48 protein-coding genes are annotated in these 51,464 nt (G+C 73.5%); 17 read left to right on the forward strand and 31 right to left on the reverse strand.

Annotated features, from left to right (window positions below; translation table 11 throughout):
• Positions 1–1,253 (forward strand): DUF349 domain-containing protein (locus ABD160_RS28300; protein ID WP_344028078.1); only part of this gene is annotated, 1,253 nt, incomplete at its 5' end.
• Positions 1,254–1,274: 21 nt separating this feature from the next.
• Here the strand turns inward: ABD160_RS28300 and ABD160_RS28305 are convergent.
• Positions 1,275–1,721 (reverse strand): Rv2732c family membrane protein, encoded by a 447-nt coding sequence (locus ABD160_RS28305; RefSeq protein WP_344028081.1) that lies wholly within the window; start codon positions 1,719–1,721, stop codon positions 1,275–1,277.
• On the reverse strand, positions 1,718–3,235 hold the full coding sequence (gene miaB, locus ABD160_RS28310) for a tRNA (N6-isopentenyl adenosine(37)-C2)-methylthiotransferase MiaB (RefSeq protein WP_344028084.1): 1,518 nt from the start codon (positions 3,233–3,235) through the stop codon (positions 1,718–1,720). The genes ABD160_RS28305 and miaB overlap by 4 nt, the downstream gene beginning before the upstream one ends.
• 63 nt (positions 3,236–3,298) lie before the next feature.
• On the opposite strand from miaB, the gene ABD160_RS28315 reads away from it, so the two are divergent.
• Complete coding sequence (locus ABD160_RS28315; protein WP_344028087.1) at positions 3,299–4,273, forward strand: TAXI family TRAP transporter solute-binding subunit; 975 nt, start codon at positions 3,299–3,301, stop codon at positions 4,271–4,273.
• Positions 4,274–4,280: 7 nt separating this feature from the next.
• Here the strand turns inward: ABD160_RS28315 and ABD160_RS28320 are convergent, their stop codons facing one another.
• Complete coding sequence (locus ABD160_RS28320) at positions 4,281–5,711, reverse strand: sensor histidine kinase (RefSeq protein WP_344028090.1); 1,431 nt, start codon at positions 5,709–5,711, stop codon at positions 4,281–4,283.
• 12 nt (positions 5,712–5,723) lie between these two features.
• Positions 5,724–6,407: a response regulator transcription factor gene (locus ABD160_RS28325; protein ID WP_344028092.1), complete on the reverse strand. Its 684-nt coding sequence runs from the start codon at positions 6,405–6,407 to the stop codon at positions 5,724–5,726.
• Positions 6,408–6,540: 133 nt separating this feature from the next.
• Between ABD160_RS28325 and ABD160_RS28330 the strand changes: the two genes are divergently transcribed.
• The 4 genes from ABD160_RS28330 to ABD160_RS28345 all read left to right on the forward strand — a co-directional run bounded on the left by ABD160_RS28330 (position 6,541) and on the right by ABD160_RS28345 (position 9,810).
• Positions 6,541–7,269, forward strand: a complete 729-nt coding sequence (locus tag ABD160_RS28330) for an amino acid ABC transporter ATP-binding protein (protein WP_344028252.1) — start codon at positions 6,541–6,543, stop codon at positions 7,267–7,269.
• A 62-nt stretch (positions 7,270–7,331) separates the two neighbouring features.
• On the forward strand, positions 7,332–8,225 hold the full coding sequence (locus tag ABD160_RS28335; RefSeq protein ID WP_344028095.1) for a glutamate ABC transporter substrate-binding protein: 894 nt from the start codon (positions 7,332–7,334) through the stop codon (positions 8,223–8,225).
• 77 nt (positions 8,226–8,302) lie between these two features.
• On the forward strand, positions 8,303–8,950 hold the full coding sequence (locus ABD160_RS28340; protein ID WP_344028098.1) for an amino acid ABC transporter permease: 648 nt from the start codon (positions 8,303–8,305) through the stop codon (positions 8,948–8,950).
• Positions 8,947–9,810, forward strand: coding sequence for an amino acid ABC transporter permease (locus ABD160_RS28345; protein ID WP_344028101.1), 864 nt, complete (start codon positions 8,947–8,949; stop codon positions 9,808–9,810). The genes ABD160_RS28340 and ABD160_RS28345 overlap by 4 nt, the downstream gene beginning before the upstream one ends.
• A gap of 43 nt (positions 9,811–9,853) precedes the next feature.
• On the opposite strand, the gene ABD160_RS28350 is transcribed toward ABD160_RS28345, so the two are convergent.
• Positions 9,854–10,204: a hypothetical protein gene (locus ABD160_RS28350; RefSeq protein WP_344028104.1), complete on the reverse strand. Its 351-nt coding sequence runs from the start codon at positions 10,202–10,204 to the stop codon at positions 9,854–9,856.
• Between the two features lie 531 nt (positions 10,205–10,735).
• Positions 10,736–11,464: an AAA family ATPase gene (locus tag ABD160_RS28355; protein WP_344028106.1), complete on the reverse strand. Its 729-nt coding sequence runs from the start codon at positions 11,462–11,464 to the stop codon at positions 10,736–10,738.
• 128 nt (positions 11,465–11,592) lie between these two features.
• Here ABD160_RS28355 and ABD160_RS28360 point away from each other — a divergent pair, with 128 nt between their 5' ends.
• Genes ABD160_RS28360 through ABD160_RS28370 form a run of 3 tightly spaced genes read left to right on the forward strand, consistent with a single transcriptional unit; the run spans position 11,593 to position 14,910 of the window.
• Complete coding sequence (locus tag ABD160_RS28360; protein ID WP_344028109.1) at positions 11,593–13,119, forward strand: class I adenylate-forming enzyme family protein; 1,527 nt, start codon at positions 11,593–11,595, stop codon at positions 13,117–13,119.
• A gap of 28 nt (positions 13,120–13,147) precedes the next feature.
• Complete coding sequence (locus tag ABD160_RS28365; protein ID WP_344028112.1) at positions 13,148–14,314, forward strand: GAF domain-containing sensor histidine kinase; 1,167 nt, start codon at positions 13,148–13,150, stop codon at positions 14,312–14,314.
• Complete coding sequence (locus tag ABD160_RS28370) at positions 14,308–14,910, forward strand: response regulator transcription factor (protein WP_344028115.1); 603 nt, start codon at positions 14,308–14,310, stop codon at positions 14,908–14,910. Before ABD160_RS28365 ends, ABD160_RS28370 begins: the two co-directional genes overlap by 7 nt.
• A gap of 19 nt (positions 14,911–14,929) precedes the next feature.
• Here ABD160_RS28370 and ABD160_RS28375 read toward each other — a convergent pair whose 3' ends face one another.
• The 3 genes from ABD160_RS28375 to ABD160_RS28385 are packed head-to-tail and all read right to left on the reverse strand — an operon-like array spanning position 14,930 to position 17,977.
• Entirely contained in the window at positions 14,930–16,933 is a 2,004-nt protein-coding gene (locus ABD160_RS28375) for a S9 family peptidase (RefSeq protein ID WP_344028118.1), read from the reverse strand.
• 26 nt (positions 16,934–16,959) lie between these two features.
• Positions 16,960–17,289, reverse strand: coding sequence for a hypothetical protein (locus ABD160_RS28380; RefSeq protein ID WP_344028121.1), 330 nt, complete (start codon positions 17,287–17,289; stop codon positions 16,960–16,962).
• A 7-nt stretch (positions 17,290–17,296) separates the two neighbouring features.
• Positions 17,297–17,977: an alpha/beta fold hydrolase gene (locus tag ABD160_RS28385; RefSeq protein WP_344028124.1), complete on the reverse strand. Its 681-nt coding sequence runs from the start codon at positions 17,975–17,977 to the stop codon at positions 17,297–17,299.
• Positions 17,978–18,133: 156 nt separating this feature from the next.
• Between ABD160_RS28385 and ABD160_RS28390 the strand changes: the two genes are divergently transcribed.
• Positions 18,134–18,382: a hypothetical protein gene (locus tag ABD160_RS28390; RefSeq protein WP_344028127.1), complete on the forward strand. Its 249-nt coding sequence runs from the start codon at positions 18,134–18,136 to the stop codon at positions 18,380–18,382.
• Between the two features lie 7 nt (positions 18,383–18,389).
• Here ABD160_RS28390 and ABD160_RS28395 read toward each other — a convergent pair whose 3' ends face one another.
• From ABD160_RS28395 to ABD160_RS28470, 16 genes are all read right to left on the reverse strand, one after another.
• A complete protein-coding gene (locus ABD160_RS28395; protein ID WP_344028130.1) occupies positions 18,390–18,983 on the reverse strand; it encodes an LOG family protein in 594 nt (197 codons plus the stop codon).
• 22 nt (positions 18,984–19,005) lie between these two features.
• Positions 19,006–20,001, reverse strand: a complete 996-nt coding sequence (locus tag ABD160_RS28400) for a ribose-phosphate diphosphokinase (RefSeq protein WP_344028133.1) — start codon at positions 19,999–20,001, stop codon at positions 19,006–19,008.
• 30 nt (positions 20,002–20,031) lie between these two features.
• Positions 20,032–20,679, reverse strand: a complete 648-nt coding sequence (locus ABD160_RS28405; RefSeq protein WP_344028136.1) for an HAD family hydrolase — start codon at positions 20,677–20,679, stop codon at positions 20,032–20,034.
• 120 nt (positions 20,680–20,799) lie between these two features.
• Positions 20,800–22,263, reverse strand: coding sequence for a nicotinate phosphoribosyltransferase (locus ABD160_RS28410; protein ID WP_344028138.1), 1,464 nt, complete (start codon positions 22,261–22,263; stop codon positions 20,800–20,802).
• A gap of 450 nt (positions 22,264–22,713) precedes the next feature.
• On the reverse strand, positions 22,714–23,634 hold the full coding sequence (locus ABD160_RS28415; RefSeq protein WP_344028141.1) for a PfkB family carbohydrate kinase: 921 nt from the start codon (positions 23,632–23,634) through the stop codon (positions 22,714–22,716).
• A gap of 7 nt (positions 23,635–23,641) precedes the next feature.
• A complete protein-coding gene (locus tag ABD160_RS28420) occupies positions 23,642–24,658 on the reverse strand; it encodes a LacI family DNA-binding transcriptional regulator (protein WP_344028144.1) in 1,017 nt (338 codons plus the stop codon).
• Between the two features lie 12 nt (positions 24,659–24,670).
• Complete coding sequence (locus tag ABD160_RS28425; protein WP_344028147.1) at positions 24,671–25,432, reverse strand: glutamine amidotransferase; 762 nt, start codon at positions 25,430–25,432, stop codon at positions 24,671–24,673.
• Positions 25,429–25,938, reverse strand: a complete 510-nt coding sequence (locus tag ABD160_RS28430; RefSeq protein ID WP_344028149.1) for a pyridoxamine 5'-phosphate oxidase family protein — start codon at positions 25,936–25,938, stop codon at positions 25,429–25,431. Before ABD160_RS28430 ends, ABD160_RS28425 begins: the two co-directional genes overlap by 4 nt.
• A gap of 7 nt (positions 25,939–25,945) precedes the next feature.
• Positions 25,946–26,413 carry a cupin domain-containing protein gene (locus ABD160_RS28435; RefSeq protein ID WP_344028152.1) on the reverse strand — a complete coding sequence of 156 codons (468 nt, stop codon included), beginning with the start codon at positions 26,411–26,413 and terminating at the stop codon, positions 25,946–25,948.
• Positions 26,414–26,768: 355 nt separating this feature from the next.
• Positions 26,769–28,196 carry an aldehyde dehydrogenase family protein gene (locus ABD160_RS28440; protein ID WP_344028154.1) on the reverse strand — a complete coding sequence of 476 codons (1,428 nt, stop codon included), beginning with the start codon at positions 28,194–28,196 and terminating at the stop codon, positions 26,769–26,771.
• A 287-nt stretch (positions 28,197–28,483) separates the two neighbouring features.
• Positions 28,484–29,260, reverse strand: a complete 777-nt coding sequence (locus ABD160_RS28445) for a succinate dehydrogenase/fumarate reductase iron-sulfur subunit (RefSeq protein ID WP_344028157.1) — start codon at positions 29,258–29,260, stop codon at positions 28,484–28,486.
• On the reverse strand, positions 29,257–31,194 hold the full coding sequence (locus ABD160_RS28450) for a fumarate reductase/succinate dehydrogenase flavoprotein subunit (protein ID WP_344028160.1): 1,938 nt from the start codon (positions 31,192–31,194) through the stop codon (positions 29,257–29,259). The genes ABD160_RS28445 and ABD160_RS28450 overlap by 4 nt, the downstream gene beginning before the upstream one ends.
• Before the next feature lie 8 nt (positions 31,195–31,202).
• Positions 31,203–32,015, reverse strand: a complete 813-nt coding sequence (locus tag ABD160_RS28455; protein WP_344028163.1) for a hypothetical protein — start codon at positions 32,013–32,015, stop codon at positions 31,203–31,205.
• Positions 32,016–32,323: 308 nt separating this feature from the next.
• Positions 32,324–33,073: a succinate dehydrogenase/fumarate reductase iron-sulfur subunit gene (locus ABD160_RS28460; RefSeq protein ID WP_344028166.1), complete on the reverse strand. Its 750-nt coding sequence runs from the start codon at positions 33,071–33,073 to the stop codon at positions 32,324–32,326.
• An 11-nt stretch (positions 33,074–33,084) separates the two neighbouring features.
• Positions 33,085–35,061: a fumarate reductase/succinate dehydrogenase flavoprotein subunit gene (locus ABD160_RS28465; RefSeq protein ID WP_344028169.1), complete on the reverse strand. Its 1,977-nt coding sequence runs from the start codon at positions 35,059–35,061 to the stop codon at positions 33,085–33,087.
• Positions 35,062–35,065: 4 nt separating this feature from the next.
• On the reverse strand, positions 35,066–35,776 hold the full coding sequence (locus tag ABD160_RS28470) for a succinate dehydrogenase cytochrome b subunit (RefSeq protein ID WP_344028172.1): 711 nt from the start codon (positions 35,774–35,776) through the stop codon (positions 35,066–35,068).
• An 87-nt stretch (positions 35,777–35,863) separates the two neighbouring features.
• On the opposite strand from ABD160_RS28470, the gene ABD160_RS28475 reads away from it, so the two are divergent.
• A complete protein-coding gene (locus tag ABD160_RS28475) occupies positions 35,864–36,823 on the forward strand; it encodes a LysR family transcriptional regulator (protein WP_344028174.1) in 960 nt (319 codons plus the stop codon).
• A gap of 58 nt (positions 36,824–36,881) precedes the next feature.
• Here the strand turns inward: ABD160_RS28475 and ABD160_RS28480 are convergent, their stop codons facing one another.
• From ABD160_RS28480 to ABD160_RS28490, 3 genes are all read right to left on the reverse strand, one after another.
• On the reverse strand, positions 36,882–38,099 hold the full coding sequence (locus ABD160_RS28480) for a regulatory protein RecX (RefSeq protein WP_344028177.1): 1,218 nt from the start codon (positions 38,097–38,099) through the stop codon (positions 36,882–36,884).
• Between the two features lie 2 nt (positions 38,100–38,101).
• Positions 38,102–39,154 carry a recombinase RecA gene (recA, locus tag ABD160_RS28485; RefSeq protein ID WP_344028181.1) on the reverse strand — a complete coding sequence of 351 codons (1,053 nt, stop codon included), beginning with the start codon at positions 39,152–39,154 and terminating at the stop codon, positions 38,102–38,104.
• Between the two features lie 251 nt (positions 39,155–39,405).
• Entirely contained in the window at positions 39,406–39,600 is a 195-nt protein-coding gene (locus ABD160_RS28490; RefSeq protein WP_344028184.1) for a DUF3046 domain-containing protein, read from the reverse strand.
• A gap of 77 nt (positions 39,601–39,677) precedes the next feature.
• Here ABD160_RS28490 and ABD160_RS28495 point away from each other — a divergent pair, with 77 nt between their 5' ends.
• On the forward strand, positions 39,678–39,839 hold the full coding sequence (locus ABD160_RS28495) for a hypothetical protein (protein ID WP_344028187.1): 162 nt from the start codon (positions 39,678–39,680) through the stop codon (positions 39,837–39,839).
• A gap of 96 nt (positions 39,840–39,935) precedes the next feature.
• On the opposite strand, the gene ABD160_RS28500 is transcribed toward ABD160_RS28495, so the two are convergent.
• A complete protein-coding gene (locus tag ABD160_RS28500; protein ID WP_425563677.1) occupies positions 39,936–41,228 on the reverse strand; it encodes an MFS transporter in 1,293 nt (430 codons plus the stop codon).
• A 42-nt stretch (positions 41,229–41,270) separates the two neighbouring features.
• Here ABD160_RS28500 and ABD160_RS28505 point away from each other — a divergent pair, with 42 nt between their 5' ends.
• The 5 genes from ABD160_RS28505 to ABD160_RS28525 all read left to right on the forward strand — a co-directional run bounded on the left by ABD160_RS28505 (position 41,271) and on the right by ABD160_RS28525 (position 49,811).
• Positions 41,271–41,780 (forward strand): hypothetical protein, encoded by a 510-nt coding sequence (locus ABD160_RS28505; protein ID WP_344028192.1) that lies wholly within the window; start codon positions 41,271–41,273, stop codon positions 41,778–41,780.
• Between the two features lie 84 nt (positions 41,781–41,864).
• Positions 41,865–46,799: an ATP-dependent helicase gene (locus tag ABD160_RS28510; protein ID WP_344028195.1), complete on the forward strand. Its 4,935-nt coding sequence runs from the start codon at positions 41,865–41,867 to the stop codon at positions 46,797–46,799.
• A 54-nt stretch (positions 46,800–46,853) separates the two neighbouring features.
• On the forward strand, positions 46,854–47,237 hold the full coding sequence (locus tag ABD160_RS28515; protein WP_344028198.1) for a DoxX family protein: 384 nt from the start codon (positions 46,854–46,856) through the stop codon (positions 47,235–47,237).
• 140 nt (positions 47,238–47,377) lie between these two features.
• Positions 47,378–48,910 (forward strand): glycosyltransferase family 39 protein, encoded by a 1,533-nt coding sequence (locus ABD160_RS28520; protein WP_344028202.1) that lies wholly within the window; start codon positions 47,378–47,380, stop codon positions 48,908–48,910.
• A gap of 85 nt (positions 48,911–48,995) precedes the next feature.
• Entirely contained in the window at positions 48,996–49,811 is an 816-nt protein-coding gene (locus tag ABD160_RS28525) for a DNA-formamidopyrimidine glycosylase family protein (protein WP_344028205.1), read from the forward strand.
• Between the two features lie 136 nt (positions 49,812–49,947).
• Here ABD160_RS28525 and ABD160_RS28530 read toward each other — a convergent pair whose 3' ends face one another.
• Together ABD160_RS28530 and ABD160_RS28535 are read right to left on the reverse strand one after the other, a co-directional pair.
• Positions 49,948–50,799 carry a PspA/IM30 family protein gene (locus ABD160_RS28530; RefSeq protein ID WP_425563676.1) on the reverse strand — a complete coding sequence of 284 codons (852 nt, stop codon included), beginning with the start codon at positions 50,797–50,799 and terminating at the stop codon, positions 49,948–49,950.
• Positions 50,800–50,982: 183 nt separating this feature from the next.
• Entirely contained in the window at positions 50,983–51,351 is a 369-nt protein-coding gene (locus ABD160_RS28535; RefSeq protein ID WP_344028208.1) for a helix-turn-helix domain-containing protein, read from the reverse strand.
• Positions 51,352–51,464: the final 113 nt, after the last annotated feature.

Below are 51,464 nucleotides of genomic sequence, written 5' to 3' on the forward strand. Positions count from 1 at the left end.
CCGCCCCGCCCGCCGCGCAGCCCTCCCCCGTCCCGTCCGCCGCGGCGGACCCGGGCCGGTGGGGCCGCGCCGACGACGACGGCACCATCCACCTGATCACCCCGGACGGTGACCGGGTGGTCGGCTCCTACCAGGCCGGTCCGCCGGCCGAGGGCCTGGAGCACTACGCGAAGCGGTTCGACGCCCAGGTCACCGAGACCGAGGTGCTGGCCGCCCGGATCGCCGGCGGCGGGGACCCGAAGGCGTCGCTGACCGCGCTGCAGGCGCTGCGCGACGGGCTGGACGACGCCCCGGTGATCGGCGACGTCGCCGCCCTGCGGTCCCGGCTCGACGAGCTCGTCGCGCGCGCCGAGCAGGGCGTCGCCGCGGCCCGCGAGGAGCGCGACCGGGCCCGCGCGGACGCGGTGGCCCGCAAGGAGGCGCTGGCCGTCGAGGCGGAGAAACTCGCCGAGGACTCCACCCAGTGGAAGCAGGCCGGCGACCGGTTCAAGACGATCCTCGACGAGTGGCGCACCATCAAGGGCGTCGACCGCCGGACCGACGAGCAGCTGTGGCGCCGCTACTCCAAGGCCCGCGAGGTGTTCAACCGGCGCCGCGGGTCGCACTTCGCCGACCTGGACCGGCAGCGGGTGACCGCCAAGGGCCGCAAGGAGGAGCTGGCGGTCCGGGCCGAGGAGCTCGCCGACTCCGACGAGTGGTCCTCGACCGCCGCCGCCTACCGGGACCTGATGACCGAGTGGAAGGCCGCCGGGCGGGCGCACCGGGAGGCCGACGACGCGCTGTGGGCCCGGTTCCGCGGCGCGCAGGACCGGTTCTTCGCCCGCCGCAACGAGCACTTCGCCGCCCGCGACTCCGAGTTCGCCGCGAACGCCGAGGCGAAGAAGGCGCTGCTCGCCGAGGCCGAGAAGATCGACCTGTCGGACCCGGACACCGCCCGGGCCGCGCTGCGCGGCGTGCAGGAGCGGTGGGAGGAGATCGGCAAGGTCCCGCGCGAGGACATCCGCACCCTGGAGGGCAGGCTGCGCGGGATCGAGGAGAAGGTCGCCGAGGCCGCCGAGGCGAAGTGGCGCCGGACCGACCCGGAGGCCCAGGCCAGGGTCGAGCAGTTCCGGTCCCGGGTCGAGCAGTTCGAGGCGCAGGCGGAGAAGGCCGAGGCGGCGGGCGACCGCAGGCGCGCCGAGCAGGCCCGCGCCCAGGCCACCCAGTGGCGGGAGTGGCTGGACGCGGCCGAGCAGTCGGTCAACGAGCGCTGACCGGCCGGGGCGGGGCCCCGCTCACGTCCGCGAGAGCGCGGCCCCGGCCCACACGAAGGTCAGCACGACGACCGCGAGCACGCCCAGCACCAGCCCGATGCCGGGCCCGGGTGCGGCGCCGGTCTGCAGCGACCAGATCGCCCACAGCCCGGTCACCGAGGTGATGCCGCAGCCGAACGCGGCCAGCCAGGCCAGCACCCACAGCCGGGTCAGCAGCGCCGCGACCGAGACGACGATCGCGAACGTCGTCATCGTGTAGGAGAAGAACGTCGGGAACGGCCCGCCCGCGTCGGCGGCCAGGATCTGCCAGCCCGGCGCCCCGGCCACCCACGGCAGCAGCAGCGAGGCGACGGCCGCCACCACGCCGACGGCGACCACCATCGCCCGGGTACCGGGGTCGATCCGGCGCATCGCGGCACGGCCGACCCCGTCGATCTCGGCGCGGGTCTGCGGGGACACGTCGCTCATCGGGAACCTCCGGAGGTGGTGGCGGGGACCCCGCAGCCGGTGGCCGGCTCGGGCTCGTCGGCCGGCCTGCCGAACACGGGCAGCCCCAGTGTCGTGGGTGCGGTGGTGGGTGCGCCGGCCGGACGGGTGCCGGCCTCGGCCGCGTCGCCCGCCCGGGTGCGGCGGTGGGTCAGCACGCCGCCGTCGGCGACGAGATGGTGCGGCGCCCCGCGGTCGATCACGACGGTGACCACGTCGCCCGGCCGGATCCCGGTCGTCGTACCGGGGGCGAAGTGCACCAGCCGCCCGTCCCGGGCGCGGCCGGTGAGCCGCCGGGTCGCGCCGTCCTTGCGGCCCTCGCCGCTGGACACCAGCAGCTCCACCTCGCGCCCCTCCTGGGCGCGGTTCTCCTGCCAGGAGATCTCCTCCTGCAGCGCGACCAGCCGCTCGTAGCGCTCCTGGACGACCTCCTTGGGCAGCTGGCCGTCCATCTCGGCGGCGGGCGTGCCGGGCCGGGTCGAGTACTGGAAGGTGAACGCCTGGGCGAACCGGGCCTCGCGCACCACGTCGAGGGTGTCGGCGAAGTCCCGCTCGGTCTCGCCGGGGAAGCCGACGATGATGTCGGTGGAGATCGCGGCGTGCGGGATCGACTCGCGCACCTCGGCCAGGATCCGCAGGAACCGCGACGACCGGTAGGAGCGGCGCATCCGGCGCAGCACGTCGTCCGAGCCGGACTGCAGCGGCATGTGCAGCTGCGGGCAGACGTTCGGCGTCTGGGCCATCGCGGCGATCACGTCGGAGGTGAAGTCGCGCGGGTGCGGGCTGGTGAACCGCACCCGTTCCAGGCCCTCGACGTCGCCGCAGGACCGCAGCAGCTTCGCGAACGCGCCGCGCCCGGCCTCGCCGCCGAACTCCGAGCCGTAGGCGTTGACGTTCTGCCCGAGCAGGGTCACCTCCAGCACGCCGTCGGCGGCGAGCGCGGAGACCTCGGCGAGCACGTCGCCGGGGCGCCGGTCGCGCTCCTTGCCGCGCAGCGACGGCACGATGCAGAAGGTGCAGGTGTTGTTGCAGCCGACCGAGATCGAGACCCAGCCGGCGTAGGCGGACTCGCGCCGGGCGGGCAGCGTCGACGGGAACACCTCGAGCGACTCGGCGATCTCGACCTGGGCGGCCTCGTTGTGCCGGGCCCGGTCCAGCAGGGTGGGCAGGGCGTGCACGTTGTGCGTGCCGAACACGACGTCCACCCACGGGGCGCGGCGGGTGATCGTCTCCCGGTCCTTCTGCGCGAGGCAGCCGCCGACCGCGATCTGCATGTCCGGGTTGGCGACCTTGCGCGGCCGCAGGTGCCCGAGGTTGCCGTAGAGCTTGTTGTCGGCGTTCTCCCGGACCGCGCAGGTGTTGAACACGACGACGTCGGCGGTGTCGGGATCCTCGGCCCTGGCGTACCCGGCGCCCTCCAGGAGCCCGGCCATCCGCTCGGAGTCGTGCACGTTCATCTGACACCCGTAGGTGCGCACGGTGTAGCTGCGGCTCACCCCTGCGAGGGTAGGCGCCACCCCGGCCCACCTGCTGCCCGGGGTTTCGCCGAAGATGGACGGGTGACTCCCGGTCCCGGCGCGCTCTCCCGGCGTGCGCTGCTGCACACCGGGCTCGCCGCGGGCATCGTGCTGGGAGCCGGGGGTGCCTGCACCGGCGGGCCGCCGGAGCCGGAGCTGGTCGTCGCCGGCGGGGTGCAGCCCGGCGTCTACATCAACCTGGCCCGCGCGCTGGCCGCGATCTGGCAGGAGCGGCTGGGCCTGGACCGGCCGCCGCGGGTGCTCAACACCGCGGGCAGCGGGCAGAACATGCGGCTGCTGACCGGCGGCGACGCGACGGTGGCGATCAGCCAGGTCGACGTGGCCGCCGACATCGCGGGCGGCCCCGCCGCGACCGGCCCGGACGAGCCGATGGCGCTGGCCCGGCTCTACGACGACGTCACCCACGTCGTCGCCCGCCGGGACTCCGGCCTGGCCCGGCTGTCCGACCTGCGCGGGCGGCGGGTGTCGATCGGCCCGGACGGCAGCGGCTACCAGGCGATCGCGATCCGGCTGCTGCGGTCCGCCGGGATCGGCCTCGACGAGCTCGGGGAGTCCGCGGAGCTCGGCCTGCCGGACGCGGTCACGGCGCTGCGCGAGGACCGGCTCGACGCGTTCTTCTGGTCCGGCGGGGTGCCCACCGACGGCATCCGGGAGCTCGCCGCCGGCACCCCGATCCGGCTGCTGGAGCTGGGCGACGCGCTCGACCGCACCCGCGAGGAGTTCCCGGTGTACTCGCTGGCGACGGTCCCGGCGAACACCTACGGCCTGCCCGGGCCGGTGTCCTGCCTGTCGGTCCGCAACGCGCTGCTGGTCACCGCCGCGATGCCGGACGACCTGGCCGAGGCGCTGATCCGGGCGGCGTTCGACGCGCAGCCGCGGGTCGCCGAGGCCAGCCCGGCCGCGGTGACGATCGACTCCCGGTCGGCGATCGGCACCCAGCCGATCCCGCTGCATCCCGGCGCGGTCCGGTTCTACCGCTCCACCAAGGGCTACTGAGGAAGGGCTACTGAGGAACGGCGGACGGCGCGGGCGGGTCCAGCCAGATCGTCACCCGCAGCCCGCCGCCGCGCGCCGGGTCCAGCACCAGTACCCCGCCGGCCGCCGCCGCGGTGCGCGCGGCGATCGCCAGGCCCAGCCCGCTGCCCTCCAGGTTCACCTGGCCGGGGGCCCGCCAGAACCGGTCGGTGGCCCGGGCCCGGTCCTCGGCGGGCATCCCGGGCCCGCCGTCGACGACGCTCACCCCGACCCGCCCGGCCGCGCGCAGCGTCGCGACCCGCACCCGTTCCCCGGACGGCGTGTACTTGAGCGCGTTGTCGAGCACCGCGTCGAGCACGGTCTCCAGGCCGGCCGGGTCGATCCGGGCGGTCAGCCCGTGCGGCCCGCTGCGGCGCAGCTCGACGCCGGTGTGCTCGGCCAGCGGCCGCCAGTTCTCCACCCGGTCGTCGACGACGGTGTCGAGCTCGGTGACCGCGTCCGGGTCGCCGGTCTCGGCGGCCCGCTCGGCCCGGGCCAGCGCGAGCAGCCCGTCCAGCACCCGGGACAGCCGCTCGGCCTCCTCCATCGCCGCGATGTGGTCGTCGGTGGCCCCCGGCGCGACCCGGCCGTCCAGGTTGGACAGCCGCAGGCGCAGCGCGGTCAGCGGGTTGCGGAGCTGGTGCGAGGCGTCGGCGACGAACGCGCGCTGCCCGGCGATCGCCTCCCGCACGGTCGTCGACATCCGGTCGAACGACCCGGCCAGCGACCGCAGCTCGGGCGGCCCGGTCCGCCGGGTCGGTTGCTCGGGCGGGCCGCCGGCGAGCACCGCGGTGCCGATCCGGTCCATCGCCTCGTCCAGCCTGCGCACCGGGCGGAGCACCCAGGCGGTGAGCGGCAGGGCCACCAGCGTCCCGGCCAGCAGGGCGAGCACGGCGGCCCCGGCGACCACCGACCAGGTGCCGACCTGGCCGGCGCGCAGCGCGTCGGTCGGCGACACCGTCATCACGGCGCCGACCACCTCGCCGTCGACGAGCACCGGCTCGGCGAGCACCAGCGGCGCGTCGTCCCACGGCATGAGCAGCGGATAGGGCGCCGAGCGGCGGCCGGCCAGCGCGACGGTCAGCCGGTCGGCGGGCTCCCCGGCGAGCTCGGGCAGCCGCTCCGACGGCCGGGAGGCGGCGAGCAGCTCGCCGGACCGGTCGAACGCCAGCACGGCGACGCCGTACACCTCGTCGTAGCGGGTGATCTCGGCGGCGAACGCGGTCGTGGCCGACCGGCCCTCCGGCGACTCGATCAGCGGGCGCTGGGCGGCGGAGGCGAACGAGATGGTGTCGGTGAGCCGGTCGGTGAAGACCTCCTCCTGGCTGCGCTGTGAGTCGGTGAGCGCCAGCGGCACCCCGAGCCCGACCGCGAGCAGGCCGACGAGCACCAGGACGACCAGCAGCAACCGGCTCCGCACGGGACGGTCCCCTCAGTCCTCGGTGGCCGCGAACCGGTAGCCGACGCCGCGGACGGTCCGGATCAGCTCCGGGCGGCCGAGCTTGGTGCGCAGGGTCGCGACGTGCACGTCGAGGGTCCGGTTCGCGCCGGCCCAGCCGCGGCCCCACACCTCGGAGACGATCTGGGCGCGGGTGCAGACCGCGCCGTCGGCGCGGGCGAGCAGCGCGAGCACCTGGAACTCCTTGCGGGTGAGCACGACCTCCCGCCCGGCCACGGTGACCTCGTGCCGCTCCGGGTCGAGGTGCACGTCGCCGACCGTCACCGGGGCCGCACCGGCCGGTGTCACGGTGCCGTCGGCGCCGACCTTGCGGCGGCGCTGCACGGCGTGCACCCGGGCCACGAGCTCGCCGATGTCGTAGGGCTTGACCAGGTAGTCGTCGGCGCCGGTGTGCAGGCCGGCGATCCGGTCGGACACCTCGCCGCGGGCCGTCACCATCAGCACCGGGACCTCGCTGACCGCGCGGATCGCCCGGCAGACGTCGAGCCCGTCGGAGTCGGGCAGGCCGAGATCGAGCAGCACGACGTCCACCCCGTCGAGGTGGTCGACGACGCCGCGGCCGTGGTCGAGGCGGGTCGTGGTCATGCCGTGCCGGTGCAGCGCCGGGCGCAGCGCGGCGGCCACCCGGTCGTCGTCCTCGATCAGCAGGATGTGCACCCGCGCCGCCCCTTCCGTTACGTGGCCGAGACCCTAAAGCTTCCTCAAGGTGGTGGACTCACCTGTCCGTTCCGTCCAGGCTCTCGCCATGTCCGGAGGCAGCATGAGCAGCACGCCCGCGTCCAGCACCCCCATGGTCCGGATGACCACCGTGCAGAAGCACTTCGGCGACCTCCACGTGCTCCGCGACATCGAGCTCGAGGTCGCGCGGGGCGAGGTCGTGGTCGTGCTCGGCCCCTCCGGTTCCGGCAAGTCGACACTCTGCCGCACGATCAACCGGCTGGAGCCCATCGACACCGGGACGATCGAGATCGACGGCACCGCGCTGCCCGCCGAGGGCAAGGCGCTGGCCGGCCTGCGGGCCGACGTCGGCATGGTGTTCCAGTCGTTCAACCTGTTCGCGCACAAGACGATCCTCGAGAACGTCACGCTCGGCCCGCTGAAGGTCCGGAAGGTGTCGAAGGCGGAGGCGGAGAAGACGGCGCTCGCCCTGCTGGAGCGGGTCGGGATCGCCAACCAGCGCGACAAGTACCCGGCCCAGCTCTCCGGCGGCCAGCAGCAGCGGGCCGCGATCGCCCGCGCGCTGGCGATGAAGCCGAAGGTGATGCTGTTCGACGAGCCGACCTCCGCGCTCGACCCGGAGATGGTCAACGAGGTGCTCGACACGATGACCTCGCTGGCGTCGGAGGGCATGACGATGGTCGTGGTCACCCACGAGATGGGCTTCGCCCGCCGGGCCGCGCACCGGGTCGTGTTCATGAGCGACGGCGAGATCGTCGAGGACTCCACGCCCGACGACTTCTTCTCCAACCCGCGCAGCGACCGCGCGAAGGACTTCCTGGGCAAGATCCTCAGCCACTGAGGTCCGCCCCGCCGCGCCTCGCGCGGCACCCCGATCCGTTCCCGAACGAGTGGAGATCCACCATGAAGAGAACCCGCATGCTGGTGGCGGCCGCACTGGCCACCACCCTGGCGCTGGCCGGCTGCGGCCAGGAGGGCGCCCCCGGCGGGGGCACGGACTCCGGCTTCGAGCCGACCGTCGCGGAGAACGTGACCGTCGAGGGATCCCCGACCTTCGACGCGATCTCCCAGCGTGGCCGCGTCGTCATCGGGGTCCGGGACGACCAGCCCGGCCTCGGCTTCCAGGACGCCACCACCGGTGAGTTCTCCGGCTTCGACGTCGACATCGCCCGGATGGTCGCCGGCGGCCTCGGCTTCGGCCCGGACCAGATCGACTACCGGGTCGTGCCGTCCGCGGCGCGCGAGGACGTCATCGAGCGCGGCGAGATCGACTACATGGTCGGCACCTACACGATCAACGACAACCGCAAGCAGCGCGTCGGCTTCGCCGGCCCGTACTACGTCGCCGGCCAGAGCCTGCTGGTGCGCGCCGACGACACCGAGATCACCGGCCCGGAGACGCTGCAGGGCAAGATCGTCTGCTCGGTCACCGGCTCCACCCCGATCCAGCGGGTCCGCGACGAGGGCCTCACCGAGCCGGGCAACATCGTCGAGTTCCAGACCTACTCGCAGTGCGTGGACCAGCTCAACAACAGCCAGGTCGACGCCGTCACCACCGACGACGCGATCCTGCTCGGCTTCGCCTCGCAGAACCCGGAGCAGCTGAAGGTCGTCGGCGAGACGTTCTCCGACGAGCCCTACGGCATCGGCGTCCCGCGGGACGACGACGCGTTCCGCACCAAGGTCAACGACCTGCTGCAGGCCTCGTTCGACGACGGCACCTGGCAGACCATCTACGACGGCACCCTGGGCGCCTCGGGCACCCCGGGCACCCCGCCGGCGATCGACCGGTACTGAGCCGATGACGCACGGCCCGGTCCCGGCGCAGGACGTGCCGGGGCCGGGCCGGCTCGACTGGAGTAGGGGGTAGCTCGGTGAACGTCCTGCTGGACAACCTGGACGTGTACGTCCGCGGGTTCGGGGGCACGCTCGGGCTGTTCGTGGTGGCCTCGATCGGGTCGCTGATCGTCGGCACGCTGATCGCCGGCATGCGGGTCAGCCCGGTACCGGTGCTGCGCGGCTTCGGCTCCGCGTACGTGACGATCCTGCGGAACACACCGCTCACCCTGGTGCTGTTCTTCTTCGCCTTCGCCTACCCGCGGCTCGGTCTCATCGACCTGTCCTTCTTCGCACTCGCCTGCATCGGGTTGACGCTCTATACCGCGGCTTTCGTCTGCGAGGTCGTCCGCTCCGGGATCAACACGGTCCCGGTCGGGCAGTCCGAGGCGTCTCGGGCCCTGGGTTTCACCTTCACCCAGACCCTGGGGCAGGTGGTGCTCCCGCAGGCCTTGCGTGCGACCGTGCCGCCGATGACGAACGTGCAGATCGCGTTGCTGAAGAACACCACGATCGCCGCCGGCTTCGCGGTGTTCAACGCGGGTGGCATCTACCAGACGGTGTCCGAGCGCGGCTACAACGTCCTCGTCGGCCTCCTCTGGGTCGCCCTGTTCTTCGTCATCCTCGTCGCACCCCTCACCTGGTTGCAGCGCAGTCTCGACGCACGTTGGGGGGTTTCCCGATGAGTTCGGTCCTCTACGACGTACCGGGTCCGATCGCGCGGGCAAGAAACCGGACGGTCGGTGTGGTCGGCGTCGCAGCGATCGTGGCCGCGCTCGGCCTGCTCCTCTACCGCTTCTACTCGACCGGGCAGTTCGCTCCGCGGATGTGGGAGTGGATCACCTACATCGAGATCCAGTACCGGATACTCGAAGCGCTGTGGAACACCGTCCGGGCGTTCGCGGTGGCGGCTGTCCTGTCCCTCGTTTTCGGCGCCCTGTTCGCCGCCGGGCGGCTGTCCGACCACTCTTGGCTACGAGTGCCGTCGACGGCGGTCGTGGAGTTCTTCCGAGCGGTACCGCTGCTCATCCTGATCTTCATTCTCTACTTCGGCCTCGACCAGGGCCTCGGCATCCAGATCTCCGCGTTCTGGGCCGTCGTACTCGGCCTGATGCTCTACAACGGCTCGGTGCTGGCCGAGGTGTTCCGTGCGGGGGTCAACGCCGTGCCACGCGGTCAGGGTGAGGCCGCCTATGCGCTCGGGATGCGCAAAACCCAGGTCATGACGTCGGTTCTGCTCCCGCAAGGGGTGCGATCGATGCTGCCGACGATCCTGTCCCAGCTCGTCGTCGTGCTGAAGGACACCGCGCTGGGCTTCCTGATCCTCTACGAGGAGCTGCTCCTCGTAGCCCGCCAGCTGGGTAGCCAGGGACAGCTGGGATCACCCATCCTGCAGGTCGCGCTCGTGATCGCGGTGATCTACATCAGCCTCTGCCTCGTCCTCGCCGGCATCTCCCGGCTCGTGGAACGACGGCTGGCCCAGGGATCACGCAAGCAGAAGCCTGCGAACCCGGGGCAGACTGCTCCAGCGGCCTCGCAGGCCTGATTCCGCAAGCCCGTGGCGGGGCGGCGTCCCGCCCCGCCACGGCTCACCCCCCGCCCTCGGCACCCCAGTCGACGAGCGTCTCGTTGATCCCGCACGATGCCGCCGAGGTCATCGGGCCGGTCACCCAGGGACCCTGGACGACGTGCCGGACCCCTTGCACGGCGACGTTGTTCAGCTCGCAGACCGCGAGCACCCGGTGCCTCCCGTGACCGTCGCTGCAGGTGTGGTGGACCTCGGGTGGCACCATCTCCTCGAAGACGTCGAACCGGCAGGCCTGCTCGGTCCCCGAGGTCGGTTCGACGACCGGCGCGTCCATCGGGCGCGGATCGGACGAGAGCATCACCGCCCCGATCGCCAGGGTTCCTACGACGACCGCGATGCTTCGCGCGCTCACCACGACAGCCCGATCGTGGCGCTCTCCAGCGGAGGTCGAGCAGTGTCGAGGCTGAGTGTCCCGGGTGGCAACGAGTCACAGGTCGCAGTCAGCGGACCATCACTCGGGCGGTAGCTCCCCTCGCAGATCGGACCACCGCCCTGGAGATTCACGACCCGCCACCGGATCGGCGTCGGGTGGGAGCCGGTCGCATCGATGTTGACCACCACACGACCACCAGGGAACCCGGGAGCTTCGAGAAAGCAGTTCCCACCCAGCTCCCCCGAATCCAGACCACAGGTCTTGGACGTCCCTCCCGACTGTGCGTGAGCAGGGATGGCCAGAACCGTTCCGGCAGCACAGAACGTGGTGGCGAGAAGCGTCGCCACGATCGTCCGCCTCGGTCGTGCTCGGTCCACGGGAGCTCCTCGGTTCGGCCATCGAAACGCTACCGACCATACTTTCGTTGGCGGACAACACAATCGCTCGACCAGGGGCCACGGAGCGGTTCCTGCCCGCAGCAGATGGTGCGACCTGCGATCAGCCGGGCGTTCAGCCCAGGTGCCGTAGGAACGCCTGCGGATCGTCCAGGAACGCCCGGGTGAGACTGACCGGGGCGGCGTCGTCGTAGGAGACCCTGCGGACGCCGTCCCCGGTGAGCTCCAGGATGTTCGCGCCGGGCAGCGCGAGCAGCACCGGCGAGTGGGTGGCGACGACGAACTGGCTGCCCTGCGCGGTCAGCTCCACCATCCGCTGCAGCACCGCGAGCGCGCCGGTCGGCGAGAGCGCCGCCTCCGGCTCGTCGAGCAGGTAGAGCCCGCGCGGGCCGAACCGGTGGGTGAGCAGCGCGAGGAACGACTCGCCGTGCGAGCGCTCGTGCCCGGACCCGCCGTAGGCCGGCAGCAGCGGCTGGATCTTGTCGAGCCGCTCCACCTCGGTGGCGACGTTGTAGTACGACTCGGCGCGCAGGAAGAAGCTGGTCCGCTCGCGGCCCGGCCGGCGCGCCACCCGCAGGTGCGCGCCGAGCTCGGACTCGCTGGCCCGGGTGGCGAACGCGAAGGACTTCGAGCCGCCCTCGGGGTTCAGCCCGATCGCCACCGCGAGCGCCTCGACCAGCGTCGACTTGCCGGAGCCGTTCTCGCCGACCAGGAACGTGACCCCCGGCCGGAACAGGATCGGGTTCCGGCGCAGCCATCGGGTCACCGGCAGGTCGAAGGGGTAGCCCTGCTCCGGCGCCGCCGGATCGAGCCCGACCCGCGCGACGAAGTGCCCTGCCCCCACCGGTCACACGCTAGCGACCGGAACCCGGTCCGGGCGTTCCGGTCACCACCACACCCGTTCGGGGGTGCCCGGCAGACCGTCGTTCCGGTGTGCTCACCGCTCGTCTCGACGGAGAGGTCGGAGTCACGGTGAACGGTCCAGGGGACATCCTGCCCGCTGCGGCGGCGCGGTTCGGGGACAAGCCGGCGCTGGTCACGGCGACGCGCACGCTCGGCTACACCGAGCTCGACCGGCTCGCCGACCGGGTCGCGGCGTGGCTGTCCGGTCGCGGCGTGCGACCGGGGCAGCCGGTCTCGCTGTACGCGCAGAACCGCTGGGAGTGGGTGGTGGCCTACCACGGCGCGCTCCGGGCGGGCGCGGTGGTGAACCCGGTGAACGTGATGCTCACCCCGTCCGAGCTGGCGTTCGTGCTCGGGGACTGCGGCGCCGCGGTGGTGTTCACCAGCGCCGAGCACGCCGCGACACTCGTCGGGCTGACCCGCGACCTCCCGGAGCTGACCGACGTGGTCGCGTTCGGCGACGGACCGGCGGCCGACGGTGTGACCGCCTTCGACGAGGTGCTCGCCTGCACCGGTGACGCGCCGCGGATCACCACCGATCCGGACTCCGCGTCGACCATCGGCTACACCTCGGGGACCACCGGCCACCCGAAGGGCGCCGTGCAGAGCCACCGCGCGGTGCTCACCAACTGCGCCGCGACCGCGACCATGCACGGCCGCACCGCGGACGACGTCGTCGTCACCGCGCTCCCCGCGCCGCACGTGTACGGCAACGTCGTGATCAACGGGACGTTCCTCGCCGGCGGCACGGTGGTGCTGATGGAGCGGTTCACCCCGGCGGAGACCCTGCGGCTGATCGGCGAGCACCGGGCGACGCTCTTCGAGGGGGTGCCCGCGATGTACGCGATGCTGCTCGCCGAGCCCACCCTGGACAAGGCCGAGCTGGGCTCGCTGACCCGCTGCACGGTCGGCGGCCAGACCATCCCGGTCAGCACGATCGAACGCTGGGAGCAGCGCTCCGGCGCACCGCTGATCGAGCTCTGGGGGATGACCGAGATCGCCGGGCTGGGCACCACCCACGCCCTGCACGCGCCCCGGGTCCCCGGGTCCATCGGCGTCTCGCTGCCCGGGGTGCAGGTCCGGATCGCCGATCTGGAGGACACCACCCGGGACGCCCCGTTCGGCGTCCCCGGGGAGCTGATGGTGCGCGGCCCGATCGTGATGCTCGGCTACCACGGCAACCCGGCGGCCACCGCCGAGGCGGTCGAGCCGGACGGCTGGCTGCACACCGGCGACGTGGCGTCGATGACCGCGAGCGGCCACGTGTTCATCGTCGACCGGCGCAAGGACATGATCATCACCGGCGGCTACAACGTGTACCCGGCGGAGCTGGAGCGGGTGCTCGCCGGCCATCCGGCGGTGGCGATGGTCGCCGTCGGGCCGGTGCCCGATCCGGTCCGCGGGGAGCTGGCCTGTGCCTACGTGGTCCGGGCCCCCGGATCGGACCCGACCGCGCAGGAGATCATCGACTGGGCGGGCGAGCGGCTGGCGGCCTACAAGCGGCCGCGGCTGGTCCGGTTCGTCGACGACCTGCCGACGACCTCGACCGGGAAGATCATGCGCCGGGAGCTGATCTCCCGGTTCGACGGTGACTGAGGCCCGGCGGCGGCGTTCAATGGGCGGCATGGTCAGCAGCGGCGGCCCGGGCGGCACGGGCGGCACGGGCGGCGTTCCGGCTCTCGGCCCCGTCGCCGGTGCGCACGGCGGCCTGGTCGAGCTGCTCGACCGCCGGGCGGCGATGCGCGCCGCGCTCGCCGAACTCGCCGCCGACGGGGACGTCTCGTGGATCGCCGAGCCGCTCACCGAGGGCGGCGACCCGGCGGAGGCCGGGGCGTGCCTGGTCCTCGGGCAGATCCGCGGCGACCGGACGGACCTTCTCCGGGGCCTGCGGGTGCCGCTCGGTCACGGCCTGACCGGGAAGGTCTACGGCACCGGCCGCCCGGCGTCGGTGGAGGACTACCTGCGGGCCAAGGGCATCACCCACACCTTCGACGCGCACATCGAGGCCGAGGCGGTCCGGCGGCTGCTCGCCGTCCCGGTCAGCAGGCACGGGCGGACGCACGGCGTGATCGCCGTCGGCGCCCGCTCCGACGGGAGCTTCGGCGACCGGGCGGTCGCCCGGGTACGTGCGGTCGCCGACGAGGCCGCGCTCGCCATCGCCGTCGCCGAACGCAGCAGGCTGGCCCGCGAGGTGGCCGTGCACGAGGAGCGCAGCCGGCTCGCCGCCGAGCTGCACGACAGCGTCGGCGCGCTGCTGTTCGCGATCGGGTCCGGGATGGCCGGCCTGGCCGAGGCCGCCGGCGACGATCCCGAGCTGACCGACCGCCTGGACCGGCTCCGCCGTCAGGCGGACCAGGCGTCGACGGCGCTGCGCGACTCGCTGCGCACGCTGCGCGCCTCCCCCGCCGCGCTGGCCCTGTCGGTGACGCTGCGCGCGGACTGCGCCGCCTTCGCCGACCGCACCGGGATCCCGGCCGAGCTGGTCGTCCTCGACGACCCGCCGGTGCTGACCCCCGACCGGACCGACGTCGTCGTCGGCGCCGTGCGCGAGTCGCTGCTGAACGTCGAGAAGCACGCGATGGCGTCCGCCGTCGTCGTCACCGCCGGGCAGCGGCCGGGCGGCGGGATCGTCGTCGCGGTGACCGACGACGGCGTCGGGCTGCCGCCCGGGCACCGGCCGGGGCTGGGGCTGACGAGCAGCGCCGACGCCGCGGGCCGGCTCGGCGGGAGCGTCCGGATCACCTCCGAACCCGACGGCGGGGCCACCTGGCGGATCGAGCTGCCGTGCTGAGCGCGCCGGGCATCCGGGTGCTGGTCGTCGACGACCATCCGGTCGTCCGGGACGGCGTGATCACCCAGCTCACCCGGCACCCGGACATCAGGGTGGTCGGGCACGCCGGCGACGGCGCGGAGGCGGTGCGGTCCACCGCCCGGCTGCGTCCGGACGTGGTACTGCTGGACCTGCGGCTGCCCGACGGCCTGGCGGTCGACGTCGTGCCCCGGCTGCGGGCCATCGCGCCGGCCGCCCGGATCCTGCTGTTCACCGCGTTCCCGGAGCACGCGGCGGTCGGGCCGTCACTGGCGGCGGGCGCCTGCGGGCTCGTCGTGAAGGACGCCTCCGGCACCACCCTGCGCGACGCGCTGCGTGAGGTCGCCCGCACCGGCAGCTACCGCACGGCCCCGCCCGCCGCGGCCGCACCGGTCACCGCCCGGGAGTACGACGTGCTGCGGCTCGTCGCGTCGGGCCACACGAACGCCGAGATCGCCACCGAGCTCACCCTGTCGCCGAACACCGTCAAGACCTACCTGCAGAACGTGATGCAGAAGCTCGGGGCGCGCAACCGGGCGCAGGTGATCACGAACGCCCGTGCCCACGGCCTGCTGTGAGCCGGTCCGCGGCGGGCGCTCAGAGGTTCTCGATCTCGACCGGTTCGATGCCCTCCGCCGCCGGCAGCTCGAAGCCGAAGATCCGGGCGTAGAACGCCAGCTCCGCGTCGAGCGCCCGGCGGATGTTCTCCGCCTTCCGGAACCCGTGCTGCTCGCCGGGGAACAGCAGGTAGGCCACCGGGACCCCGCGCTCGCGCAGCGCCCGGACGATCATCTCGGACTGGTTCGGCGGGACGATCGCGTCCTCGTCGCCCTGCAGCACGATCAGCGGGGTGGAGAACGTCCCGACGTGGGTGAGCGGCGACCGCTCGGTGTAGACGTCGCGGGCCTGCGGGTACGGCCCGACCAGGCCGTCGAGGTAGCGGGACTCGAACTTGTGGGTGTCCCGGGCGAGCGCCGCCAGGTCGGCGACGCCGAAGTGGTCGGCCCCCGCGGAGAACGGGGTGTCGTCGCGGGCCAGCGCGGCGAGCGTGGTGAACCCGCCCGCGGAGCCGCCGCGGATCGCGAGCCGGGCCGGATCGACCCGGCCGGTGCCGGCGAGGGTGCGGGCCGCGGCCAGGCAGTCGGCGACGTCGACGATCCCCCAGGCGCCCTTCAGCTCCTCCCGGTAGGCGCGGCCGTAGCCGGTGGAGCCGCCGTAGTCGACGTCGACGACGCCGAACCCGCGGCTGGTCCAGTACTGGACGCCGACGTTCAGCACCGGCACCGCCGCCCCGGTGGGGCCGCCGTGGATCACCACCAGCAGCGGGGGCAGCTCCCCCTCGGGGGCGTCGTGCGCGCCGAGCGGCGGGTAGTAGAGCCCGTACCCGGTGCGCGGTGCGCCGTCCCGGTCGGTCGAGGCGAACCGGATCGACTCGGGCACCGAGATCGTCTCCGGGTGCAGGCCCAGGTCGCGCGGCGCGCGCAGCACCTGCATCCCGACGGCGCCGGGCTCGCCGGCCGCCGCGGGCGCCGGGACGACCCGATGCACCCCGGGCTCCGCGGTCGGGCTGCCGGCGACGCAGACGACGGCGTGCGGGCCGTCCGCGCGCACCGAGGCGACCGCCGAGAACGGGGTCTCCAGCTCGGTGATCGTCCCGCTAGTCTCGCGGACGACGAGCGCGTCGAACCCGTTCGACGACCGGGCGAACACGATCCGGCCGTCGTCGAGGAAGGTGTAGCGGGAGCCGCCGAGCGTCCAGCCGGGGACGCCGATCTCGGCGTCGATCCGGACCAGCGACTCGATGTCGTTCCCGGGCAGCCAGCGGTAGAGGTTCCACCAGCCGGTGCGGTCGGACAGGAAGGTCAGCGACCCGTCGGGCTGCCACTGCGGCTCGGTGACCGACTCCCCCGGCCCGCCCGCGACGACCGTGTCGGTGCCGGTGGCGAGATCGCGCACGGTCAGCTCGACGTCGTCCCACGGCATCGACGGGTGGTTCCAGGACAGCCAGGCCAGGGTGGTCGCGTCCGGTGAGATCCGCGGCGCCGCGACGAAGTCCGGGCCGGTGACCAGCACGTCGGGCTCCGACGGCGCCCGCGCGTCGAGCCGGACGATCTCGTTGACGACGTCGGTCGCCGGGCAGCCCGGCGACGGGTGGTGCTCGCGGACCGCGACCAGCCAGGTGCCGTCCGCGGCGACGTCGCCGTCGGCGTAGCGGTCGCCGCGCGGCACCGCCGGCTCCGGGGTCAGCGGCACCGGGGCGCCGCCGCGGTCGAGCCGGTACAGCCGCTGGTCGGTCCACTCGACGTAGAACACGGTGCCGGGGCTGCCCGGGTCCAGCCACCACGCCCCGCCGCCGTACTCGTGCACGGCGGTGCGCGCGTTGGCGCCGGCCGGCAGCAGGTCGGTGCGGGTGCCGTCGTCGCAGCGGCGCACCAGCTGGATCCGGCCGCCCTCGGCGGCCCGGCCCTCGGCCCAGATCACCCCGGTGCCCTCGGTGCCCGGCGCGCCGTCCGGACGGACGTCGCCGAGCCGCACCGCGGCCGTCACCACCAGTTCGGACGTGACCGGTGTCGGCCACGACCCGTACCCCGAGATCGTCACGCCGACCACGCTAGTCGCCGCCCCGGTCAGCGGCGGGCGGTGGCCGCCTCGCGCAGCAGCCGCACCGCCACCGGCAGCGCGCCCGGGCGCAGCACCGGGGCGAGCCCGAGCACCCCGCGCAGCCCGACCCACCAGCGGACCCGCCCGTCGGTGCGGAGCACCCCGACCGCCGGTGCCCGGCAGGCGGCGACCGCGGCGGGCAGGTTCGGGTAGATCTCGGCGAGCCGCGGCTCCCGGCAGGACCGGGCCCGCACCCGCACGGTCACGCAGCCGGGCAGCTCGCGGGCGATCCGCGAGCAGGGCGCGCAGGTCGCGTCGTGCACCACCACCAGCTCCCGGATCCGCGTGCGCGCCACCCGGGCATCATCCCGCCGTGAGCACCCCGGCCAGCGCGACGGGGTGCGACAGCATCGGATGGTGCGAACCGGGGATCATCTCCGGGACGACGCCGCGCAGCCGGCGGGCCAGCACCGTCCGGACGAACGCGGCCGGGAACACCTTGTCCTCCCGGCACAGCAGGAACCGGGTGCGCACCGGCGGCCAGCCCTCGCGCGGCCACGGCTGCCCGAACGCGGTGCCGGACTGCTCCCGCTCGTGCTGCAGCGCCTCGTTCGCGGTCTCCTCCGGCACGTCGTGGTAGTAGAGCGCGACGACGTCGTCGGGATCACGGCCGTCCCGGGCGAGCTGCTCGGCGAACGCGGCGCGGTGCCCGGTCGCCGCCCACCAGTCCGAACCGGACTCCCCCGGCACCGGCACCATCGCGGTGATCAGCACCAGCTCGCGGACCGCGATCCGGTCGCACACCAGCGGCGCGGTGAACCCGCCGAACGAGTGCCCGACGACGACCAGGTCGTCCGGGTCGGGCCCGTCGGCGCGCACCGCCGCGACGACGGCGTCGGCGTAGTCCTCCAGATGTGCGCCGTCGTCGTCGCACGGGAGATCGACCGGCACCGCACGGTGCCCGCGCGCGGTCAGCGCGCGGGCCAGCGGGCCCCAGTACCAGCTGTCGGTCCCGGCACCGGGCACCAGCGCGAACGTGGTCATGGTCCTCCGACCGCCCGGTGCACCGCTTCTCATCGGTGCTGCTTCCCGACTGTGCTGCTTCCCGACGGTGCTGCTTCGCGACGGGCGCGAACTCGTCGTGGCTGCCGCCCGGCAGTGTCCCCGGTACCGTCGGGACCCCGCCACCGAGGAGGCCGCATGAACGACCCCACACCACCGCCGCCGGTGCCGGGCGGGCAGCAGCCTGCCACCGACTACACCGACGACGGCGTGCCGACGTTCGAGTACGTCCGCGACCGGATCGAGGGCCGGGCGGCGACGGCGGCCGCCGCGGAGGAACTCGCCGGCGACGACGGGAAGGCGCAGGAGGCGCAGGACGCGTTCGCCGACCGGGAGCGGAAGGCCGCGGACCGGCTGGCCGAGATCCGCCGGTCGATGGGCGGCTGAGCCCGGCTCAGCGGTCGTCGCCGACCGGCCGCCAGCGCCGGTCCGCCGGGGCGGGCGCGGCCCGCAGCTCGGCGAGCAGGGTCTCCGGGTCCGGCCCGGAGCGGACCAGCGCGCGGTCCGCGGCCCGCAGGAACCCCTCGGCGACGGCGTGGTCGAAGAACGCCAGCAGGTCCCGGTAGTACCCGGCGGTGTTCAGCAGCCCGACCGGTTTGGCGTGCAGCCCCAGCTGCGACCAGGTCAGCGCCTCGGCGAACTCCTCCAGCGTGCCGATGCCGCCGGGCAGGGTCACGAAGCCGTCGGACAGCTCGGCCATCATCGCCTTGCGCTCGTGCATCGACCCGACGACGTGCAGCTCGGTCAGGCCGTCGTGGGCGATCTCGTCGGCCACCTGGTGCTCCGGGATCACCCCGACCACCCGGCCGCCGCGCTCCAGCGCCGCGTCGGCGAGCTCGCCCATCGTGCCGACGCTCGCGCCGCCGTAGACCAGCCCGATGCCCGCGTCGGCGAGCAGCGCGCCGAGCCGGCGGGCGGCGGCGACGTAGGCCGGGACCCGGCCGGGGTTGGCGCCGCAGAAGACGCAGAGGGTGCTGATCGGGCCCATCGGTCCGCCTCCCGGCGTGCGCTCAGAACGGGTGGTTGTTGCCGCCGAAGACCTCGCTGACCGAGTCGTCGGTGAAGATCCGGCGGATCGAGTCGGCGAGCAGCGGCGCGCAGGACACCACGTCGACGTTCGGCGGGGCGCCGGGCCGCAGCGGGATCGTGTCGGTGACCACGATCCGCTCGAACGGCGCACCGGCGAGCCGCTGGTAGGCGGGCCCGGAGAACGGGGCGTGGGTGGCCGCGGCGAACACCCGCCGGGCACCGGCCCGCATCACCGCCTCGCCGGCCGCGCACAGCGTGCCCGCGGTGTCGATGATGTCGTCGACGACGATCGCGGTCCGCCCGGTCACGTCGCCGATCACGTGCCCGATCTCGGCGACCTGCTGCTGCGGGCGTTCCTTGTCCAGGATCGCCAGCTCCGCCCCGATCCGGGTGGCGAACTGCTTGTTCAGCTTCACCCGGCCGGCGTCGGGGGCGACGACGACCAGATCGTCGTCGAGCCCGGCGAAGTGGTCGGCGAGCATCATCAGCGCCGTCATGTGGTCGACCGGCACCCCGAAGAAGCCCTGCAGCTGCCCGGCGTGCAGGTCCATCGTCAGCACCCGGTCCACCCCGACCGCCTCCAGGGTGCGGGCCACCACCCGGGCCGAGATCGGCTCACGCGGCGCGGACTTCTTGTCCTGCCGGGCGTAGCCGTACCAGGGGGTCACCGCGATCACCCGGTGCGCGCTGGCGCCGACCGCGGCGTCGATCATCACCAGCAGCTCGAGCAGCGCGTCGTTGGCGTTCACCCCCTGCACCGGGTTCGCGCACATCGGCTGCACGAGGAACACGTCGGCGCCGCGGATGGACTCGGTGAACCGGCAGTAGACCTCGCCGTTGGCGAAGGTCCGCAGGGTCACCGGGCCGGGGTCCACGCCGAGCTCGCCGGCGATCCGGGCGCCCAGCACCGGGTTCGCCCGGCCGGTGAACACCATCAGCCGCTTGTCGTAGCCGAGCGGGAGGCTGGTGCCGGTCACAGCCCGCACCCGGTCACAGCCCGCGCCCGGTCACTGCCCGCACCCGGTCGCTGCCCGCTCCAGCAGCTGCCTGCCCAGCGCGTAGGCGCCGCGCAGGTCGTCGCCGGTGAAGCAGACCGACGCCCTGGCCCGCACCGCGTCGCTGCAGTTCACGCCGACCGTGTTCGGCAGCCGGTCGAACAGCAGCAGATCGGAGGTGGAGTCGCCGTAGGCGACGCAGTCCCGCTCGCCGAGCCCCAGCTCGTCGAGCAGCGCGGTGGTGATGTCGACCTTGTGCTGCAGGGTGAGCAGGCCGTCCTCGGCGACCGGGACCCCGGGTTCGACGGCGGATCCGTAGGTCCGGTGCGCACCCCAGCCGGTCAGCCGCCGGACGAAGAAGTGCGGGGACTGCGAGATGACCGCGATCATCTCGCCGCGCCCGCGGATGTCGGCGAACACCTCCGGCACCCCGGCCAGCCAGTCCGAGGAGCGGAACGCCGCGTCGATCCGGTCCTCGGAGACGTCGCGCCAGAGCGGCAGCATCCGCTCCCAGAAGGTCACCGAGCCGATCTCGCCGCGGACCCACTCCTGCTCGATCCGGTCGGCCTCGGCGAACCGGCCGAGATGGCGGGACAGCTCCACCGACGCCGCGCCGCGCAGCAGGGTGCCGTCCATGTCGAACACGTGCAGCCGCTTCATCGGTGTGGTCGCTCCAGGGTCGGTTCGTCCGTCATGTCCGTCCGTCATGTCCGTCCGTCGTGCTGTTGCGCCCCCGGAGCGCGGCGGGACACCGGCCCGCCGCGCTCCGGCCGGGCCGGTTCAGGCGATGGCGGCGGTCACGGCCGTCTCGTCCGACACCGTCCGCATCGGACCGACGTGCCCGATGTAGTACTCCTCCGGGACCTCCCGCTCGGCGTTCGCGATCACCTCGGTGAAGTCCCACTTCTTCAGCAGCTTGCCGTCCCGGAAGACCGGCACCAGCACGTTCTCCGACTCCGGGATCGAACCCTTCGGGACCGTGGTGTAGGTGCCGTCCTCGTACTTCAGGGCCAGCCGGCCGGCCTTCGACGCCTTGAACCCGGCACCGGTCGGCGACTTGGCGATGTCGCGCCACTCGCCGTTCACCCGGACCGCGGAGGCCTTCTGGCCGAAGTTCATCGTGTCCCGGTTCCAGTGCTGCAGCAGGCCGCCGCCCATCCCGAAGACCGCGTTGTCCGCGGCCAGGCCGCGCCGCTCGAGCTCCATGTAGACCTGGGGCAGGCTGTCGAAGTTCACCCCGTCACCCTGCACCACCCGGACGAACGGCGGCAGGATCTTAAAACCCTTGCTGTTCGTCTCGTAGCCGAAGGACTCCATCAGCCACTCGGTGGTGTCCGCGGTGACCTGCACGATGTCGCCGGAGTCGGGCCGCACGCCGACCAGGCCGGGGAAGTTGCGGATCTCCTCCTTCAGCTCCACGCCGATGATCTTCTTGACGCAGTGCTCGTGGTCGTAGGTGTCCGACAGCAGCAGCGCGCAGCCCTCGGGGGCGAACACCTGGAGCATGTTGCGCAGCGCGTCGGCCTCGTGCTCGCGGCCCCAGGCGCAGAACCCGGCGTGCTCGGAGTTCGGGCCGGAGTTGGAGACCTTGCCCGCGTTGTAGAACCGCTTCGCCGCGAGGATCCCGGGGACGGTGTCGCTCTGGTCGAAGTTCACCAGGTGCGCCAGCCCGCCCAGCGCGGCGGACTGCTGCGAGCTGACCCCGCGGGCGCCGTAGTCGTGCAGGGTGTTGCGGAGCAGCTGCGGGTTGTCCGAGGTGCGCGCCAGCGCCTCCTTGATCACCATCTTGGACAGCCAGCTGACGGTGCCGATGGTGGTCGGGTACCAGACCGCGCGCAGCAGCGCCGTCTCGAAGAAGCTGGTCGCCCAGAAGTACTTCGGATCGGTGTTGATCACCTGGACCAGCACGTTGCGGGCCGGCAGCACGGTGCCCTCGGGCACCGCCTCGATCTCCACCGGCAGGTACCCGCCGTGGTCGTTGAGGATCCCCAGCCAGTTGTCCCGGTTGAAGTGCATGCCCTGCTCGCGCACCACGAACTCGGCCTCGTCGATGTCCTCGAGGGTGATCGGTCGCATCAGGTACTCCCGCAGGAACGCCTGCAGGCCGACGAACTGGGTCACCGGCCACGCCCCGCCCCGGGACTCGATGTAGCTCGACACGTACTCGGTGCCCGGCGGGTAGAGCGGGTAGTGGCAGTGCTTGTAGTTGTCGGTGTTGATGATCAGGTTGTCGAGGTAGCCCATCGGGTCCGTCTCACCTTCTACGAGAGTCGTTTCTACCGACCAGCCGCGCCGATGACTCGAATGCGACCGCCTGTCGTACTGAGATCCCTGCTGAGTGCGGTACCGCGCGCGGAGGAACTGCTGTCCTGCGCGGGACTGAAGCCTTGCCCATGCACCTGAGCGACCACCAGATGTTGGGGCCAGAGCACACATGATTGTAACGATTCTACTGTGACCGTCAACGCATCCTGCACACCCGGACCGGCAGGAAGGTCCCGCCGAACGGCCCCCGACCAGCGGCTCCCGGACCCCGATCACCCTGTAAGCACTGGTGGCCGGGCCGCGGCCGCACCTACCCGGGGCCGGCCGGACACCCTGCGACCGATCCCGCACCGAGCGCGACCCGATCCGCAGGCAAGCAAGGCAGAAACGTTTCTATCATGGGCCCACGCCGTCCGGTCCGGCGGGCGCTCAGACCTCCGCGCGGAGCCGGTCGGCGGTGGGCATCCCGCCGCGGGCGCCCACCTCGCGCACCGACAGCGACGCCGCGACGTTGGCCTCGGCGACGGCGTCGCGCAGCGGTGTGCCGGCCGCCAGCCGGGCGGCGAGCACGCCGTTGAAGGTGTCGCCGGCGCCGGTGGTGTCGCGGACCTCGGTGGGCCGGGGCGGGACGGCCAGCACCTCGCCGCCGGGCTCGGCCAGCAGGGCGCCCTGCGCACCCAGCGTCACGACGACGGCGGCGCCGGTCCGCGCCGCCAGCGCCGCGGCCCGCTCGCGCGGCCCCTCCCCCGGGACGCCCGCGGCGGCGGCCAGGTCCGCCAGCTCCCCCGCGTTCGGCGTCAGCACCGGGCCCGCGTCGAACAGCTCCACGACGACCGGGACCACCGGGGCCGGGTTCAGCACGCACGGCACCCCGGCGGCGGTCGCCGCGCGCACCGCGGCGGCCACCGCGGGCCCCGGGATCTCGGTGCTGACCAGCACGCAACCCGCCGCGGGCAGCGCGGCCCGCAGCGCGCCGGCCACCGCGCCCGGCTCCAGCGCGGCATTGGCGCCGGCGCCCACCGCGATCTGGTTCTCCCCGGCGTCGTCGACGACGATCAGCGCCGCGCCGGTGGACACCCCGGCGGCCACCGTCACCGCGGAGACGTCGACCTGCTCGGACCGCAGCTCGTCGAGCGCCTCGGTGCCCAGCGCGTCGTCGCCGACCGCGCCGATGTAGCGGACCCGGGCCCCCGCGCGGGCGGCGGCGACGGCGGCGTTCGCCCCCTTGCCGCCGCCGTGCCGCTGCACCGCGGGCCCGACGACGGTCTCGCCGGGCCCGGGCAGCCGCGTCGTGGCGACGACCATGTCGACGTTGACCGCGCCGACCACGACGACGTCCGAACCACTCATCCCGGCCTCACCTCGGCGGTCGCACGCTCTCACGGATCTGGATGGTGACCGGGAGCTGCTCGTCGACGGTCTCGCTCGCGCCGTCGAGCAGCCGGAACAGGGCGGTCGCCGCCCGGTAGCCCATCTCGTGCGCCGGCTGGCGCACGCTGGTCAGCTTCGGGGTGAGCAGCCGGGACACCGGCAGATCGTCGAAGCCGGCCACGCTGATGTCGTGCGGCACCGACAGGCCGTGCCCGGTCAGCCGCTCCATCGCCCCGATCGCCATCAGGTCGTTCGCGCACAGCAGCGCCGTCGGCCGCTCGGCCTCGGGCAGTGCGAGCAGCGCGTCAACCGCGGCGGCGCCCGAGTCCTCCCGGTAGTCACCGGGATGCACCGGGACCGAGTCCGGATCGAGGCCGGCCCCGGCGAACGCCTCCCGGTACCCGGCGAGGCGCTGCTGTGCCGTCCAGAGCGCGGGCGGGCCACCGACGACGGCGAGCCGCCGGTGCCCCTGCTCCAGCACGTAGGTCGCGACCTCGCGGGCGCCGCGCCGGGAGTCGCAGGTCACCGCGGGCAGGTCCCGGCCGGGGATCTGCTCGTCGACCAGCACGACCGGGCCGGAGCGGGCCAGGTCGTAGATCGCCGCGGGCATCGATCCGGTGCCGGACAGGTAGATGACGCCGTCGACGCGCTGGCTGCGCAGCAGCTTCGCCTGCTTCTCCTCGGCGGCCTCGGTGCCGTCCGGCACGATCAGCACGACCAGCACGTCCAGCGACGACGCCGCCCGCTGCACGCCCTCGGTGACCAGCGCGAAGAACTGGTTGGTCAGGTCGGGGACGACCATCGCCACGGTGGACGCCGAGCGGCGCTTGAGGCTGCGGGCCGACTGGTTGGGCGAGTAGTCGAGCAGCCGGATCGCGTCCAGCACCCGGTTGCGGCGCTCCTGCGCGACCGGCCCGCTGTCGTTGAGCACGTAGCTCACGGTGCTGACCGAGACGTTCGCGTGTTCGGCGACGTCCTTCATCGTGGGGCGACGGCGCGGCACGACCTGGACCTCCTATGTACGTGCACCGGCCGCCCAGCCGAGCACCGACGCCCACAGATCCTGGTAGTGCGCCCACCCCACGAACTCGGGGGGTGCCCAGTGCGGCGCCAGGTCCGAGGTGAAGGCGACGGACCGGCCCGAACCGGCCGGGCCGACGACCAGGAGCGGATCCTCGCCGGCCCGGGCGACCGTCGTCGCGTCCGGTTTGGCGATCACGCGATTGTAGCCGAGCAGCGGTGGCCAGTCGGGCGGGGTTCCGCCCAGCACCGGATGCGCCGGGGCGTCGAACTCGGCCTTCACGCCCTCCGGTTCCTCGACCCGGTCGTCGTGGTCGAGCAGCCGGACCGGCAGCACGTCGGCCAGCGGCGTCATGCCGAACCGGGCCTTGCCGTCGATCCCGGTGAACGACAGGTAGCCGCCGATCATCACCAGCCCGCCGCCGGCCCGGGTCCAGTCCCGCAGCAGGGCCAGCCGGTTGGGGCTGCGCTCGGAGCGCAGGAACGTCTCGTCCGGCAGCAGGAAGGTGTTGGAGCCGATGTCGGAGAGCACCACGACGTCGTAGTCGGCCAGCTCCTGGGCGGTGCGCGGGAACCGCGCGGACACCTCGTGCCCGCGGACGTAGGTGACCTGGTGGCCGGTCCGGTCGAGCGCGGCCAGGAAGTCGCCCGCGCCCTCCTCGTACTCGGTGCTGTGGAACTGGTCGAAGCCCTTCATGTGGATCGTGTGCTTGATCCACGACTCGCCCACGAACAGCACCCGCGGTGCGGCGCTCACAGGAGCCGGTCCCCGACGTGCTCGGGCAGCACCCTGGCCTCCGGCATCGCGATCACGTTGATCTCCCGCATGTCCCAGCCGACCGTGCGGTCCGGGACCAGCTCGTGGTACGTGCGCCCGGCCACCTCGCCGAACTCGCGGTACCCGTCGGCGTAGGGGTGCCCGACGTGGAAGTACTTGTCGAACACCAGATCGGCCAGGGTGGCGACGAGCTCGGGATCGGTCACCGGCCGCAGGGTGCCGGTGAACCGCACGCCGCTGACGACGGCGAACTCCTCGCCCTGGTCGACCAGCGCGGACAGCGCGCGACCGGCGGCGGCGTTGGCGGCGTGCCGGGAGCCGGCGTCGATCGGGAGGTAGACCTTCTGCTCGTGCACGACCAGCCACAGCGGGGACTGGTAGATCGCGCCGTCCTCGTCGAGCGTCGCCACCCGGATCGTGCGGGCCCGGGCCAGGTAGGCCCAGCGCTTCGCACCGCGCAGCGGCTGCCAGGTACTGGCGGTCACGGCCATCTCAGCTGCCCTCCACGGTGCGCAGCGCGCGGAGCTCGCGGCTGTACTCGGGTGCGTCGGCCACGCCGACCTTCGGCGACGGGCCGGAGGTCCAGAAGAACTTGTAGGCGACGCCGGTGTGCTCCAGCCGGTAGGTGTAGCCGGCCGGCAGGTAGATGTGCTCGCCCTCGCCCGCCTCCAGCACGATCGAGCGGCCCGCGGCGTCCTGCACGACGACGTGGATCCGGCCCTGCAGGACGTAGTGCGTCTCGTCGAAGTCCTGCTGGTCCCACTCGTAGGGCAGGTGGTCGGGCTCGCCGTAGCAGTAGCCGTGCCGGAAGTAGCGCGCGTCGTCGCGCTCCCGGGACAGGAAGATGTTGGTGACGATGCCGGTGTTGAACCTCAGCACCGGCATCTTGTCGATCTCGTCGGGCACGATCACCCGGGGGAACCGGCGGGCGTCGGGCGCGCCGGGGTCGTAGTCCGGCATCTCGGACTCCTCTCGATCGCCGCTGTCGGGACCTCCCGGCGGCGGCACCGGGGGTGCGCGGCACGGGGTTGAGACGTTTCTATATAGCCAGAGTGTTCGCCGGTCGTCAAGCGCCGGACGGCTGCCCGGTCGTTCCCGGCGGTGCCCGCCGGAGGATCCGGCGGGCACCCGGCTTTCCTGCACGTGACCAGGGATGACGACGATGTTTCCGGCTTCCCGGGGCGCCCGCGGCCGGGCCCGGTTGAGCGGCCGGGCCGCCGGCAGATCATCGCCGGAGCAGTGACATAAACGATTCTAGCTGGGCTGTGTTGTTTGGCGCTGTCCGGCTCCGTCCAGCGCCGTCCGGCGCTGTTCGTCAGTCGCCGTAGCCGAAGACGGTCTTCACCTCGAGGTACTCGCGCATGCCGAAGTCGCCGTACTCGCGGCCGTTCCCGGACTGCTTGTAGCCGCCGAACGCCCCGGCGAAGTCCAGGCCGGCCCCGTTCACGTGCACCATCCCGGTGCGCAACCGGCGCGCCACCGCCCTGGCCCGCTCCGGATCGGCCGACGAGACGAACCCGGCGAGCCCGTACTCGGTGTCGTCGGCCAGCCGCACGGCCTCGTCCTCGTCGGCGTAGCCGGTGATCGTGACGACCGGGCCGAAGATCTCCTCGCGGGCGATCCGCATGTCGTTGCGCACGTCGCTGACCACGGTCGGCCGCACGTACCAGCCCACGTCCAGCCCGTCCGGGCGGCCCGGGCCGCCGGCGACGATCCGCGCCCCCTCCTCGACGGCGCTCGCGAGCAGCCGCTGCACCTTGTCGTAGCCGGCCTGCGAGACCAGCGGGCCGAGCGCGACGCCGTCGGACTGCGGCGGCCCGACGACGGTGGCGTCCGCCGCGGCGGCCGCGAGCCGCTCCACCTCGGCGACCTTGTCCCACGGCACCAGCCAGCGGGTGCCCGCGTTGCAGGACTGGCCGGAGTTGGCGAACACCGCGGCCAGGTCCCGCGGCACGGCGGTGACCAGGTCGGCGTCGTCGAGCAGGATGTTGGCGGACTTGCCGCCGAGCTCCTGGGCGACCCGCTTCACGGTGGGCGCGGCGGCGCGGGCGACCTCGATCCCGGCCCGGGTCGATCCGGTGAAGGAGACCATGTCGACGCCGGGATGCGCGCTGAGCGCGGCGCCGACGCCCGGGCCGTCCCCGTGCACCAGGTTGAACACGCCCGCCGGGACGCCGGCCTCGTCCAGGATCTCGGCGAGCAGCGCGGCGTTGCACGGGGCCAGCTCGGAGGGCTTGAGCACCATCGTGGCGCCGACCGCCAGCGCCGGTGCCACCTTCGCCGCGATGAGCAGCAGCGGCCAGTTCCACGGGGTGATCAGCCCGCACACGCCGATCGGCTCGTGGCGGATCAGAGTGGATCCGCGCCGCTGCTCGAACTCGAAGCCACGCAACGCGTCCAGCGTCGAGGTGAACTGCCCGAGCCCGGCGCCGACCTGGGCGGTCGAGGCCAGCGCGACCGGGGCGCCCATCTCGGCGGTCAGGGTCGCGGCGAGCTCGTCGGAGCGCCGCTGGTAGATCGCGACGATCCGCTCCAGCAGCGCGATCCGCTCGGCCGTCGTCGTCCGGGAGAACGGCCCGAACGCCGCCCGCGCGGCGGCGACCGCACGGTCCACGTCCTGCGCGGTCCCCAGCGCGACCGTCGCGACCGGCCGCTCGGTCGACGGGTCCAGGACGTCGGCGGTGGCGGAGCCGGTCGGCTCGACCCAGCTCCCGTCGATGTAGAAACGATCTGCCTTCTGCACGGAAGCTCCCGGTTGTGCGACGACCGGAGGACCGGACGAACCTGCCGACGGTCCCGCGGACGCGGGATCACAGCAGGTCGAACCGGCACTTCGGAGGGATGCGGCGCTCGACCCTGACCAGGGCAGGGCGGGTACACCTGAATTAGAATCGATTCTAACCCTAGGCAGGTCTGGCTCCGGTCGTCAAGCCGGGTGCGGACACGGGACGGCCCCCGGACGACGTCGTCCGGGGGCCGTGGACCCGGGTGCCGGGCGGCGGGTGCCGATCGGTCACCCGCCGGGCCGGATCAGGAGTCCTTGCGACGGAAGATCTTGTCCCCCAGCCACACGAGCGGGTCGTACTTGCGGTCGACCGCCCGTTCCTTCATCGGGATCAGCGCGTTGTCGGTGATCTTGATGTGCTCGGGGCAGACCTCGGTGCAGCACTTGGTGATGTTGCAGAAGCCCAGCCCGTGCTCCTCCTGCGCCTCGGCGGCCCGGTTGCCGTGCGCGTCGAGCGGGTGCATGTCCAGCTCGGCCACCCGCATCAGGTACCGCGGCCCGGCGAACGCCTCCTTGTTCTCCTCGTGGTCGCGGACCACGTGGCAGGTGTTCTGGCACAGGTAGCACTCGATGCACTTGCGGAACTCCTGGCTCCGCTCGACGTCGACCTGCTGCATCCGGTACTCCCCCGGTTCCAGCCCCTCCGGCGGGGTGAACGACGGGATCTCCCGGGCCTTGGTGTAGTTGAACGACACGTCGGTCACCAGGTCCCGGATCACCGGGAACGTCCGCAGCGGCGTCACCGTGACGATCTCGTCCTCGGCGAAGGTGTTCATCCGGGTCATGCACAGCAGCCGGGGCCGGCCGTTGATCTCCGCCGAGCAGGAGCCGCACTTGCCGGCCTTGCAGTTCCAGCGCACCGCGAGGTCGTTCGCCTCGGTGGCCTGCAGCCGGTGGATGATGTCGAGGACGACCTCGCCCTCGTTCACCTCGACCGGGTAGTCGACGAGCTCGCCCTTGGTGTCGTCACCGCGCCAGACCCGGAAGTGCTGGAGGTGGGTGCCCTTCTCGGTGCTGGTCATGCCTGGCCCTCCCCGGAACCGGAGCCGGTGCCCGCGCGGTGACCGCCCAGCTCCTCGCCGGTGTAGTACTTCTTCAGCTCGTCGAGCTCGAACAGGTCGAACAGGTCCGGCCGCATCGGGACCTGCTCCTGGCGGGTGAGCTCGATCCCGTCCTCACCCAGTGCGCTGCAGACCAGCAGCACGTGCCGCCAGTCGGAGTCCATCACCGGGTAGTCGTCGCGGGTGTGGCCGCCGCGCGACTCCTGGCGCTCCAGGGCCGCCTTCCCCACGCACAGCGAGACCAGCAGCATGTTCCGCAGGTCCAGCGCGAGGTGCCAGCCCGGGTTGAACCGGCGGTGGCCCTCCACCGAGACGGTGCGGGTCCGGGTGGCGATGTCCTCCAGCTTCTTGAGCGCGAGCTCCATCTCGTCGCCCTTGCGGATGATGCCGACCAGCTCGTGCATCGTCTTCTGCAGCTCCTGCTGCACGACGAACGGGTTCTCGCCGCCCTCGGTGGAGGTGGAGAACGGCAGCAGCGCCCGCTGGAGGGCCTCCGCCACGTCGGGCTCCTGCACCGCGGGCCGGCCGCGGTCGGCGTGCCGGGCGGCGTGCAGCCCGGCCCGGCGGCCGAAGACCAGCAGATCGGACAGCGAGTTGCCGCCGAGCCGGTTGGACCCGTGCATCCCGCCCGCGACCTCACCGGCCGCGAACAGGCCGGGCACCCGCGACATCGCGGTGTCCGGCTCGACCTCGACCCCGCCCATCACGTAGTGGCAGGTCGGGCCGACCTCCATCGGCTCCTTCGTGATGTCGACGTCGGCCAGCTCCTTGAACTGGTGGTGCATCGACGGGAGCCGCTTGAGGATCTCCTCCGGCTTGAGCCGGGTGGAGACGTCGAGGTAGACGCCGCCGTGCGGGGTCCCCCGGCCGGCCTTGACCTCGGAGTTGATCGCGCGGGCCACCTCGTCCCGGGGCAGCAGCTCCGGCGGGCGCCGGTTGTTGTCCGGATCGGTGTACCAGCGGTCGCCCTCCTCCTCCGAGGTCGCGTACTGCTCCTTGAACACGTCCGGGATGTAGTCGAACATGAACCGCACGCCGTCGGAGTTGCGCAGCACGCCGCCGTCGCCGCGGACCGACTCGGTGACCAGGATCCCCTTCACCGACGGCGGCCAGACCATCCCGGTCGGGTGGAACTGCAGGAACTCCATGTTGATCAGGGTCGCGCCGGCCCGCAGGGCCAGCGCGTGTCCGTCACCGGTGTACTCCCAGGAGTTCGAGGTGACCGAGTAGCTCTTCCCGACCCCGCCGGTGGCGAGCACGATCGCCGGGGCGTCGAACCGGACGAACCGGCCGTCGTTGCGGAAGTAGCCGAAGCAGCCCGAGATCGCGGGCGGCCCGTCGCCGTCGGCGGTGGTGAACAGCTCGGTGATGGTGCACTCGTGGAACACCCGGATCCGGGACTCGTGGTCGCCGGTCTCGGCGAAGTCCTCCTGCTGCAGCGAGACGACCTTCTGCTGCAGGGTGCGGATCAGCTCCAGCCCGGTGCGGTCGCCGACGTGCGCCAGCCGCGGGTAGGTGTGCCCGCCGAAGTTCCGCTGGCTGATCTTGCCGTCCTTCGTGCGGTCGAACAGCGCGCCGTAGGTCTCCAGCTCCCAGACCCGGTCCGGGGCCTCGGTGGCGTGCAGCTCGGCCATCCGCCAGTTGTTGAGGAACTTCCCGCCGCGCATCGTGTCGCGGAAGTGCACCGACCAGTTGTCGTTCGGGTTGGCGTTGCCCATCGACGCCGCACAGCCGCCCTCGGCCATCACCGTGTGCGCCTTGCCGAACAGCGACTTGGAGATGATCGCGGTGCGCTTGCCCTGCAACCGGGCCTCGATCGCGGCGCGCAGCCCCGCGCCGCCCGCGCCGATGACGACGACGTCGTAGTCGTGCCGTTCGATCTGCTCGTCGGTCATGTCCGAGCTCACCCCACGATCCGCAGGTCGGTGATCCAGCCGGCGGAGACGGCCATCACGTAGAAGTCGGTCAGCGCCAGGCTGGCCAGGGTCGCCCAGGCGTAGGCCATGTGCCGGGTGTTCAGCTTCGACACCCAGCCCCACAGCCGGTAGCGGACCGGATGCCTGGAGAAGTGGTTCAACCGCCCGCCGACCACGCTGCGGCAGGAGTGGCAGGACAGCGTGTAGCCGAACAGCAGCACGACGTTGGCGACCAGGATGATGTTGCCCAGCCCGAGCCCGAACCCGCCGCCGGGCTTGCTGAAGGCGGCGACCGCGTCGTAGGCGTTGATCAGGGTGATCAGGCCGGCGATGTAGAAGAAGTAGCGGTGCGCGTTCTGCAGCAGCAGCGGGAACCGGGTCTCGCCGGTGTAGCGGCGGTGCGGCTCGGCGACCGCGCAGGCCGGCGGGGACAGCCAGAACGCCCGGTAGTAGGCCTTGCGGTAGTAGTAGCAGGTCAGCCGGAACAGCAGCAGGAACGGCAGCGAGACCGCCGCGTAGGGCAGCCACCAGACGTCCGGGGTGAACTGGCCGAAGTGCGACGCCTCCGGGATGCAGCCCACCGAGACACACGGCGAGTAGAACGGCGTCAGGTAGCCGTACTCCTCGACGTAGTAGTACTGCTGCATGAACGCCCGGACGGTCGCGTAGGCGACCCACGCCACGAAGGCGACGAACGTCGCGAGCGGTGGCAGCCACCAGCGGTCGGTGCGCAGCGTGCGCGCGGCGATCGTGGCCCGGCCTGCACCGGGGCTGCCGCTGGTGTCAGTGGTGGATGACACGCGCGGGGACTCCTGTCGTCTCGCGGCACCGCGGCCCGATCGGGTCCCGGACACGGCGCCGTGTCCTCTGTCGTCGTCACGCAATGGCGCGACCTGCCAGAGAGTACGACGCAGGTCACATGTGATCTACGTCGACCTCGGTATCGACCCCTGTATCGAGACGTGCCTCACAGTGCCGGGGTGCGCATCGACCGTGACCGGCCGGTCCCCCGATACGACGACGGCCCGGCACGCCCCGGACGGGGCGCACCGGGCCGGTGCGTGCCGGCGCCCGGACGCGGCTCTGCTGCCGCGCCCGGGCGGGCGGGTCACTTCTTGCGGCCACCCACCGTCGCGGCGAGGTAGTCGCGGTTGAGCTGCGAGATCACGTCGAGCGGGATCTCCTTCGGGCAGGCCACGGCGCAGGCACCGGTGTTGGTGCAGCCGCCGAAACCGGCGTCCTCGTGCATCTCGACCATGTTGACGACGCGGTCGTAGCGCTCCGGCTGGCCCTGCGGCAGCTCCCCCAGGTGGGTCAGCTTGGCGCCCAGGAACAGCGACGCCGACCCGTTCGGGCAGGCCGCCACGCAGGCACCGCAGCCGATGCAGTTCGCCGCGGCGAACGAGCGGTCGGCGTGCGCCTTCGGCACCGCGTTCGCGTTCGCCTCCGGCGCCGACCCGGTGTTCACCGAGACGTAGCCGCCGGCCTGGATGATCTTGTCGAAGGCACCCCGGTCGACGACCAGGTCCTTGATCACCGGGAACGAACCGGACCGGAACGGTTCGACGACGATCGTGTCGCCGTCGGAGTAGTGCCGCATGTGCAGCTGGCAGGTGGTGGTCGCGCGCTGCGGGCCGTGCGGCTGGCCGTCGATCACCATGCTGCAGGCGCCGCAGATGCCCTCACGGCAGTCGTGGTCGAACGCGACGGGCTCGTCGCCGGCCAGGATCAGCCGCTCGTTGAGCACGTCGAGCATCTCGAGGAACGACATGTCCTCGTCCGCGTCGACCTCGTAGGTGGACAGCCGGCCCTTGTCGACCGCGTCGCGCTGCCGCCAGACCTTCAGAGTCAGTTTCACGTCTGCTCGCCTTACTTGTAGCTGCGCTGGGTCGGGTGCACGTACTCGAAGACGAGCTCCTCCTTGTGCAGGACCGGCGCCTGCCCGCGGCCGGTGTACTCCCAGGCCGAGGTGAAGGAGAAGTTCTCGTCGTCGCGCTGCGCCTCGCCGTCCTCGGTCTGGCTCTCGCCACGGAAGTGGCCGCCGCAGGACTCGCGGCGCACCAGCGCGTCCAGGCACATGAGCTCGCCGAGCTCGAGGAAGTCGGCCACCCGGCCGGCCTTCTCCAGGCTCTGGTTGAGCTCCGCGCCGGTGCCGGGCACCTTGACGTTGTTCCAGAACTCGCGGCGCAGCTCGGGGATCCGGTCCAGCGCCTTGCGCAGGCCGTCCTCGGTCCGCTCCATGCCGCAGTAGTCCCACATGATCTGGCCGAGCTCGCGGTGGAACGAGTCGACCGTCCGGGTGCCGTTGATCGACAGGAACTTGTCGATCCGGTCGGTCACCGACTTCACGGCCTCGACGACCTCGGGCGCGTCGTCGGGCACCGGCTCCAGGTTGTGCTTGGCGATGTAGTCGCCGATCGTCACCGGGAGGACGAAGTAGCCGTCGGCGAGGCCCTGCATCAGCGCCGAGGCGCCGAGCCGGTTCGCGCCGTGGTCGGAGAAGTTCGCCTCGCCGCCGACGTAGAGCCCCGGGACGGTGGACTGCAGGTCGTAGTCGACCCACAGGCCGCCCATCGTGTAGTGCACGGCGGGGTAGATCCGCATCGGGACCTCGTACGGGTTCTCCCCGGTGATCCGCTCGTACATCTCGAAGAGGTTGCCGTACTTGGCCTCGACCGCCTTGCGGCCGAGCCGGTTGATGGCGTCGGCGAAGTCGAGGTAGACGCCGAGCCCGCCCGGTCCGACGCCGCGCTTCTCGTCGCAGACCTCCTTGGCGGCCCGGGACGCGATGTCGCGGGGCACCAGGTTGCCGAACGCCGGGTACTTGCGCTCCAGGAAGTAGTCGCGCTCCTCGTCCGGGATCTCGTTCGGGCCGCGGTCGTCGCCGAGCCGCTTCGGCACCCAGACCCGGCCGTCGTTGCGCAGCGACTCCGACATCAGGGTCAGCTTCGACTGGTGGTCACCCGAGACCGGGATGCAGGTCGGGTGGATCTGGGTGAAGCAGGGGTTCGCGAACAGCGCGCCCTTGCGGTGCGCCCGCCAGGACGCGGTCACGTTGCAGCCCTTGGCGTTCGTCGACAGGTAGAAGACGTTGCCGTAGCCGCCGGAGGCGAGCACCACCGCGTCGGCGGTGTGCACCTGGATCTCGCCGGAGATCATGTCCCGGGCGACGATGCCGCGCGCCCGGCCCTCGACGACGATCAGCTCCAGCATCTCGTGCCGGGCGAACATCTCGACGGTGCCGGCCTGGACCTGGCGCTCCAGCGCCTGGTACGCCCCGATCAGGAGCTGCTGGCCGGTCTGCCCGCGGGCGTAGAAGGTGCGGGAGACCTGCACGCCGCCGAACGAGCGGGTGTCGAGCAGGCCGCCGTAGTCGCGGGCGAACGGGACGCCCTGCGCGACGCACTGGTCGATGATCTGCCGGCTGATCTCGGCGAGCCGGTGCACGTTCGACTCGCGGGCGCGGAAGTCGCCGCCCTTGACGGTGTCGTAGAACAGCCGGTAGACGCTGTCGCCGTCGTTGCGGTAGTTCTTCGCCGCGTTGATACCGCCCTGCGCGGCGATCGAGTGGGCACGACGCGGGCTGTCCTGGTAGCAGAACGTCTTGACCTGGTACCCGGCCTCGCCGAGGGTGGCCGACGCGGCGCCGCCGGCCAGGCCGGACCCGACGACGATGATCTTCTTGGACCGCTTGTTCGCCGGGTTGACCAGCTTCACGCCGAACCGGCGGCGTTCCCAGCGGGTCTCGATCGGGCCGGACGGGACGGCCTTGTCGACGACCTGGTCGCCGACCGTGTAGTCGGCGTAGCTCACGTGGTGGGTGGGGGCGTCAGTCTTGTCAGGCATGGATTCAGACCACTCCGAACGTGACGGCGAGGGGCACCGAGATGAACCCCAGGGTGAGCACGGCGGCGAACACCGTGGCCACCGTCTTGATGGTGCGCTCCCGGGTGTTCGAGGACCATCCGAGCGTCTGCATCCCGGAGAAGATGCCGTGCCGGACGTGCAGTCCGAGCGCGACCACCGCGAGGACGTAGAACAGCGTGACGTACCAGCGGTCCGGGGCGAACCCGGCGCTGATGTTGTTGTACGCCTCCAGGTGCACGCCGTTCGGGTTGGCGACACCGACCGTGAGGTCCAGGATGTGGTAGACGACGAACAGCACGATGATCACGCCGCCCCAGCGCATGGTGCGGGCCGCGTAGCTGCCCTTCACCTGGTGCGAGCCACCGGCGTACTTGATCGGCCGGGCCCGCCGCGCGCGCAGCGTGAGCACGGTCGCCGCCCAGATGTGCGCGATCACCGAGACCAGCAGCACCACCCGGACGATCCACAGCATCCCGCCGTAGGGCAGGGCCGGCTCGAGCAGGGTGCGCAGCCAGGCCGCGTACTCGTCGATCGACTCGGGACCGAAGAAGATCTTCAGGTTGCCGATCATGTGCAGGACGACGTAGAGCAGCAGGAAGACGCCGCTCACCGCCATCACGAATTTCAGGAACGCGCTGGGCGTTCGGGGACGCCGGGGCTCGGCTGCGCCGCCCGCCCGGGACTTGTCGGACATCGTGACCACAGCGTCCAGTGGACATAGCAACACCCGTGGCCGTCCAATGCATCGAGCGGCCTACTGTCATAGCCGTAGGCTATGCACGTGACACTTCAGCAGCTCATGTACTTCGTCGCCCTGGCGGACGTGCGCAGCTTCACTCGTGCGGCCGACCAGGTCGGGGTGGCGCAGCCCACTCTCAGCAGGTCGCTGCGGGCGCTGGAGCAGGAGCTGGGGGCCCCGTTGATCAACCGTGGCTCGGTGGTCACGCTCACCCCGGCCGGTGAGGTGGTGCTGCCGCTGGCCCGGCGGATGCTGGCCGACTCGGACATGGTGCGCACAACGGTGGCCGAGATGGTGGGGTTGCGCAGCGGGCGGGTCCGGGTGGGCGCGACGCCGTCGCTGTGCATCGGGGTGCTCTCGGACGTGCTGCGGGTGTTCCACGCCCGGCACCCGGAGATCCACGTCGAGCTGGCCGAGGACGGCTCGCAGCCGCTGGAGACCTCGCTGGTCCGCAACGAGCTGGACATCGCGCTGGTGATCGTCCCGCCGGACGGGGTCGATCCGGCCCTGCACAGCGCCCCGTTGCTGCGCGAACGGCTGTCGGTGGCGTCCCCGCGCGCCCGGCGTCCGCTGACCGCGCGCCGGACGATCTCGGTCCCCGAGCTCGCCAAGCACGACCTGGTGATGGTGCGGAAGGGCTACGACCTGCGGGAGGTGACCCTGCGCGCGTACGCGGTGGCCGGGGTGACGCCGAGGATCGCGGTGGAGGGCGGCCAGATGGACGCGGTGCTCCGGATGGTCGAGGCCGGCACCGGGGTCGCGGTGGTACCGGATCTGGTGTTCATCGGGCGGCCGCGGCTGCGCCGGACCGTGCTGACCCCGGCCCTGCACCGGACCGTGGCGCTGGCCCGGCGTGTGGACATCGCACCGACGCCGGCCGTGACGGCGTTCGCGGACATCCTGCTGGAGCACATGTCGGACACCTCGGCCTCGCTGCGGTCGGGGGCGAACGACGTCCAGGTGCTGCACCGGCACCGGACCGGCCGGGAGCTGCTGGGGTGAGGTGGGCCGCGCGACGCGACGCAGCCTGGCTCGGTGCGGTGCCGGACCGGCCGTGTCGTCAGTCGTCGGGCGGGGCCTCACCGAGCTCGTCGACGTCCGCGCCGGCGGCGGCGATCTCCTCCTTCACGACGCCGTAGGCGACCCCAGGGCCGTAGCCCTTGCGGGCGAGCATCCCGACGAGCTTGCGCGCGGCGGACTGGCGCTGCTCGCGGGAGCCGACGGGCATGCTGCGCAGCCGGCGCACGACCAGCTCGCGGGCGCGGGCGCGCTCGGAGTCGTCGTCGATCTCGGTGAGGGCCTCGTCCGCGGTGTCCCGGTCGATCCCCTTGCGGTGCAGCTCGAGTGCGATCGCGCGCTTGCCGAGTCCGCGATGCCGGTGCCGGGAGCGGACCCACTGGTCGGCGAACGCCTTGTCGTCGACCAGCCCGACCTCGTCGAAGCGGTCCAGCACCTGCCGCGCGACCTCGTCGGGGATCTCCTTGCGGCGCAGCGCATCGCCGAGCTCCTTGACCGAGCGGGCCCGGTCGGTGAGCAGGCGCAGGCAGATCTCCTTCGCCCGGGCCTCCTCGTCGACCGGGGTGCGGGCCCGCTGCGTTCCCCCGGGCGTCGACCCGCCGGCCGGCCCGCCCGCGCGGCGGCGCCGGGCACCGGAGCGCTCGGACGGCCGGGAACGATCAGACTGATCAGACCGATCGGACCACTCGGGCTGATCGGGCCGAGCGGGCTGATCGGGCCGAGCGGTCTGACCGGACCGCTCGCCACTGCCGGACCGGCGCCGTGCCCCGCGGGGGGCTGCGCGGCGCCCGGGCCCGTCGTCGAACGTGGCGATCCGGGGAGCCTGCGCTCCGGGCGCACCGGCATCCGCGCTCAGCTCCTCGAACGACACGACCCGCCCGGGCCCGCCGGGCTGCTCCGGACCTCCCGGGGCACTGTCTGCCGGCTCCCCCGGCCCGGCTGCGGCGGGATCGGGAGCGGCATCGGTGGCCGGGTCCAGGATCGGGTCGAGGGCCGGATCCAGGGTGGGGTCGACGAGCCGGACGGCGCGCTGACCGGCGTCGCCCCACGGATCGCCGGCTGACGGATCGCCGGACGGACCGCCGGCCGACGGACGGTCCGCAGCCGGACCCTCCGCCGCCGGGCTCGCACCGAACAGCTCGTCGAGCGAGACGGTGCGGGCCCGGCCGGTCGCCGGGCCGCCGGTCTCCGTGCCGCCGGTCTCCGTGCCATCGGAGCCGGGCGGTCCGCCGCCGGCGGACCCGTTGTGCTCGCCGGGCACGCTCAGAAGTCGACCGGGGCCGGGAGGGGCTCGACCGGCGCGGCCTGCTCGGCGTCGAGAACGGCGCCGATCCCGAGCTTCTCCTTGATCCGCTTCTCGACCTCGGCGGCGACGTCCGGGTTCTCCTTGAGGAACTTCCGGGCGTTCTCCTTGCCCTGCCCCATCTGGTCGCCCTCGTAGGTGTACCAGGCACCGGACTTGCGGATGATCCCCTGCTCGACGCCCACGTCGATCAGCGAACCCTCCTTGCTGATCCCGATGCCGTAGAGCACGTCGAACTCGGCCTGCTTGAAGGGCGGGGCCACCTTGTTCTTGACGACCTTGACCCGGGTCCGGCTGCCGACCATGTCGGTGCCGTCCTTCAGGGTCTCGATCCGGCGGATGTCCATCCGGACCGACGCGTAGAACTTCAGCGCCTTGCCGCCGGTCGTGGTCTCGGGGGACCCGAACATCACGCCGATCTTCTCGCGCAGCTGGTTGATGAAGATCATCGTGGTGCCCGAGCTGTTCAGCGCACCGGTGATCTTCCTCAGCGCCTGGCTCATCAGCCGGGCCTGCAGGCCGACGTGGCTGTCGCCCATCTCGCCCTCGATCTCGGCGCGCGGCACGAGCGCGGCCACCGAGTCGATGACGATGAGGTCCAGCGCGCCGGAGCGGATCAGCATGTCCGCGATCTCCAGCGCCTGCTCGCCGGTGTCCGGCTGGGAGACGAGCAGCTCGTCGGTGTTCACCCCGAGCGCCTTGGCGTACTCCGGGTCGAGCGCGTGCTCGGCGTCGATGAACGCCGCCACGCCGCCCGCCGCCTGCGCGTTCGCCACGGCGTGCAACGCGACCGTGGTCTTACCGCTGGACTCCGGGCCGTAGATCTCGATCACGCGGCCGCGCGGGATCCCGCCGACCCCGAGCGCCACGTCGAGCGCGATGGAGCCGGTGGAGATGGCACTGACCGGCGCGCGCGTCTGGTCGCCCAGGCGCATCACCGATCCCTTGCCGTGGTTCTTCTCGATCTGGGCGAGGGCGAGTTCGAGCGCCTTCTCGCGGTCCGGAGCGGACATCTCTTGACTCCTCGCTGATGTGCGATCGGGGCCTGCTGCTGTCTTTCGGGGAGGCACACCGCAACGGTATGGGGTACCCCTGACAGTTTCGGCGGCCGGATCGGCAGCTGTGGACAACTCACCGGGAACCGCTGCGGTCTCCCACCCGGAACGGTAGCCGAACACGCGTTCGAGCGGACACGGCGACACGCCGACCGGATGCCCCCGGGAGCCGAACGGTCACCCGGCGTCGCGGCCCACCCGGACCGGGCTCAGCGTCGCGCGGCGGGCACGTCGTAGGCGTCGCACACCGCGCGCCACACCCGGCGCAGGTCGATCCCCGACTCGATCGCCTGCTCGACGGTCTGCCCGTCGAGCTCGGCGAACACGTGGTCCCGGGACAGCGACGACGCCCGCACCGCCCCGAACTCGCCTTCCATCAACTCCCGGAAGTGGCTCATCCGCACACCGTCGAGGGTAGGCCCCGGGGCGCGGGCGCGCGGCTCCCGCCCGTCATCGCCCGGCCGTCGGTACGATGGGAGTTATGTCCGAACTGCTTGCCGCCGCGCCCGTCGACGTCGCCGACGAGGTCCTCGCGACGACCGGCATCGGCTCGCCGCTGGCCTGGCAGATCGTCTCGCTGCTGGCCCTGCTCTCCGCGCTGTTCGTGCTGCTGCGCTGGTGGAACCAGCAGCGCAAGCGCTGACCGGCCACCGGACCGCGACGCAAGGCCGTGACACCGGGCCGTGACACCGGGCCGTGACACCGGGCCGTGACACCGGGCCGCTGAGAGTCGCACCGCTCAGCCCGCGGCCGGGCGCGGCACCGCGCGCAGCACCACCAGCAGGAACGGCACGGTCAGCAGCGCCGCGAGGATCCCGAGCACCGAGTAGGACGCCACCGTGACCACGGCCCCGGCCACCAGGCCGGCCGCCGCACCGGCCAGGTTCATCGCCACGTCGACCGAGCCCTGCACCCGGGGCCGGTCGGTGACCGGCACCGCGGACGTCAGCAACGCCGATCCGCCGACCAGCGCCGCCGACCAGCCCAGGCCGAGCAGCACCAGCCCCGCGGTCAGCACCCCGGTCGCGGTGGGCGCGGCGGACGCGCAGAGCGCCGCCGCGGCGACCAGCGTCACCGTCGCACCGGCCAGCACCGCCGCGGCGCCGAACCTGTCGGCGAGCCACCCGAACACCGGGCTCAGCGCGTACATCCCGGCGATGTGCATGCTGATCACGAAGCCGACCACGCTCAGCGCGGCACCGCCGTGGTCCATGTGCACCGGCGTCATCGACATCAGCCCGACCATCACGGCGTGCCCCAGCACGATCCCGGCGGCCCCGGCCAGCGCGGGACGGGAGCCGCGCAGCACGGTCCGGACCGGCGTCGAGGGCCGGTCCCGCCCGTCCTCCGGGACCGGGTCACCGGCCAGCTCGCGGGCCCGGGTGAGCGGATCGGGCCGCAGTCCCGCCCAGCTCACCAGCAGGGCGCAGCCGAACGCCGCGGCGCACAGCAGGTACGGCCCGGCCGCCGGTTCCAGCCCCAGCCCGGCGGCGACGTCCTGCAGCGGGCCGAGCAGGTTCGGCCCGGCGACCGCGCCGACCGTCGTCGCCCAGACGACCAGCGCCAACGCCCGGCCGGCCCGGTCCGGCGCCGCCAGGTCGGTCGCGGCGTAGCGGGCCGCCAGCCCGACGGCCGTCCCGGAACCCATCAGCACCAGCGACACCAGCAGCACCGGGGCCGCGCCGGCGGCCGTTCCGATCACCGCACCGATCGCCCCCACGAGCGCGATCAGGTATCCCCCGGTCAGCGCCGGGCGACGACCGCGCCGCCGGGCGATCCGGGCGACCACCGCCGCGGCGCCGGCGGCGCCCAGCACGATCGCGGTCGAGGCCAGCCCGCCGACCGTCGGCGATCCGGTCAGCCGGGCGGCGACCAGCGGGCTGACCGCGATCGACGTCGCCACCGCCGTCCCGCCGAGCACCTGACCGGTGGCGAGCACCACCAGCAGCCGGCGCTGGGCGGGGTCCTGCAGGTGCGGCGTGGCGGTCACGCCGGGATGCTGCCCCGCGCGGTCGTCCGGCGCCAGCCCGATAGGCTCCGCGCCCGACCGGCACGAGCGGGAAGGACGGCACCGATGGCACGGACGAAGGACGGGACGGGCATCGAGGACGCGTACCGGCTGGTGTCCGACGTCCTGGAGGGAGCGGTCCGCGAGACCCTCGCCGAGCCGGGGCCGGAGCCCGCGCGGTTCGCCGTCCGGCAGCTGACCTCGGTCGACGACGAACTGCCCGACGAGGCGACGCCGCCGGGCTGGTCGCTGGCCTTCCTGGTGCTCGCCGACTGGTACGACGCCGCACGCACCGCCCTCGCCGACGACGACGGGCGCGCCGACCGCGCGCTGGGCTGGGTCTCCGAGCACCTCGGCCGCCGGTTCGCCGCGCGCGCCCGGTACACCGTCGCCCCGCTGGTCGATCCGGCGAACGCCCGGGAGACCTCGCTCTACGTCGAGGCGCTCGGCGAGGACTTCCTGCCGACCATGGTCTGGACGGTCGCCGGGCTGGTCGCGGAGTACCCCGGCCGGGCGGCCGGCGACGACCGGATCTGGCCGCGCGCCCTCGCCGACGACGCCCGCACCGCGAGCTGACCCCACAGCCCGGGGCGGGCTCGGCAGGACAGCCCGGGACGGGCTCGGCGGGAAACTGTCGGTGCCCGCCCGCATGATGGTCGGGTGAGCGCACTCGACGGGTTCTCCCCCGCCACCCGCCAGTGGTTCGAGGGGGCGTTCGCCGCGCCCACCGCCGCCCAGGAGGGCGCCTGGGCGGCCGCCCAGCACGGCCGCAACGCGCTGGTCGTCGCGCCCACCGGTTCCGGGAAGACGCTCGCCGCGTTCCTGTGGGCGCTCGACCGGCTGGCCACCGGGCCGGCGCCGGAGGAGCCCCGGCACCGCTGCCGGGTGCTGTACGTGTCACCGCTCAAGGCGCTCGCGGTGGACGTGCAGCGCAACCTCCGGTCCCCGCTCACCGGGATCCGGCAGGCCGCGCAGCGGCTCGGCCATCCGGTGCCCGACGTCACCGTCGGTATGCGCACCGGCGACACCCCGGCCGACGAGCGCCGCCAGTTCGCCCGCACCCCGCCGGACGTGCTGGTCACCACGCCCGAGTCGCTGTTCCTGCTGCTCACCTCGGCCGCCCGGGAGTCGCTGCGCGGGATCACGACGGTGATCCTGGACGAGGTGCACGCGGTGGCCGGCACCAAGCGCGGCGCGCACCTGGCGCTGTCCCTGGAGCGGCTGGAGGAGATCACCACGGGCTCCCCGCAGCGGATCGGGCTGTCCGCGACGGTCCGGCCGGTGGACGAGGTGTCGACGTTCCTGTCCGGCACCCGGCCGGTGCAGGTGGTGCAGCCGGCCACTCCGAAGACGATCACGGTCGAGGTCCAGGTCCCGGTTCCCGATCTCGCCGCGCTGGACGAGCGGCCGGCACCGGGCAGCACCGACGAGGAGGTCGTCGGCTCCGCGGCGGGCACCGCGCAGCGGCCCTCGATCTGGCCCGCGGTCGAGGAGCGGCTGCTCGGCCTGGTCCGCGCGCACCGCTCGACGATCGTGTTCAGCAACTCCCGCCGGCTGGCCGAGCGGCTGACCTCCCGGCTCAACGAGCTGGCCGCCGAACAGGCCGAACAGGCTGAACAGGCAGCACAGGCAGCACAGGCGGGGCAGGACGAACGGGCCGGGCCGGGCGGCCGGGCGGGGGCCGACACGGCGGGCGGGGACCGGCCGGTCTTCCCGGCCGAGGCGGTCGGCCAGTCCGGGGTCGGCGGCGGCGCCGCGCCGACCGTCGCCAAGGCGCACCACGGCTCCATGTCCCGCGACCAGCGCACCCTGGTCGAGGAGGAGCTGAAGTCCGGTCTGCTGCCCTGCGTGGTCGCGACGTCCAGCCTGGAGCTCGGGATCGACATGGGCGCCGTAGACCTGGTCGTGCAGGTCGAGGCGCCGCCGTCGGTGGCGTCCGGGCTGCAGCGGGTCGGCCGGGCCGGCCACCAGGTCGGCGCGGTCTCCGAGGGCGTGGTGTTCCCGAAGTTCCGGGGCGACCTGGTGTCCTGCGCGGTGGTCGCCGAGCGGATGACCACCGGGTCCATCGAGTCGACGCGCTACCCGCGCAACCCGCTCGACGTGCTGGCCCAGCAGATCGTGGCGATGGTGGCGATGGAGCCGTGGTCGCTGTCCGATCTGGCGGCCACGGTCCGCCGGGCCGCCCCGTTCGCGGCGCTGCCCGACTCCGCGCTGCACTCGGTGCTGGACATGCTCGCCGGGCGGTACCCGTCCGAGGAGTTCGGCGAGCTGCGCGCCCGGATCACCTGGGACCGGGTCACCGACGAGCTGCGCGGCCGGCCCGGCGCCCAGCGGCTCGCGGTGACCTCCGGCGGCACCATCCCGGACCGCGGCCTGTTCACCGTGATGACCCCGGGCGGCGCCGACGGGGCCGGCTCCCGGGTCGGCGAGCTCGACGAGGAGATGGTCTACGAGTCCCGGGTCGGTGACACGTTCCTGCTGGGCACGTCGTCGTGGCGGGTGGAGGACATCACGCACGACCGGGTGATCGTCACCCCGGCGCCCGGGGTGCCCGCCCGGATGCCGTTCTGGAAGGGCGAGTCGATCGGCAGGCCGCTGGAGCTGGGCCGGGCGGTCGGCGCGTTCGTGCGGGAGATGTCCGGGCTCGCCGAGGAGGCCGCCCGGGAGCGGGCCGCCACCGCCGGCCTGGACGAGTGGGCGCAGGACAACCTGCTCTCCTACCTGCGCGAGCAGCGCGAGGCCACCCGGCACGTGCCGAGCGACCGGACGATCCTGGTCGAGCGGTTCCGCGACGAGCTGGGCGACTGGCGGCTCGTCGTGCACTCCCCGTTCGGCGCCCAGGTCAACGGGCCGTGGGCGCTGGCGATCGCGGCCCGGATGCGCGAGCGGCGGGGGGTGGAGGTGAGCGCGTCCGGGGCCGACGACGGCATCGTGCTCCGGCTGCCGGACGCCGTCGACGACTCCGGTTCCGAGGTCGTCCCGGGCGCCGAGGACGTGCTGCTCGATCCCGGCGAGATCGAGCAGATCGTGGTGGCCGAGCTGGGCGGCTCGGCGCTGTACGCGTCCCGGTTCCGGGAGTGCGCGGCGCGGGCACTGCTGCTCCCCCGGCGGGACCCGCGGCGGCGCAGCCCGCTGTGGCAGCAGCGGCAGCGCTCGGCGCAGCTGCTGTCGGTGGCCGGGAAGTTCGAGCAGTTCCCGATCACCCTCGAGGCGATGCGGGAGTGCGTGCAGGACGTCTACGACCTGCCCGGCCTGCGCGAGCTGATGGGCGACATCGGCTCCCGGAAGGTGAAGGTCGCCGAGATCGAGACGGCGCACCCCTCGCCGTTCGCGCGCAGCCTGCTCTTCGGCTACGTCGGGATGTTCCTCTACGAGGCCGACGCCCCGCTGGCCGAGCGGCGGGCCGCGGCGCTGTCGCTGGACTCGACGCTGCTCTCCGAGCTGCTCGGCTCGGAGGCGATCCGCGAGCTGCTCGATCCGGAGGTGCTGGCCGAGGTCGAGGCCGCGCTGCAGCGCACCGCGCCGGACCGGCACGCCCGCGACGTCGAGGGCGCCGCCGATCTGCTCCGCTTCGTCGGGGACCTGTCCGCAGCCGACGGGCGGGCCCGCGGCGTCGACCCGGCGTGGTTCGACGAGCTGGCGGGCGCGCGGCGCGCGCTGCGGGTGCGGATCGCCGGCGAGGAGCGGTTCGTCGCGATCGAGGACGCCGGCCGGATCCGGGACGCGCTCGGCGCGGCGCTGCCGGTCGGGGTGCCGGAGGCGTTCACCGAGCCGGTCGCCGACCCGCTGGGCGATCTCGTGCTGCGCTACGCCCGCACGCACGGCCCCTTCACCGCCGGCGAGTGCGCGGCGCGGTTCGGGCTCGGGGTCGCCGTGGTCGCCGGGGTGCTGGAGCGGCTGACCGGGACCGGGCGGCTGGTGAAGGGCGAGCTGCGGCCACAGGCGTCGGTCCCGGCCGGGGTGCGCAGCGAGACCGAGTTCTGCGACGCCGAGGTGCTGCGCCGGCTGCGGCGGGCGTCCCTGGCGAAGCTCCGGCACGAGGTGGAGCCGGTCGAGCAGCGGGCGCTGGGCCGGTTCCTGCCCGCCTGGCAGGGCGTGCAGGTCCGGTCCGGGTCCGAGCGCCGCGGCCGGGTCCGCCGGGCACCCGGCGCCGAGGACGTGCTCGGCGTCGTCGAGCAGCTGGCCGGCACGCCGCTCCCGGCGAGCGCGGTGGAGTCGCTGATCCTGCCCGCCCGGCTGCCCGGCTACACCCCGGCGCTGCTCGACGAGCTGACCGCGGCCGGCGAGGTCACCTGGGCCGGTTGCGGGGCGCTGGCCGGGCAGGACGGCTGGCTCGCGCTGGCCCCGTCCGACGTCGCGGACCTGCTGCTACCGGCCCCGGACCTGGACACCGCGGGCACGCCGCTGCACACCGCGGTGCTCGCCGCGCTCGGCCTGTCCGATCCGGCGGCGCTGACCGACCCGGACCGCGCCGCCGAGCAGGCCGGCGGGGCGCTGTTCTTCCGCGAGCTCGCCACCCGGGCCGGCCTGGCGCTCACCGAGCAGGGCGAACCCACCCCGTCCGACGACGACGTGGTCGCCGCCGTGTGGGACCTGGTCTGGGCCGGAGCGCTGACCAACGACACGCTCGGCCCGTTGCGCGCCCGGTTGTCCGGCGGCGGGAACCGGCGCGGCTCGGCCGGGCGGTCCGGCGCGGCACACCGTCCGGCCCGTCGCGCGCCGCGCGGCCGGTACGCGCAGCTGCGGGCCGGGCGGCCGTCGATGCCGAGCCGGACCGGGCCGCCGTCGGTCGGTGGCCGCTGGTCGGTCGCGGTCGCCCGGGAGGCGGACCCGACCCGGCGGGCGCACGCGGCGGCGGAGGCGTTCCTGGAACGGCACGGTGTGCTGACCCGGGGCGCGCTCGGCACCGAGCGGGTCACCGGCGGGTTCGCCGGGGTGTACAAGGTGCTGCGGGCGATGGAGGAGTCCGGGCGCTGCCGGCGCGGCTACATCGTCGAGGGGCTGGGGGCCGCGCAGTTCGCGGTGCCGGGGGCGATCGACCGGGTGCGGGCGCTCGCCGCGTCCGGCGGCGGCCCCGGCCCGGACCCCGGCCCGGACCCCGATCCCGGCGACGACGTCCCGGCGGACCTGCTGCGCGGCAGCGCGTTCTCCGGCGCCGGCCGGTACGACGAGTTCGACGGCGCCGCCGCCGGCCGCCCCGCCCCGGTGCAGGACGCCTGGCGCTCGCTGTCCCGGGTGGTGCTCGCCGCGGCCGACCCGGCCCAGCCCTACGGCGCCGCGCTGCCGTGGCCGGACACCACCGGCGACTCCCGGCACCGTCCGGGCCGCAAGGCCGGCGCGCTGGTCGCCCTGGTCGACGGGGTCCCCGCGCTGTACGTGGAGCGCGGCGGCCGCTCGCTGCTGTCGTTCACCGGCGATCGCGACGAGCTGCGCGCCGCCGCCGAGGTGCTGGCCGGAGCGGTGCACGAGGGCTGGCTCGGGTCGCTCGCCGTGGAGCGCGCCGACGGGCAGGACTCGCTGGCCTCCGAGCTGTCCGAGGTGCTCACCGAGGCCGGGTTCCGGGTGACGCCGAAGGGGCTGCGGCTGCGGGCCTGACACCCGCCGCCGTCCCGGGCTGCCGGACCGGCCCGCCCCTGCGACGATCACCCGATGACCCGTCGCTCCCCCGACCGCACCGCGTACGCGCTCGCCGGGCTGCTCGGCACCGCCGCCGTCCTGCACGTCGTGCGTCCCGAGCCGTTCGACTCCATCGTCCCGGAGCGGCTGCCCGGCACCCCGCGGTTCTGGACCTACGCCTCCGGTGCCGCCGAGGGCGCGGTGGCGGCGGCCGTCGCGCATCCGCGGACCCGGCGGATCGGCGGGTACGCCGCGGCCGGGCTGTTCGCCGCGGTGTTCCCGGCGAACGTCTCGATGGCGCTGCGCTGGCGCCGCAAGCCGCCGGCGTACCGGGTGGTCGCCTGGGCCCGGCTCCCGCTGCAGATCCCGCTGGTGTGGTGGGCGCTGCGGATCGCCCGGCCCGACCGGGGTCGCTGAGCCCTCGACCAAAGTCGGGCCGAGCACGACGTTCGCCCGGCGGCCGCCGACCGATGCCCGCCGCGCCGGCGTCGTGCCCCGGGGTGGACTGCTCCCGCCGGAGGACCGACGTCCGGCGCGTTCGCGGAGGGGGCACAGCGATGAGGGCAGGAGTCACGGCGGCGCTCACGGCGGTGCTGGCGGCGGGGCGGCGGCCCGGACCGGGCACCGGCACGGCGGCGGCCGTCCCACGGCTCGCCCGGTGGCCGGTCGGCCTGATCGCGGGTGCGGTCGCCGCGGTGCACCTGGTCGCGGGGTCGCTCGGGCGCGGCTACTGGTTCGACGAGGCGCTGATGCTCGCCCTCGGCCGGCACCATCTCGACTGGGGATCGGCCGACCAGCCGCCCGGGGCGCCGCTGCTCGCCCGGCTCGCCGACACCGTCGCCCCCGGATCGATCGCGGTGCTGCGGATCGTGCCGTCGCTGGCGACCGCGGCCGCCGTCGTCGTCGCCGCGCTGATCGCCCGCGAGCTGGGCGGCGACCGGCGCGCGCAGACGCTCACCGCGCTCGCCCAGGCCACCGGGATCTGGGTGACGCTGGCCGGGCACTGGCTGACGCCCTACACCCTGGAACCGCTCGGCTGGCTGGTCCTGGTCTGGCTGGTGGTGCGCTGGATGCGGGTGCGCGACGACCGGCTGCTGCTCGCGCTGGGGCCGGTCCTCGGGCTGTCCGGGCAGGTCAAGTTCCAGGTGCTGCTGTTCGCGGTGGTGCTGCTGCTCGCGGTGCTCGCCGTCGGCCCGCGCGACCTGCTGGGCAGGCCGGCGCTGTGGGTGTCCGCCGCCGTCGCCACCGTGATCGTGGCGCCCACCCTGCTCTGGCAGGCCGCGCACGGCTGGCCGCAGCTGCGGATGGGAGCGGTGGTCACCGCCGAGGCCGAGGCGCTCTACGGCGGCCGGCCGGGTGTCGCGCTGGGCCTGCTGTGGATGGCCGGGGTGACCGGGCTGGTGCTCGTCGTCGCCGGGCTGGTGTTCGCCGTGCGCGATCCCCGGCTGCGCCGCTACGGGTTCCTGGCGCTGACCTTCGGCGCGCTGTGGCTGCTGTTCGTGATCATGGCGGGCCGCCCGTACTACCTGGGCGGGCTGCACGGCGCGCTCGCCGCGCTGGGCGCCGTGGGCTTCCAGCACCGGCGGGAGTCCGGGCACCGGCGCTGGTCCTGGACGGTGTGGCCGGGCGCGGTGCTGTCGGTGCTGGCCGCCGCGGTCACCGTGCCGGTCTCCGCGCAGCTCGCCGCACCGGGGATCCAGGACGGCGTGATCGCCGCCGTCCGGCAGGTCTGGACGGAGATGCCCGCCGAGCAGCGGGACCGGACGGTGGTCGTCGCCGAGTCCTACATCTGGGCGGCCTTCCTGGACACCGCGCCGCCGGGCACGGACCTCCCGCCGGTCGTCAGCGGGAGCCGCAGCTACGGCTATCTCGATCCGCCGCCGGATGACCGGGACAGCGTGATCTTCGTCGGGGAGCGGCCGGAGACGATCGCGCCGGCGATCACCGGGCTGCACCGGGCCGGGGTCTCGGACACCGGGGACACGCTGCTGCCGCCGGGCAGCCCGGGCATCCCGGTGTGGACCGGCTCCGGCCTGGCCCGCCCCTGGTCGCAGGTGTGGCCGGAGCTGCGGACGCTGGACGTCGGCTGATCATCGCCTGGTGGTGGACCGGTGCCGGCGGTGGCACCGATCCGCCACGAGGCGGCGATCACCGGTGCGGCGTAGCGTCGTCCGGGTGCCCGAGGGAGACACCGTGTACCTGGCCGGGAAGCGGATGCACGCGGCGCTGGCCGGGCACCGGCTGGTCCGCGGGGAGCTGCGGCACCCGCGGCTGGTGGAGCACGATCTCGCCGGGCTGACCGTCGCCGGTGTCGTCCCGGTCGGCAAGCACCTGTTCACCCGGCTCGACGACGGCCGCAGCCTGCACAGCCACTTCCGGATGGACGGGTCCTGGCACCTGTACCGGCCCGGGATGCGCTGGCAGCGCGCGGCGCACCAGGCGCGCGCGGTGCTGGAGACCGCGGACCGGGTCGCCGTCGGGTTCGCGCTGCACGACCTGGAACTCCTCCCGACCGCCGACGAGCACACCCTGGTCGGGCACCTCGGCCCGGACCTGCTCGACCCGGACTGGGCCGGCGGCCACGACGCCGAGGCACTGCGCAGGCTCACCGCCCGCGGGGACCACGAGCTGGGCCTCGCCCTGCTGGAGCAGCGGGTGATGGCCGGGCTGGGCAACCTCTACCGCAACGAGATCTGCTTCCTGCTGGGCGTGACGCCGTGGGTGCCGGTGCGCGAGGTCCCCGACCTGCCGGGGGTGGTCGCGCTGTCCCGGCGGCTGCTGTCGTCCAACAAGGACCGGCCGGAGCAGACGACCACCGGTTCGCTCGCCGCGGGCGAGGCGCACTGGGTGTTCGAGCGCCCCGGCCGGCCGTGCCGCCGGTGCCGCGCCCGGATCCGCACCGCCGAGCAGGGCGAGCCGCCCTACGCCCGGGTCACCTACTGGTGCCCGCGCTGCCAGCACGGCCCCTCCCCCCGCCGCGCCCGCCGCTGACCCCGCGGATCGCACCCCTTCGCGTCGGTTCACACCCGTCGCAGCAGGTGCGGACCGACGCGAACGGGTGCGGTCTCCCCGGACGTGCGAACGCCCCGCCACCCGGGACCGGGGGCGGGGCGTCGGCTGCTGCGGCTCAGGCGGTGCCGGGCTGGTTCTGCTGCTGGGTGGGGTTGGGCTGCTGGGCCGGCGCCGGCGACGACGGCAGCTGCTGCGTGGTGTGCTCGCCCTGACCGACCTGCGGTGCCTGCTCCCCGGCGATCGGCGCCCCGGACATCGACGCCCGGATCTGCTCCAGCCGGGACGCGCCCGCCATGTCGGTGGTCGACTGCTGGACCTCCAGCATCCGGCCCTGCACCGAGTTCTGGGCCAGCTCCGCCGAGCCGAGCGCGTTCGCGTACCGCTTCTCGATCTTGTCGCGGACCTCGTCCAGCGACGGGGCGTTGCGCGGCGCCGACAGCTCGCTCATCTGGCGCAGCGAGTTCGCCGCCTGCTCCTGCATCTTCGCCTGCTCGAGCTGGCTGAGCAGCTTCGTCCGCTCGGCGATCTTCTGCTGCAGCACCATCGAGTTCCGCTCGACGGCCTGCTTGGCCTGCTCGGCGGCACCGATCGACTGGTCGTGCAGGGTCTTGAGGTCCTCGACGCCCTGCTCGGCCGTCACCAGCTGGGTGGCGAACGTCTGCGCCGACTGCTCGTACTGCTGGGCCTTCTGCTCGTCGCCCTGGGACCGCGCCTGGTCGGCCAGGACCAGCGCCTGCTTGGCCGAGGACTGCAGCTTCTCGATCTCCCCGAGCTGCCGGTTCAGCTTCATCTCCAGCTGACGCTGGTTGCCGATCACCGCCGCGGCCTGCTGGGACAGCTGCTGGTGCTGCCGCTGGGCGTCCTCGATGGCCTGCTGGATCTGCACCTTCGGGTCCGCGTACTCGTCGACCTTCGACGAGAACAGGGCCATCAGATAGCTCCAGGCCTTGGTGAATCCGTTGGCCATCTCTCCGCCTACCTCCGGGTGGGGCTCGCTCACGACCGTGCCCGCTCCGCGGCGGGCGCACCGGACCGTGCCGACCCCGCGTTCCCCCCGGCGGTCGGCACTGGCGCTCCGGCCCTCTCCATCCTGGCACCGCTGCCAGTACGCGCGCACCCTACCGTGACGAGCCGGTGGTCACGCGGCGGATCATGCCGCCGAGGCGACCGGCCCCCCGGACGACGCCGGGACGGCCGGGCCCGCACCGGGCCGCCCGGCGAGGCGCAGCTCGGCGTGTCGCTGCCCGATCGGGACCAGCACCTCGTCGGCGGCGCGGGTGCCGGCACGCAGGTCCGTGCTCATCTCGCGGACCACCGACGCCAGCAGATCGGCGACGGTGATCCCGAGGGCCTCGCAGATCGCCGCCAGCAGCTCGCTGGAGGGCTCCTTGCGGCCGCGCTCGACCTCGGAGAGGTAACCGAGGCTGACCCGAGCGCCCCGGGAGATGTCGCGCAGCGTGCGCCTGCGCGCGGTCCGCGCGCGTCGCAGACCACTGCCGATCGCTTCCCGAAGCAGCATGTGCCCTCCTCGACTCGGCCCGGGCGGCACCGCGATGCCGGGGCCCGGTGCGAATCACCGTACCGACTCTCCGGCCCCGGCGGCGCGGCCGAACCCGGGTGTCCGTGTCCGCC

This window comes from Pseudonocardia kongjuensis (assembly GCF_039526905.1).
GTDB classification, from domain to species: domain Bacteria; phylum Actinomycetota; class Actinomycetes; order Mycobacteriales; family Pseudonocardiaceae; genus Pseudonocardia; species Pseudonocardia kongjuensis.

What these genes read in the sequence shown, in the direction of transcription:
- ABD160_RS28305 (WP_344028081.1), bottom strand. Translation starts at nt 1,721, where the DNA reads ATGAGCGACGTGTCCCCGCAGACCCGCGCCGAGATCGACGGGGTCGGC.
- ABD160_RS28330 (WP_344028252.1), top strand. Translation starts at nt 6,541, where the DNA reads ATGGTCCGGATGACCACCGTGCAGAAGCACTTCGGCGACCTCCACGTG.
- ABD160_RS28335 (WP_344028095.1), top strand. Translation starts at nt 7,332, where the DNA reads ATGAAGAGAACCCGCATGCTGGTGGCGGCCGCACTGGCCACCACCCTG.
- ABD160_RS28345 (WP_344028101.1), top strand. Translation starts at nt 8,947, where the DNA reads ATGAGTTCGGTCCTCTACGACGTACCGGGTCCGATCGCGCGGGCAAGA.
- ABD160_RS28365 (WP_344028112.1), top strand. Translation starts at nt 13,148, where the DNA reads ATGGTCAGCAGCGGCGGCCCGGGCGGCACGGGCGGCACGGGCGGCGTT.
- ABD160_RS28385 (WP_344028124.1), bottom strand. Translation starts at nt 17,977, where the DNA reads ATGACCACGTTCGCGCTGGTGCCCGGTGCCGGGACCGACAGCTGGTAC.
- ABD160_RS28390 (WP_344028127.1), top strand. Translation starts at nt 18,134, where the DNA reads ATGAACGACCCCACACCACCGCCGCCGGTGCCGGGCGGGCAGCAGCCT.
- ABD160_RS28395 (WP_344028130.1), bottom strand. Translation starts at nt 18,983, where the DNA reads ATGGGCCCGATCAGCACCCTCTGCGTCTTCTGCGGCGCCAACCCCGGC.
- ABD160_RS28405 (WP_344028136.1), bottom strand. Translation starts at nt 20,679, where the DNA reads ATGAAGCGGCTGCACGTGTTCGACATGGACGGCACCCTGCTGCGCGGC.
- ABD160_RS28410 (WP_344028138.1), bottom strand. Translation starts at nt 22,263, where the DNA reads ATGGGCTACCTCGACAACCTGATCATCAACACCGACAACTACAAGCAC.
- ABD160_RS28415 (WP_344028141.1), bottom strand. Translation starts at nt 23,634, where the DNA reads ATGAGTGGTTCGGACGTCGTCGTGGTCGGCGCGGTCAACGTCGACATG.
- ABD160_RS28435 (WP_344028152.1), bottom strand. Translation starts at nt 26,413, where the DNA reads ATGCCGGACTACGACCCCGGCGCGCCCGACGCCCGCCGGTTCCCCCGG.
- ABD160_RS28445 (WP_344028157.1), bottom strand. Translation starts at nt 29,260, where the DNA reads ATGACCAGCACCGAGAAGGGCACCCACCTCCAGCACTTCCGGGTCTGG.
- ABD160_RS28450 (WP_344028160.1), bottom strand. Translation starts at nt 31,194, where the DNA reads ATGACCGACGAGCAGATCGAACGGCACGACTACGACGTCGTCGTCATC.
- ABD160_RS28465 (WP_344028169.1), bottom strand. Translation starts at nt 35,061, where the DNA reads ATGCCTGACAAGACTGACGCCCCCACCCACCACGTGAGCTACGCCGAC.
- ABD160_RS28470 (WP_344028172.1), bottom strand. Translation starts at nt 35,776, where the DNA reads ATGTCCGACAAGTCCCGGGCGGGCGGCGCAGCCGAGCCCCGGCGTCCC.
- recA (WP_344028181.1), bottom strand. Translation starts at nt 39,154, where the DNA reads ATGTCCGCTCCGGACCGCGAGAAGGCGCTCGAACTCGCCCTCGCCCAG.
- ABD160_RS28495 (WP_344028187.1), top strand. Translation starts at nt 39,678, where the DNA reads ATGTCCGAACTGCTTGCCGCCGCGCCCGTCGACGTCGCCGACGAGGTC.
- ABD160_RS28505 (WP_344028192.1), top strand. Translation starts at nt 41,271, where the DNA reads ATGGCACGGACGAAGGACGGGACGGGCATCGAGGACGCGTACCGGCTG.
- ABD160_RS28515 (WP_344028198.1), top strand. Translation starts at nt 46,854, where the DNA reads ATGACCCGTCGCTCCCCCGACCGCACCGCGTACGCGCTCGCCGGGCTG.
- ABD160_RS28520 (WP_344028202.1), top strand. Translation starts at nt 47,378, where the DNA reads ATGAGGGCAGGAGTCACGGCGGCGCTCACGGCGGTGCTGGCGGCGGGG.
- ABD160_RS28530 (WP_425563676.1), bottom strand. Translation starts at nt 50,799, where the DNA reads ATGGCCAACGGATTCACCAAGGCCTGGAGCTATCTGATGGCCCTGTTC.
- ABD160_RS28535 (WP_344028208.1), bottom strand. Translation starts at nt 51,351, where the DNA reads ATGCTGCTTCGGGAAGCGATCGGCAGTGGTCTGCGACGCGCGCGGACC.